This is a genomic window from Altererythrobacter xiamenensis, assembly GCF_900177715.1.
Classification (GTDB): domain Bacteria; phylum Pseudomonadota; class Alphaproteobacteria; order Sphingomonadales; family Sphingomonadaceae; genus Erythrobacter; species Erythrobacter xiamenensis.
Genome location: NZ_FXWG01000003.1, coordinates 1 through 57,671 on the forward strand (window position 1 = coordinate 1; position 57,671 = coordinate 57,671).

At 61.4% G+C, this 57,671-nt stretch carries 41 protein-coding genes (1 of these 41 running past the window's edge); 24 read left to right on the forward strand and 17 right to left on the reverse strand.

The annotated features are described in order from the left end of the window. Nucleotides 1-170 precede the first annotated feature (170 nt). Nucleotides 171-845, forward strand: coding sequence for a response regulator transcription factor (locus CCE89_RS10640; RefSeq protein WP_086438084.1), 675 nt, complete (start codon nucleotides 171-173; stop codon nucleotides 843-845). Nucleotides 846-943: 98 nt separating this feature from the next. On the opposite strand, the gene CCE89_RS10645 is transcribed toward CCE89_RS10640, so the two are convergent. After that, nucleotides 944-3,628, reverse strand: a complete 2,685-nt coding sequence (locus CCE89_RS10645; RefSeq protein WP_086438085.1) for a TonB-dependent receptor domain-containing protein — start codon at nucleotides 3,626-3,628, stop codon at nucleotides 944-946. A gap of 116 nt (nucleotides 3,629-3,744) precedes the next feature. Next, nucleotides 3,745-5,331: a hypothetical protein gene (locus CCE89_RS10650; protein ID WP_086438766.1), complete on the reverse strand. Its 1,587-nt coding sequence runs from the start codon at nucleotides 5,329-5,331 to the stop codon at nucleotides 3,745-3,747. A 318-nt stretch (nucleotides 5,332-5,649) separates the two neighbouring features. Between CCE89_RS10650 and CCE89_RS10655 the strand changes: the two genes are divergently transcribed. Further along, on the forward strand, nucleotides 5,650-6,018 hold the full coding sequence (locus tag CCE89_RS10655) for a tetratricopeptide repeat protein (RefSeq protein ID WP_143256023.1): 369 nt from the start codon (nucleotides 5,650-5,652) through the stop codon (nucleotides 6,016-6,018). Between the two features lie 85 nt (nucleotides 6,019-6,103). Here CCE89_RS10655 and CCE89_RS10660 read toward each other — a convergent pair whose 3' ends face one another. From CCE89_RS10660 to ku, 4 genes are all read right to left on the reverse strand, one after another. Further along, on the reverse strand, nucleotides 6,104-7,195 hold the full coding sequence (locus tag CCE89_RS10660) for a glycosyltransferase family 4 protein (RefSeq protein ID WP_086438767.1): 1,092 nt from the start codon (nucleotides 7,193-7,195) through the stop codon (nucleotides 6,104-6,106). Between the two features lie 5 nt (nucleotides 7,196-7,200). Next, the gene (locus CCE89_RS10665; protein ID WP_086438087.1) at nucleotides 7,201-8,151 is read right to left on the reverse strand and encodes a UDP-2,3-diacylglucosamine diphosphatase; all 951 of its coding nucleotides are present in this window, start codon (nucleotides 8,149-8,151) and stop codon (nucleotides 7,201-7,203) included. A gap of 76 nt (nucleotides 8,152-8,227) precedes the next feature. Next, nucleotides 8,228-10,669, reverse strand: a complete 2,442-nt coding sequence (gene ligD, locus CCE89_RS10670) for a DNA ligase D (RefSeq protein ID WP_086438088.1) — start codon at nucleotides 10,667-10,669, stop codon at nucleotides 8,228-8,230. Nucleotide 10,670: 1 nt separating this feature from the next. Next, nucleotides 10,671-11,501 carry a non-homologous end joining protein Ku gene (gene ku, locus CCE89_RS10675; protein ID WP_086438089.1) on the reverse strand — a complete coding sequence of 277 codons (831 nt, stop codon included), beginning with the start codon at nucleotides 11,499-11,501 and terminating at the stop codon, nucleotides 10,671-10,673. A 126-nt stretch (nucleotides 11,502-11,627) separates the two neighbouring features. On the opposite strand from ku, the gene CCE89_RS10680 reads away from it, so the two are divergent. From CCE89_RS10680 to purU, 5 genes are all read left to right on the forward strand, one after another. Beyond that, nucleotides 11,628-13,007, forward strand: a complete 1,380-nt coding sequence (locus tag CCE89_RS10680) for an NAD-dependent succinate-semialdehyde dehydrogenase (protein WP_086438090.1) — start codon at nucleotides 11,628-11,630, stop codon at nucleotides 13,005-13,007. A gap of 231 nt (nucleotides 13,008-13,238) precedes the next feature. Then, nucleotides 13,239-14,957, forward strand: a complete 1,719-nt coding sequence (locus CCE89_RS10685) for a BCCT family transporter (protein WP_086438091.1) — start codon at nucleotides 13,239-13,241, stop codon at nucleotides 14,955-14,957. A 352-nt stretch (nucleotides 14,958-15,309) separates the two neighbouring features. After that, entirely contained in the window at nucleotides 15,310-17,988 is a 2,679-nt protein-coding gene (locus CCE89_RS10690; RefSeq protein WP_086438092.1) for a TonB-dependent receptor, read from the forward strand. 85 nt (nucleotides 17,989-18,073) lie between these two features. Then, entirely contained in the window at nucleotides 18,074-20,038 is a 1,965-nt protein-coding gene (locus CCE89_RS10695) for a tetratricopeptide repeat-containing sulfotransferase family protein (protein ID WP_086438093.1), read from the forward strand. A 30-nt stretch (nucleotides 20,039-20,068) separates the two neighbouring features. Next, the gene (gene purU / locus CCE89_RS10700; RefSeq protein ID WP_086438094.1) at nucleotides 20,069-20,923 is read left to right on the forward strand and encodes a formyltetrahydrofolate deformylase; all 855 of its coding nucleotides are present in this window, start codon (nucleotides 20,069-20,071) and stop codon (nucleotides 20,921-20,923) included. Nucleotides 20,924-20,962: 39 nt separating this feature from the next. Here purU and CCE89_RS10705 read toward each other — a convergent pair whose 3' ends face one another. Genes CCE89_RS10705 through CCE89_RS10715 form a run of 3 tightly spaced genes read right to left on the reverse strand, consistent with a single transcriptional unit; the run spans nucleotide 20,963 to nucleotide 22,976 of the window. Continuing rightward, nucleotides 20,963-21,964 carry an aldo/keto reductase gene (locus CCE89_RS10705; RefSeq protein WP_086438095.1) on the reverse strand — a complete coding sequence of 334 codons (1,002 nt, stop codon included), beginning with the start codon at nucleotides 21,962-21,964 and terminating at the stop codon, nucleotides 20,963-20,965. Nucleotides 21,965-21,984: 20 nt separating this feature from the next. After that, nucleotides 21,985-22,323 (reverse strand): ArsR/SmtB family transcription factor, encoded by a 339-nt coding sequence (locus CCE89_RS10710; protein WP_086438096.1) that lies wholly within the window; start codon nucleotides 22,321-22,323, stop codon nucleotides 21,985-21,987. Then, nucleotides 22,320-22,976 (reverse strand): peroxiredoxin, encoded by a 657-nt coding sequence (locus CCE89_RS10715; protein ID WP_086438097.1) that lies wholly within the window; start codon nucleotides 22,974-22,976, stop codon nucleotides 22,320-22,322. The genes CCE89_RS10710 and CCE89_RS10715 overlap by 4 nt, the downstream gene beginning before the upstream one ends. Before the next feature lie 74 nt (nucleotides 22,977-23,050). Between CCE89_RS10715 and CCE89_RS10720 the strand changes: the two genes are divergently transcribed. From CCE89_RS10720 to CCE89_RS10765, 10 genes are all read left to right on the forward strand, one after another. Continuing rightward, nucleotides 23,051-23,983: an MBL fold metallo-hydrolase gene (locus tag CCE89_RS10720; protein ID WP_086438098.1), complete on the forward strand. Its 933-nt coding sequence runs from the start codon at nucleotides 23,051-23,053 to the stop codon at nucleotides 23,981-23,983. Beyond that, entirely contained in the window at nucleotides 23,980-24,444 is a 465-nt protein-coding gene (locus CCE89_RS10725; RefSeq protein WP_086438099.1) for a YeeE/YedE family protein, read from the forward strand. Before CCE89_RS10720 ends, CCE89_RS10725 begins: the two co-directional genes overlap by 4 nt. Beyond that, nucleotides 24,441-24,860: a DUF6691 family protein gene (locus tag CCE89_RS10730; protein ID WP_086438100.1), complete on the forward strand. Its 420-nt coding sequence runs from the start codon at nucleotides 24,441-24,443 to the stop codon at nucleotides 24,858-24,860. The genes CCE89_RS10725 and CCE89_RS10730 overlap by 4 nt, the downstream gene beginning before the upstream one ends. Further along, nucleotides 24,860-25,267 carry a TIGR01244 family sulfur transferase gene (locus tag CCE89_RS10735; RefSeq protein WP_086438101.1) on the forward strand — a complete coding sequence of 136 codons (408 nt, stop codon included), beginning with the start codon at nucleotides 24,860-24,862 and terminating at the stop codon, nucleotides 25,265-25,267. Before CCE89_RS10730 ends, CCE89_RS10735 begins: the two co-directional genes overlap by 1 nt. 19 nt (nucleotides 25,268-25,286) lie before the next feature. Continuing rightward, entirely contained in the window at nucleotides 25,287-26,516 is a 1,230-nt protein-coding gene (locus CCE89_RS10740; RefSeq protein WP_234990047.1) for an NAD(P)/FAD-dependent oxidoreductase, read from the forward strand. A gap of 16 nt (nucleotides 26,517-26,532) precedes the next feature. Beyond that, nucleotides 26,533-28,290 (forward strand): SulP family inorganic anion transporter, encoded by a 1,758-nt coding sequence (locus CCE89_RS10745; RefSeq protein ID WP_086438102.1) that lies wholly within the window; start codon nucleotides 26,533-26,535, stop codon nucleotides 28,288-28,290. 79 nt (nucleotides 28,291-28,369) lie between these two features. Beyond that, nucleotides 28,370-29,812, forward strand: coding sequence for a cytochrome ubiquinol oxidase subunit I (locus tag CCE89_RS10750; protein ID WP_086438103.1), 1,443 nt, complete (start codon nucleotides 28,370-28,372; stop codon nucleotides 29,810-29,812). Further along, on the forward strand, nucleotides 29,812-30,807 hold the full coding sequence (cydB, locus tag CCE89_RS10755) for a cytochrome d ubiquinol oxidase subunit II (protein WP_086438104.1): 996 nt from the start codon (nucleotides 29,812-29,814) through the stop codon (nucleotides 30,805-30,807). Before CCE89_RS10750 ends, cydB begins: the two co-directional genes overlap by 1 nt. Continuing rightward, nucleotides 30,807-30,935 carry a DUF2474 family protein gene (locus CCE89_RS10760; protein ID WP_086438105.1) on the forward strand — a complete coding sequence of 43 codons (129 nt, stop codon included), beginning with the start codon at nucleotides 30,807-30,809 and terminating at the stop codon, nucleotides 30,933-30,935. Before cydB ends, CCE89_RS10760 begins: the two co-directional genes overlap by 1 nt. 70 nt (nucleotides 30,936-31,005) lie before the next feature. Continuing rightward, entirely contained in the window at nucleotides 31,006-32,970 is a 1,965-nt protein-coding gene (locus tag CCE89_RS10765) for a TIR domain-containing protein (protein ID WP_086438106.1), read from the forward strand. A gap of 20 nt (nucleotides 32,971-32,990) precedes the next feature. Here CCE89_RS10765 and CCE89_RS10770 read toward each other — a convergent pair whose 3' ends face one another. The 4 genes from CCE89_RS10770 to CCE89_RS10785 all read right to left on the reverse strand — a co-directional run bounded on the left by CCE89_RS10770 (nucleotide 32,991) and on the right by CCE89_RS10785 (nucleotide 40,007). Next, nucleotides 32,991-35,654, reverse strand: a complete 2,664-nt coding sequence (locus CCE89_RS10770) for a CHAT domain-containing protein (RefSeq protein ID WP_143256024.1) — start codon at nucleotides 35,652-35,654, stop codon at nucleotides 32,991-32,993. Between the two features lie 35 nt (nucleotides 35,655-35,689). Beyond that, nucleotides 35,690-35,896, reverse strand: a complete 207-nt coding sequence (locus CCE89_RS10775; protein WP_086438108.1) for a hypothetical protein — start codon at nucleotides 35,894-35,896, stop codon at nucleotides 35,690-35,692. A gap of 144 nt (nucleotides 35,897-36,040) precedes the next feature. Beyond that, on the reverse strand, nucleotides 36,041-38,095 hold the full coding sequence (locus CCE89_RS10780) for a YadA family autotransporter adhesin (protein ID WP_159456646.1): 2,055 nt from the start codon (nucleotides 38,093-38,095) through the stop codon (nucleotides 36,041-36,043). A 406-nt stretch (nucleotides 38,096-38,501) separates the two neighbouring features. Next, complete coding sequence (locus CCE89_RS10785; RefSeq protein ID WP_086438110.1) at nucleotides 38,502-40,007, reverse strand: tryptophan halogenase family protein; 1,506 nt, start codon at nucleotides 40,005-40,007, stop codon at nucleotides 38,502-38,504. A gap of 239 nt (nucleotides 40,008-40,246) precedes the next feature. Here CCE89_RS10785 and CCE89_RS10790 point away from each other — a divergent pair, with 239 nt between their 5' ends. The 6 genes from CCE89_RS10790 to CCE89_RS10815 all read left to right on the forward strand — a co-directional run bounded on the left by CCE89_RS10790 (nucleotide 40,247) and on the right by CCE89_RS10815 (nucleotide 50,728). Beyond that, nucleotides 40,247-43,351: a TonB-dependent receptor gene (locus tag CCE89_RS10790; protein ID WP_086438111.1), complete on the forward strand. Its 3,105-nt coding sequence runs from the start codon at nucleotides 40,247-40,249 to the stop codon at nucleotides 43,349-43,351. An 87-nt stretch (nucleotides 43,352-43,438) separates the two neighbouring features. Beyond that, the gene (locus tag CCE89_RS10795; protein ID WP_086438769.1) at nucleotides 43,439-44,422 is read left to right on the forward strand and encodes a glycoside hydrolase family 16 protein; all 984 of its coding nucleotides are present in this window, start codon (nucleotides 43,439-43,441) and stop codon (nucleotides 44,420-44,422) included. A 20-nt stretch (nucleotides 44,423-44,442) separates the two neighbouring features. Next, nucleotides 44,443-45,504: a LacI family DNA-binding transcriptional regulator gene (locus tag CCE89_RS10800; RefSeq protein WP_086438112.1), complete on the forward strand. Its 1,062-nt coding sequence runs from the start codon at nucleotides 44,443-44,445 to the stop codon at nucleotides 45,502-45,504. Further along, nucleotides 45,494-46,696, forward strand: coding sequence for an MFS transporter (locus CCE89_RS10805; RefSeq protein WP_086438113.1), 1,203 nt, complete (start codon nucleotides 45,494-45,496; stop codon nucleotides 46,694-46,696). The genes CCE89_RS10800 and CCE89_RS10805 overlap by 11 nt, the downstream gene beginning before the upstream one ends. A gap of 101 nt (nucleotides 46,697-46,797) precedes the next feature. Then, the gene (locus tag CCE89_RS10810; RefSeq protein ID WP_086438114.1) at nucleotides 46,798-49,173 is read left to right on the forward strand and encodes a glycoside hydrolase family 3 protein; all 2,376 of its coding nucleotides are present in this window, start codon (nucleotides 46,798-46,800) and stop codon (nucleotides 49,171-49,173) included. An 88-nt stretch (nucleotides 49,174-49,261) separates the two neighbouring features. Next, the gene (locus tag CCE89_RS10815) at nucleotides 49,262-50,728 is read left to right on the forward strand and encodes a sugar MFS transporter (RefSeq protein WP_143256026.1); all 1,467 of its coding nucleotides are present in this window, start codon (nucleotides 49,262-49,264) and stop codon (nucleotides 50,726-50,728) included. Between the two features lie 63 nt (nucleotides 50,729-50,791). On the opposite strand, the gene CCE89_RS10820 is transcribed toward CCE89_RS10815, so the two are convergent. Then, on the reverse strand, nucleotides 50,792-51,235 hold the full coding sequence (locus CCE89_RS10820) for a potassium channel family protein (RefSeq protein ID WP_086438115.1): 444 nt from the start codon (nucleotides 51,233-51,235) through the stop codon (nucleotides 50,792-50,794). A gap of 75 nt (nucleotides 51,236-51,310) precedes the next feature. Here CCE89_RS10820 and CCE89_RS10825 point away from each other — a divergent pair, with 75 nt between their 5' ends. After that, nucleotides 51,311-53,290: a hypothetical protein gene (locus CCE89_RS10825; RefSeq protein WP_086438116.1), complete on the forward strand. Its 1,980-nt coding sequence runs from the start codon at nucleotides 51,311-51,313 to the stop codon at nucleotides 53,288-53,290. 14 nt (nucleotides 53,291-53,304) lie between these two features. Here CCE89_RS10825 and CCE89_RS10830 read toward each other — a convergent pair whose 3' ends face one another. The 3 genes from CCE89_RS10830 to CCE89_RS10840 all read right to left on the reverse strand — a co-directional run. Beyond that, on the reverse strand, nucleotides 53,305-54,612 hold the full coding sequence (locus CCE89_RS10830) for an HlyD family type I secretion periplasmic adaptor subunit (RefSeq protein WP_086438117.1): 1,308 nt from the start codon (nucleotides 54,610-54,612) through the stop codon (nucleotides 53,305-53,307). Next, a complete protein-coding gene (locus CCE89_RS10835) occupies nucleotides 54,596-56,350 on the reverse strand; it encodes a type I secretion system permease/ATPase (RefSeq protein WP_234990048.1) in 1,755 nt (584 codons plus the stop codon). The genes CCE89_RS10830 and CCE89_RS10835 overlap by 17 nt, the downstream gene beginning before the upstream one ends. A 180-nt stretch (nucleotides 56,351-56,530) precedes the next feature. Continuing rightward, nucleotides 56,531-57,671, reverse strand: partial view of an MSCRAMM family protein gene (locus tag CCE89_RS10840; protein ID WP_159456647.1) — the 3' end only. The gene runs 2,573 nt beyond the window's last position; the window shows 1,141 of its 3,714 coding nt (coding positions 2,574-3,714); the start codon falls outside the window, past its right edge; its stop codon occupies nucleotides 56,531-56,533.

Consider the following 57,671-nt stretch of genomic DNA (forward strand, 5'->3'; position numbering starts at 1 on the left):
GACGACCTCAAGTAAACCCCCGACCCGATACAGCCATCGCTGCATCAGCGAGAAGCGCCGCTCCGTCACACAGACGGGGCGGCGTTTTTGTTGAGAGACTGCGGGATCGGGTCACAAACCCGTCACATAAGCAGGGCAAGCCTTGGTCAAATCAAGGGGCAAGGCGATCGATGTCAGTGGTCAATATCTTCCTGACAAACCCGGAAGCGGACAGCTTCGAACCGTTCGAGCACGACGGTACACGGTTCATCTTCGCGACGCTCGGACACCAGGGGCCAAAGACCCTGCTCGAAGGGCCGGTCTGGGCCTTTGTCGACTGGGTGATGGACGAAATGGCAGGGCTGGAGATGTGCCGCCGCCTGCGGGTCGATCCGCGCACGGCCAATGCCCACATCACCATGGTTTTCGAGGACGATAACAACGATTTCCGCAAGCGTGCGCTCGAGGCCGGAGCTGACGATTACATGCGCGGGCCAATCAATCGGTCCGATGCGCTCGACCGCGTTCTCGCCCTGCAATCGAGCAGTGTCGAACGCCATGTCGCCACCCGCTTCCAGCAAGGCGAGCTGACGATCGATTTCCTCGCGTTCAGGGCATACTGGGCGGGCCAGCCGATCGAATTGCGCCCCAATGAGTTCAGGTTGCTGCGCTTTCTTGCCGAGAACCCCAATGAGGTCCTCAGCCGCGAGGCGCTGATCGGCGGGCTGGGCAAGAACGAGAGCCCGATCGACGAACGCACCGTCGATGTCTGGGTCGGCCGTCTGCGCCGGGCGATCAAGGCCGCTGGCGGTGGCAATCCGCTGCGGACCATCCGCTCGGTCGGTTACGTCTTCGACCTCAACTGAAAAACCCTCCCGGGCATTTCATCAAGTATCGGCCTCAAGCAAAAGGCCACCCGGCTTGCGCCAGGTGGCCTTGTCTAACCTTTCAGGGAGGATGCCGGTCAGAACTCTGCAGAGACACTCAACGAGAACGAGGTCCCCACGTCGTAGGTGTTAATCTCGATCCGGTTGTCGCCAACCTGCTGATACTCGAAGTTTCCACGGCCGAAGATGTTGCGCGCTTCGAACTTGAGTTCGAGCGGTAGCTTGAAGAGAGCAAGCTCCTGCCGGGCCACGAAATCGAAAGTGAAACCGGGATCCTCGACGATGTCGGGCAGGCCGGCGGTTCCGCGCCGCGTCACGCGCTCGCTGGCGTAGTTCAACAGGAAGGTGAACTGCTGCAGCTTGTCCTGGTCCTCGAAGCCGAATTGCATGTTGAGCAGGTGATCGGACTGGCCGGTCAGCGGGTCGCCGCTGTTGAAGAACAGCGCTGCGTCATTCTCGATCGGGCCGACGCCGGCGGTGAAGATGCGGGTGGTGTCACCGGCCGCCACTTTCAGCTCCGACTGGGTATAGGTGTAGTTGGTCACGAGGATCAGCTGCTTTGTTTCCAGCCATCCGGTGGCACCCCAGTCGAACAGGGGCTTGGTGACCTGGAATTCGAACTCGCCGCCGAACAGCTCTGCTTTGGGCGCGTTCGCGAACCGGGTGGTGAAACTCGTATCGGCGCCGATCGAGACATAGGGTTCGATCGGGTTGTCGATCTCCTTGTAGAAACCCGCGAGCGACACGCGATTGCCGCGACCGAAGTAGTACTCGGCCCGGGCTTCGGCATTGAACAGTTCGGAATCCTGCAAGGCTGGATTACCGATGTACTGTCGCTGGTTCTCGGGATCGGTGTAGGGCTGGAAGATCAGCTCACGGAATTGCGGGCGGGCGATGGTCTTGGACGCGCTCGCCCGGAACTGGAGCTGATCGCTCGCTTCCCAGGTGATCGTCGCGCCCGGAAGCCAGTAGTCGTTCTCGAGCGAGGTGTTCGCCAGCGATACGAAGGGATTGTCGAACCGCGCGACCGTCGCGACCGACTGCGTCGCGCTCTCGTATCGTACGCCAACGTCGAGGCTCAGTCCGAAAGCAGGCGTGATATTGGCCTTGGCATAACCTGCCTGGATTTCGAGGTCGGCCTGGAAGGCGGGATCGGTCTGGGTCGGTTCGGACAGACCAAGTCCATAAAGGTCGATCACGGCATCGCCGAGCAGCAGGTCGGGGCGCAAAGCGCCGACGCCCGGCGGAATCGAACCTCCGTCGATCAGGAACTGGCGGCGTTCGGAATATCGCTCGGTATCCGTGAAAGCGTAGCCGACCGTGCCGGACAGCCAGTCCGCGAAGGGATAGCTGACGTCGATGCCCATGTAGTAGAGGTCTTCCTTCAACTGCGAGAATGCGACCGAGCCGCTGCCGCGCTGGCGATCGAGCACGTTGATGAAGATATCGCCGGTGTCCTGGTTCGCCTGGTTGGTGCGGACATAGACGAACTCGTATTCGTAAGGCGCTTCACGTTGCGTCTGGGCATAGCCGGCACGCAGATCGATCGAAAGGTCTTCCAGATTGAGCTCGCCGACCAGCTGCGTGTCGAACAGCTGGCGTTCGTACCAGCCGGTATTCTGCGTAATCAGGCTGTCGCCATCGAGCGGAAGCTCGCCAAAGCCGAGCCCCGACTGCTTCAGCGTGTCGCGGATGAAGAGGTTGGTGAAGCGGAACTTGGCCTCGTCGAACTCGAGGCCGATGCCGAACATGGCATTCGCCAGGATCCGGTTATCGGTAACGAAATTGCGCGAATCCCGGTCGAGTTGAAGGTCGGTGGTGAAGGGGTTCTGCGAGGTGACGACCTTGGTCCTCAGCTTGTTGCTGAGGGACGCCGTGGCAATGATGCCCATGCGGCCTTCGCCGAGGTCGAAGGCGGTCCCGGCCGTGATGCCGCCGGAGAAGTTCGGGCGGGTTTCGCCCACTGTCTGAACGAGTACCAGGTTCGGATTGCCGAGCTGTTTGACGATGGCACCCTGATCGGCGACCGAAAGGTCTCCGATACGCAGACCGCTATCGAAGAAGTTCTGCAGGGCAGGCGGGACATCGCGCGTTCCGTCGTCGAAGCCCGACCAGTCATAATCGGAGCCGTAATAGTCGAGGCCGTTCGAGAAGGTCGTCTCGGTATCACCGCTCACGCCCATGCTGACCTTGATGAAGCTTTCATCTGGAACGGCGCGGGTCGTGAGGTTGATCACGCCGCCACCGAACTCGCCGGGGAAGTTTGCCGAATAGCTCTTCTGCACCAGCGAGGATGCGACGATGTTCGTCGGGAAGATGTCGAGCGGCACGACGCGGCTCAGCGGCTGCGGCGAGGGAAGGGGGAGACCGTTCAGCAGCGCAAGCGAGTAGCGGTCGCCGAGGCCGCGCACGAAGACGTTGCCGTTGCCCACGACCGAAAGGCCGGTGGTGCGGCCGAGCGCGCCGGCGATATCGCCTTCACCCGTGCGCCCGATTTCCTCTGCCGAAAGAACCGAGACGACCTGTGCCGAGCTACGCGTGACATCGCGATTGCGGCGACCGGTGACGACGATGCCGCCGCCCGGGATCGAGATCTCGGGCTCTTCGTAGGTATCGTCCAGTTGCTCATCCGCCGGGTCGAGATCCTGTTCGTCGACCTGCTCCGGCTCGGGCTCGGGTGTTTCTTGTGCGCTGGCCACACCGGGAAAGGTGAGAGCCGTGGAGAGCAGGAGCAGTCCCGCCAACTGCTTGCCAGTGTTCATTGCAATAGACCCCTTCATCTAGGTCCGAGAAAATCGGTGGGCCGGTATTCGGGCCCGAATGCGAAGAGGGGAGCCGGACCGCAGCAATGCGCGCCGGCTCCCCCATCTTGCGTCGATCAGGAGGTGTAGATCGGCAGCGAGGTGCAGGCCCCGCTGTTGTTGCCGAAGCTGATCGTTGCCGAATCGCAGGTCCAACCTTCGAAGCGCGTGTCGGCCGCCTGGGCCGCGCCGACGAAGCCTGCGTTGTCGAAGAAGCTCGAAACGCCGGTCGGGTCGAAGGCGACGAGCGCATCTTCGTTGGTGCCGTTCTTGTAGGTCATCGACAGCGTGTTGGTAAGCGCGGTCGTGGTGTTGGAACCGGCGTCAAACCGGTTCTGCAGCTGGGCAACGGTGGTGCCGCTGCCGTCACGGAACGGAGTACCGCAATCGAGTGCGACCGATTCGAAGCGAACCGGACCTGCTTCGTCGAGGCCGGCATTGGCCGCTCGGGTCAGCGTCTCGATCGTGTCGACGCGCAGACAGGGCGTGCCGTTCGACGAGGCATCCACGATGATCGTGTTGAACAGCGAGTAGTCGGCGCGGCCGCGGATGCGCACGGCCTGGTCGTCGTTCTTGCGCTGAATGAAGGTCGCGTTGGAGATCAACGTGTTCTGACGCGGGGTGTTCTCCTCCAGCGTATTCGAGGAGTCCGCTTCGATGATCGTGTCGCCCACGTTGGAGCGCTGGACCGCGACGACATATTGCAGTGTCGCCTTCACGCCGGTGTCGGTGTCGATCGAATCGTCTTCTGCGCCGACGACCACAAGGCCCTTCATGTTGACCACGCCGCCGAAGAACTCGACGCCGTCATCCGCGCTGTTGAAGGACATGATGTTTTCGAAGGTGGTGCCCGAACCGACGCCGCCCGTGGTAAGAGCCTGAAGCTCGTCGCCGTTCGACAAGACGGTGCCGGAGTAACGCAGCTGGACATTGCGGACGCTGCCCGAATTGTCGGAAGCATCGTTGCCGCCATAGCGGGGCGGGGTGGTCGTGCCCTCGACTTCGCGTTCGCAATTCACCGAGCCCGGCGTTGCGGTGTTCGAAAGGCAGTCGGTGATGGGCGCGCGCCCGTTGATGATCAGGCCACCCCAGTCGCCCGAGGAATCGTCGGTGTTCTCACCGCGAATGTTCTGCTGGCTGGTGAAGATGATCGGACGCGCGGTGGTGCCGTTCGCCTGGATCTGGTTGCCGCGGTTGACGTTCAGATACGAACCGTCGAGCCCGGCCAGAGTAACGCCCGGATCGATCGTGAGTACCACGTCCGTGTCGCTCAAACCGTCCGAAGCGTCAGCCGCCGGGCCGCCGTCCGAACCCACGTCGACCTGGCCATCGATCAGGTAGATGACAGCGGAATCGGCAGTGGTGAATTGCAGCTGTGACGAACGGTTGAACCGCGCCGGCAGCTGGCACAGGCGATAAGTGCCGGTGGGGCCACTGATGACGCCGCGGTCGGTCAGGCCCTGCGGATCGGCAATGAACGGACAGTCGGTTGCTGCCGTTGCGGTCGCTGCAGGCGGGGGCGGGGGCGGCGGAGGCGGCGGCGGTGCAGGGTTGTTGATGGTGATGTTGCCACCGGTGCCGGGCGAAGAGATCTCGTCGGCGCCGCAGCCGGTCAGGATGACCAGGCCGCAACCCAGGATAAGCGTTCTTTGAATGTTTTTCACAGCGAGCGGTCCCTCAAAAAACCGAAGAAGAATGTGCGAGCGCAGCAATTCGCGCTCACCACCCGCTAGGTGCGTTTCGTGACTCTTTTTTGTCAGTTTTTCCGATTGATTTCAGCTGGGTGCATTATGTTGAAACATGACATTCAGACGACAATCCAGTCACGTATTTTGCGCCTCGATAAGCGGGCCTGTAATAAAACTTCCCGAGTGAAATCAGGCGCTCGCTCGTCAATTGTTACAGTTCGATGACATTGTTACATTTTTATTGCAGTTCTCTCGGCCGACCTTCATTCTCCAACCAACAATGGGAGAGTGCCAATGCTTCTGACCGGATTTGCTGCAATTGCCCTCATGGCTCCTGCTCCAGCCTTGGCGAGCGAGGAGACGGCCGTCGGCTACGAGCCCTTGATCGAAGGGAAGGTAGCAGCTGCGATCGACGAGATCGAAGCGAACGAGACGCTTGACGCCAACGATCCCGCCCGGCTGATCAACCTCGGGATTGCCTATGCCAACCAGGGGCGCACAGCAGAGGCGCGAACCCTTTTCGAGACAGCCATGAACAGTAGCGATCGGCTTGCGCTCGAAACGGCTGACGGTGACTGGAAAGACTCGAAACACCTTGCGCGACTGGCGCTGAAGATGCTGGAACGAGGTGATTTTGCGAGCGAACGTATGGCGTCTCGCTAAACGGCCCGTCGGGATCGCCATAAGAACGAGTTGAAGTGGGCGCTTGCTTTTGCAGGCGCCCTTTTTCGTGCAGCAGGCTGAGTGTTCAGCGCCCCTCGACGAGATCGAGCCCGAAGGCGTTGGCATTGGGGTCGAGGCCTGAAACGAATTGCTGCGTCGCGGCTTCCCAACTGAAAGTGGCTCCGTAGGCTGCACAGTCGCTTCGGTCGCAATAGCGCGACGCGTCGATTGCGCGACATAACTCATCTGACAATGCGCCGACCTTGTCGGTCACGATGTCCAGCGGCCCGGGGACGGGGAAGGCCGCCACCGGTGTACCGCAAGCAAGCGCTTCGATCATGACCAGGCCGAAGGTGTCGGTCCTGCTCGGAAAAACGAAAACGTCGGCTCCGGCGTAGCAACCGGCCAGTTCTCTCCCGCTGCGCTTGCCGAGGAAATGGGCCTCGGGAAACCGTTGTTCCATCTCGCGCCGCTGCGGCCCGTCGCCTACCACCACTTTCGTGCCGGGATACTCGCAGGCGAGGAACGCTTCGAGGTTCTTCTCGACCGCAACGCGTCCGACATAGAGCAGGATCGGTCCTTCCAGTTCCGCATATTCGGACGGCTGCGGTGCATCGGGCGTGAAGCAATCGAGATCGACGCCGCGCCCCCAGCGATGCAGGTGGTTGAGGCCCTGCTGTTCCAATTGCTCGCTTATGCTGTCGGTTGCGACCATTATCCGCTCTGCCGGGGCATGGAACCAGCGGATATAGCGCCAGAACCGCTGGGCCGAGATGCCCGTGCGCCGGGCGAGATAGTCCGGAAACTGCGTGTGATAGGCGGTCGTGAACGCGACATCGTGCCTGAGGCAGTATCGCCGCGCAGCAAGGCCGAGCGGCCCTTCAGTCGAGATATGAACTGCATCGGGCGCGATTGCGGCGAGCCGGCGTCCGACCGCTCCGGGTGCGCTGATCGCCAGCCTGATCTCGGGATAGGTCGGGCAGGGCACCGAGAGGTAGGTATCGGGTGCGATGACCTCCACCTCGTGTCCCCATCGCCGCAGCACCGCGACGGTCGTCTCCAAGGTTCGGACGACGCCATTGGTCTGCGGGTGCCATGCGTCGGTCACGATCCCGATGGTGAGCGGCTTGCGAAAGTTGGCGACCGGGATTTCGCTGCCGTTGTTGATCGAGCGCATTTCCATCATGCCGCCTCCGTCCGAAGAGGTTCTGCTGCATTTTCGAGCGTGCGCCTGGCGATTTCATCGGGCCAGTGGAGTATCTCCATCGTGCCGTCCTGGTGTTCGACCAGCGCGTTGCAGCCTTCGACCCAGTCGCCGTCGTTCCAGTATTCGACTTCGCGCCCGGCATGGGTGAAACGCCGGAACTCGGCTGTGTGGATATGGCCGCACACGACCCCGTCGACGCCGCGTTCGGCCGCTGCACGCGCGACCACCTCTTCATATTTCGAGATGAACTCGACCGCGTTCTTGACCTTGTGCTTGGCCGCCTTGGAGATCGACCAGTAGGGCAGGCCGAACATGGTGCGCACCGCGCTGACCCAGCCGTTGACCTTCATCATCAGATGGTACGCCGCGTCTCCGATGAAGGCGAGCCAGCGGTGCGCCAGCATGACGGTGTCGAACTCGTCCCCGTGCAGCACCATGAGGCGGCGACCGTCGGCGGTGTCGTGAAAAGCGGCGCGCTGGATTTCCACCCCGCCGAAGTTCATGCCAGAGAACGGCCGGACCATCTCGTCATGGTTTCCGGGAATATAGACGATACGGGTGCCGCGCTTGGCGCGCTTCAGGACGCGCCACACTATGTCGTTATGCTCCGGCGGCCAGAAGAAGCGCTTCTTGAGCCGCCAGCCATCGATGATGTCGCCCACCAGATAGAGCGTCTCGCTGTCGGTGTGGTCGAGAAAGTCGATCAGCAGTTCGGCATTGCAGCCCTTGGTCCCGAGGTGAACGTCGCTGATCCAGATGGTGCGGTATTTACGCCTCTCCCCGACTATCCTTTCCGGGCGATGCGGTTCTGCAGGCGCAATTCGCAGGAGCTGGGAAATGTCGGCGACATTTTCGGAAGTCGTTTGATTGAGGGCGTCGGTCACGTCGTGATCCTCCTCGGCAAGAATGCTTTCGGAGCGATCCATGACAGATGAATGTTACACCGGAATCACAGTCTCATGACTGTTTGAAGACTGATCGAAGTTTTTGCCGGGCATGTGCCTAGAGGTCGGGCAGATCCTGCGTGGCGAAGCCCCAGCCGGCGAGCGCCTTGGATTGCGCGCGGTCGAGCAGGGTCTTCGCATCGTCGATGCTGAACGGCCTTGCATCAGTCATTTTTGTAAGCTCGTTCCAGGCGATGGGAACCGCGACGGGCGCGCCGCTTCGCGCTCTCGCCGAATAGGGCAGGATGGCGGTGCTGCCGCGCTGGTTGCGCAGCCAGTCGATGAAGATCTTGCCCTTGCGTTTGGCCTTGCTCATCGTGGCGGTGAAGCGATCGGGTTCGGCGAGGGAGAGCGCCTCTGCGAACCTGCGCGCAAAATCCTTGTGTGCGTCCCAACCGTGACCGGGCGTAAGCGGCACCACCACATGAACGCCTTTCCCGCCCGATAGCATCGCGAAGCTCGTCAGTCCGAGATCGGCGAGACGGGCGCGGATATCCTTCGCGGCGCTCTTTACGTCCTCGAAATCGAGGCCCTCGTCCGGGTCGAGGTCGAAGATCATTCGGTCGGGTTCCTCGATTGCGTCACTGCGCGATCCCCAGCCGTGAAACTCGATCGTTCCCATCTGAACACACTGGAGAATGCCCCGTGCGTTTTCGATGAAGAGATAATCTTCGGTTCCTCCGTCCTTCTCCTTGATCGGAACGGGTTTGACCGCATCGCCGAAAGCGCCCGAGTCATGTTTCTGGAAAAAGCATTTCTTGGCTCTGCCTTGCGGACAGCGGACGAGACTGAGCGGGCGATGACCGGCAAACGGCAGCATGATGTCCGCGACCTTCTCGTAATAATCGGCGAGATCGCCCTTGGTCTGCCCGCTGTCGGGAAAGATGACGCGGTCGCGGCTGGAGATCTTGACCCCGCCCACCGGTTTTGGCTTGCCGGCTGATTTTTCCGGCTTCACATCATCTGCAGACTTGTCGCCCCGCAGGCCGAGATAGCTGCCGTGCCGGATGTTCCCGTCGGCGGTGAACTCTGCAAAGGCCACTTCGGCAACCAGTTTCGGCGTCACCCAGGTCACGCCGCGGGCCTTGCTGCTATCGACCTCGACGGGCGGCGTCTTGCGCTCCAGTCGCGAGAGCTTTGAGCTAAGTTCCTCGAAATCGTCAGCCGAGAATCCCGTACCGACGTTACCCTTGTATACGAGATCATCGCCCTCGTGCTGGGCCATCAGCAGCGAGGCGAATGGGCGACCGCGCGCGCTGGACTTTTTCCAACCCACGATCACGAACTCCTGACGCCGTGTGCATTTGACCTTGACCCAGTTCTTCGTCCGAGTGTGGCGGTAGGACGCGCTCATCTTCTTCGAGATGATGCCTTCCTGCCCGGCATTGCACATGGTGTCGTAGAGTTTCTCGCCCGCACCGATTACGTGGTCGGCGAGGAAAATCGGGGCTTCCGTTGGCGAGAGAAGTGCTTCGAGGCGCTCCTTGCGTTCGATATTCGGCAGGTCCTTGAGGTCCTCGCCGGCGAGTTCGACCAGATCGAAGGCATGGAACTGCAGCGCGTCGTCCTCCCCTTGCGAGGAGTGACCGCGTTTCAGGACCTTCTGCAGGGTCGAGAAATCAGGATTGCCCGCGGCATTGGTGGCGACGATCTCGCCATCGATCAGGCAGGATGGGAGGTCGAGCGCGGCGATGGCTCTCGCCAGGGGGCCGAACTTGTCGGTCCAGTCCTTGCCATTGCGGGTGTAGATCCGAACGTCCTTACCCTTCGCCGCCACCATCGCGCGGTAGCCGTCGAACTTGATTTCGTGCATCCAGCCGTTGCCGGTCGGGACATCGTCGACCAGCGTCGCGAGCTGCGGTTTGCGGAACTTGGGGAGGGGCGCGTTCTTGCGTGATCTGGTCTTCTTTTTCCCGGCAGCGATCTCAGCCATCGACCGGCCCGTGCTCACACTGGTCAGTTCGCGCTCGACCAGGGCATCGCCTTCTTCCGCGTGCTCGTCCTGCAGCTTGCGCAGCAGCCAGTTCTCGCGCTTCTCGCCGTCGCGCGGTTTGAGCCGGATCAGCAGCCACTCGCCCTTCATGCGTTCGCCATCGAGCGTGAAGTGCAGATGTCCCTTGTCGAGATCCCTGGCGCTCTTGCCCTCGACCGGGGACCAGCGTCCCCTGTCCCACAGCATTACCGTGCCGCCGCCATATTCGCCCTTGGGAATCGTTCCCTCGAATGTCGCATAAGACATGGGGTGGTCCTCGGTGCGGACCGCAAGGCGCTTGATGTCGGGATCGGGGGAGGGACCCTTGGTAACGGCCCAGCTTTTCAGCACCCCATCGATTTCCAGCCGCAAGTCCCAATGCAGCCTTGTCGCATCATGCTTTTGCACGATGAACAGGTCGCCTGTGTCGCTCGATCGCGCTTTGCCCGAAGGTTCGGGCGTGTGTTCGAAATCGCGCTTCGCGTTGTATACGGCTAGGGGATCGTCGGCTTTCTTCGCGCGTGCCATCTCAGGCGCTCTTCTTGCGCTTGCTGCTCTTCTTGGCAGGCTTGTCGTCGACCGATTTCTTGAGCGCAGCCATCAGGTCGATGACGTTGGAGCCGCTGGCATCGCCGGGTTCGTCCACGTCCTCGATAATCGCCTTCTTGCTCTTCGATTTCGCTTTCTTGTCGATCAGCTTCTTGAGCGCATCGGCGTAGCGATCCTCGAACTCGCTGGCGTCGAATGGGGCGCTCTTCTGGTCGATCAGCGTCGTTGCCAGGTCGAGCAGTTCCTTCTTGGGCTTCGTGTCCTCGATGTCCGAAAAGAACGACTGGCCCTTGCGCACTTCGTCGGCATAGCGAAGCGTCTCCAGCAGCAGTCCCTTGCCGCAGGGTTTCAGTGCGACCAGCTTTTCCTTGCCGCGCATCGCCAACTGGCCGAGCGCGACCTTCTTCGACTTGCGCAATGCTTCGCGGAGCACGATGAAGGCTTCCTCCGCCAGCTCGTCTTTCGGAGCGACGTAGTACGGCTTCTCGAAGTACAGCGGGTCGATCTCGCAGAAATCGACGAACTGGACGAGTTCGAGCGTGCGTTTGCTTTCCAGCTTGACCGCTTCGATCTCCTCATCCTCCAGCAGGACATATTCGCCCTTCGATATCTCGTAGCCGCGGATTATATCGTCGCGGTCGACAGGACCGATGCCGGGGACGGTTTTCTCATAGGAAATCCGCTTGCCGCTCGGCTCGTGGATCTGGTTGAAACTGATCTTCGCTCCGGACTTGGTCGCGGTGTAGATTTCAACCGGGATCGAAACGAGGGCCAGCCTGATCTGACCCTGCCAATATGCGCGCGCTGCCATGTTCCACCTATGCTTTCATCAGTGACTCAGCGTTTCGCGACGAAATTCGTTTCCCGCCTGCCGGACGGAACAAAAGGCCTCGCTCGCCTCTTCTGCAAGTGAACACAAATTGGAACGAGGCCCCCCATGTCGACTATTACCACCGTCAATCCCGCCACAGGCGAGAACATCGAGACCTATGAGCAACTGTCGAAGGAGGACGCCTTCGCCAAGGTCGATGCCTGCCACAAGGCTTTTACCGAGTGGAAGCTCAAGAGCCTCGATGACCGGGCCAAGGTCATCAAGGGGATCGGCCAGTCGCTGCGGGACAACAAGGAAGAGCTTGCGCAACTTATGACCCGCGAGGTCGGCAAGTTGATCGGCGACAGCCGCGACGAGATCGAACTGTGCGCGGGTATCTGCGATTACACCGCTGCGACCGGTCCCAAGGAACTGGCCGACGAACAGCGCGATCCGAGCAATGCGGCGCGCGGCATCGTCACCTATTCGCCGATCGGCGTGGTCTATGGCATCCAGCCGTGGAACTTCCCGGCCTACCAGGTCATCCGCTATGCCATCGCGAGCCTGATGGCGGGCAATGGCGTGCTGCTGAAGCATTCGTCGCTCTGCACCGGCAGCGGACTGATGATCGAAAAGATTTTCAGGGAAGGCGGCCTGCCGGCAAATCTCTTCACCGTCCTAGTGATCGACCATGATGTGTCGGACGAGATCATCGCGCATGACAAGGTGCCCGGTGTCACGCTGACAGGATCGGACGGCGCCGGACGCCACGTCGCGGAAAAGGCGGCCAAGGTAATCAAGCCGACCGTGCTCGAGCTGGGCTCCAACGATGCCTACATGGTTCTGGAGGATGCCGATCTGGACAAGGCGGCGCAGGTCTGCGCGCAGGCGCGGCTCTACAACAACGGTCAGACCTGCATCAACGGGAAGCGGTTCATCGTGACCGACAAGGTTTACGACGCGTTTCTCGAAAAGTTCGTCGCGCGTTTCGAAGGTGTGAAGCTGGGCGATCCGGCCGACGAAGACAGCGACATGGGACCGATGTCCTCGGCCGATCTGCGCGGCGACCTTCAGGAACAGGTCGACAAATCGGTCAGCAATGGCGCGAAAATCGCGTGCGGCGGTAGCATTCCCGATGGTCCGGGCGCTTATTACCCCGCCACGGTCCTCACCGATGTCGCTCCCGGCCAGCCCGCCTATGACGACGAGCTGTTCGGGCCGGTCGCCAGCGTGATCCGCGCCAAGGATGACGGTGACGCGATGCGCCTCGCCAACGATAGCCGTTATGGCCTGGGCGGCGGGATCCTGTGCGGTGATACCGACCGCGCGATCGAACTGGCGAGCAAGCACTTCGACACCGGCATGGTCTATATCAACACCTATGGCGTGGCCGATCCCTCCATGCCCTTCGGCGGTGTGAAGAACTCCGGCTATGGCCGTGAGCATGGCGGCTTCGGCATCAAAGAGTTCGCCAATGCGAAGTCGATCTTCGTCGGGGCCGCGTGATCCCGAGCTTGCTTCGGCTATGAAAATAGCGTCCGGATGCGGTGTCGAAACGCCGTGATCCGGACCGCCCACGCGGGGGCTGAGGCCCTGTTTCGAAGCAGGCGAGGCTTGTATTCGAAGCCCTGCCATGTAGGTTTGCGGCCAATCCCCGCCCCTGTTGGTGCAATGTCCTCGATCCGGGGAAGGGATGTTCGTGACTACGGAATAGGCTTCTAATCAAGGTTTTAAGGCATGGCGGAAGAGGTACAGGAGCAGGTTGGCGCGGACTTTTTCCCGCCGGATCCGCCTCTCGTCGACCTTCCGATCGATACCCATGACCGCGGATTCTACGACGGTTTCAGCCGCGAGGTTACCATCCCTTCGAAAATAATCGTCTCGCTGATAATCCTGTGGGCGATCTTCTTCCCGGTCAGCGCGAACGAGACACTCTCGGTCGCCAACTCGACGATCATTTCGACCTTCAGCGGCTGGTATGTCTATCTTGTCGCTGCGCTGATGCTGACATGTTTCGGGCTCGCACTCTTCCCGAAAGCCGGCGAACTGCGCATCGGGCCGCCCGACGAAAAGGCCGAGTTTTCGCGCTTTTCCTGGTTCGCGATGCTGTTCGGCGCAGGCATCGGCATCGGCATGCTGACCTATTCGACGGGCGAACCGCTGGCGCATTTCTCCAACAATCCGGACATAATCCGCGGCACTCTTGAAGCCCGCTCGGCAGAGGCGGTCGAGCCCGCCTACATGTACACCTTCCTGCACTGGGGCTTTGCCGCATGGTGCACCTATGCGCTGGTGGGGCTGGCGATCGGTTATGTCGCCTATCGCCGCAACCTGCCGCTGACGATCAGATCGAGCCTCGCGCCACTTTTCGGCACGACAATGTCGGGCATCGCCGGCCATCTCGTCGATATCGTCGCGGTAGTCGCAACGATCCTCGGCGTCGCGGTTACCATGGGGCTGGGCGTCGAACAGTTCGTGGCGGGGTTGAACCGTGTGGGGATGGGCGACTGGCTTATCAGCGATGAAGGCACGGCGAGCAGCGCCGCGATTATCATCTCCCTCGTCGTGCTGGTCGGAGCCTCGACTATCAGCGCGCTTTCGGGCGTAGGTCGTGGGATCAAGTGGCTGTCCAACCTCAACATGGGGCTGTCGTTCGCGTTGCTGGTCCTTTTCCTTGTGGCTGGTTCAGGCATCTTCGGCCTGACGCTGCTCGTGACAGGCGTCTGGGACTATCTCGTGACGCTCCCTGCACATTCGCTGACACTTTTCGAAGATACGGGCACCGCCATGAGCGCTGCGCTCGTTCAATGGCAACTCGACTGGTCCGTGTTCTACTGGGCGTGGTGGATCGCCTTCGCGCCCTTCGTAGGCATGTTCATTGCGCGCATTTCGCGCGGCCGGACCGTTAGAGAGTATATTTTCGGCGTGGTGCTCGTCCCTTCGCTGATGTGCTTTGTCTGGATGACGATAGTGGGCGGTACGGCTATCGATCTCGAACTGAGCGGCGTCGCGAATGGATCGATCGTCGATGCAAACATGTCCGACCAGCTTTTCGCGACGCTGGCCGTCCTCCTGTCGCCCGAAGTCGCGATGCTCGTATCCGGACTCGTTGTCATCCTGCTGATGACCTACCTCATCACGTCTGCCGACAGCGCCATACTGATCATCAACACGATCAACGGCGCGGGGGAGGATGAGGGAACCCGCCGCTATCACATCCTGTTCTGGGGAGCGGCACTCGCCTTCATGGTGGGGTCCATGCTGATCCTTGGCGGGATCGATGCGATCCGCATCACCATGATTATCGGGGCACTTCCGTTTTCCTTCGTGGTCGCGCTCATGGCGATTTCGATCATCAAGGCGGTGGTTTTCGATCTGATCCGGAAGAAGCATGGTGTGCCGACCACTGCGGAGGCATGCGAGGCGTGGGACGGGAAAGTAACGCCAGCAGAATAGCCTGGTCGTTTTCTGACGTCGATCGCAGAATAGATTTCTGCTTTCTTGACACTTCTTGCGATTACGGAAACTTCAGCAAAACGAAAAATAAGTATTGGTAAGAATAAAATATACCATACTTCCAGTCTTTATCATTTGACGTTGTTTAATTTCAACCGAAACCGACTCTGTTGTTATTATGCAACAGGGGATTCGTTCATCTGTGAAACTTTGGCTCCGGCTGTGGCCGAGGCGCATTTGGCTTGATACCCGCGCCCCAAGGCGATTTCTCGTAGCGGAAAGCGCCCGATTATTCATTTTACGTGGGATTTCTCGTCCCGCGGTTCATCGAATTGTCAAAGGGGCAAACATAATGTTGAAATTCGCAAGCGGTGCGTCCGCTAGCGCGCTGGCTATTGCTGTCGCGTCTCCTGCCATTGCTCAGCAAGCGCCTGCGCAGACCCAGGCTCAGGCTCCGCGCGGCGTGCCGACCATCGTCGTCACCGCGCAGAAGCGTAGCGAAGACCTGCAGGATGTGCCGGTATCGGTCTCTGCCATCGGCGAAGAAGGTCTCGAAGAACTCAATATCGATACCTTCGAAGACTATCTCGACCAGCTGCCGACCGTGACGGCAGGCGGTAGCGGCCCGGGTCAGAGCACGATCTACATCCGCGGCCTGGCGTCGACCACGCCCAACCTCACCACGGCAGGCGTTGCCGGCCTCGCGCCGAACGTCGCGCTGTATCTCGACGAACAGCCACTCGCACAGCCGGGCCGCAACCTCGACGTATACGCCGCCGACATGGAGCGGATCGAGGTGCTCTCGGGTCCGCAGGGCACGCTCTTCGGCGCAAGCTCGCAGGCGGGCGTGGTTCGCCTGATCACCAACAAGCCGAGCCTCGCAGGCTTCGATGCTGGTGCGTCGGCCGGTGTCTCTTTCACCAAGGGCGGTGAAATGAGCTACAAGGGCGAAGTCATGGTCAACCTGCCGGTCAGCAATACCTTCGCGCTGCGCGCCGTGGGTTATCTCGACGATCAGGGCGGCTACATCGACAACGTCCCCGGAACCCGCGACCTCACCGAAAGCGCTCGCTTCCGTCCCGAAGGCACGGTTCGCTCCAACGGCGTTCCGGTCAGCGCGCTTCGTGCCGGCTTCCAGTCTGCCGACGATCCGGCAACGGCGTTCAACGAGAACCCGGTGAATAATCCCAACGTGACATTCCTCGAGGCCGACAATGCGGCTCTCGTGGAGGAAGACTTCAACGATACCCAGTATCTCGGTTTCCGGACCACCGCACTGTGGGAAATCACCCCCGACTGGACGCTCACCGTTGCGCATTCGCGGCAGTGGGTCGAAAGCGACGGCGTATTCTTCGCCGATCCCGAGCTCGACGGCCTCGACGACCTCGAGATCCAGCGTTTCGAGGAAGATCGCCTGGACGATGATTTCTCGAACACCAGCTGGACGGTCGAAGGTCGCCTCGCGATGCTCGATGTCGTCTACACCGGTGCGTATACCGATCGTAACACCAGCCAGCGGGTCGACTACACCGACTACCTCTTCGTCGGTCAGTATCTGCCCTACTACATCTGCGATGGCGGTGTGACCTACCCGGGTGCAGGCGGCCCTGCCGGCACCTGTCAGGAACCGAACCTCTACGTGACTTCGGAAAGCAACACGAAGGTGTTCACGCAGGAGCTGCGCTTCAGCACGCCCGCGGAAAACCGCTGGCGCGTCACAGCGGGCGGCTTCTATTCCGACCTCGAACTCGAAGAGCGCAACGACTTCAACTATCCGGGCAATGTCGAAGCGCAGCCTTTCGGTCCGTTCAAGCCGAACTTCCCGCAGGATGGATTCTTCACCGATCCGGGTCCGTTCCCGGCCGACACGATCTTCCGCAACGATATCCGCCGTACGGACGAACAGTTCGGCATCTTCGGTGAAGCAAGCTTCGACGTGATCCCGGATCTTCTGACGGTCGCCCTGGGCGCGCGTTATTACGACATCGAGGTCGATTTCGAAGGAAGCGCCAACGGCTCGTTCTGCAACAGCTTCAGCGCTGAAGACCAGAACGCCTTCGGTACCGATCTCAACGATCTGTACGATGGTGACGGCGAATACACCTTCATCGGTTCGTGCGATCCGGCCCTGCGCCAGACCTTCACGCTCGACGATACGCTGGCCGACATTCAGGCCGCCGGCCTGAGCGCGACGCAGGCGCAGCAGGTGTTCAACGCAGTCCGTGCACCGGACAAGGCGACGACCGACGGCTTCATCTACAAGGGCACGGTCACGCTGACCCCGAACGATGACATGCTGTTCTACGCGACCTATTCGGAAGGCTTCCGTCCGGGTCTGCTCAACCGTCCCGGTGGCGCGACCAATGGTGCGGGCTTCACCGTGCCGTTCGAGCTCGATACGGACGAAGTGAAGAACTACGAACTCGGCTGGAAGCTCGACTTCGGCGGCGAGTTCCGTTTCAACGGTAGCGCGTTCTACGTCGACATCAGCCGTCTGCAGACCACGATCTTCGATCCCAGCATCACCAATTTGTTCTTCTCGGACAATGCGGCCAATGCAGAGATCATGGGTGTGGAAGCAGACTTCACCTACGCGCCCTATGCCGTCGAAGGTCTGACGGTGGCCGGTGCATTCTCGATCCTCGATACCGAGATCACCGAGGTGCTGACGCCGACCGACGATGTCGTCGAAGGCGGCGACCTCGCTTTCGCGCCGTCCTTCCAGGGCAATCTGCGCGTACGCTACGAGTTCGACCTGTCGGACACGCTGGGTGCCTATATCCAGCCGCAGGTGACCTACTCGGCTTCGAAGTTCACGGATATCATCGAGATCAACAAGCTCGAGCTCGACAGCTACACCGTCGTCGACCTTGCAGCCGGTGTCACGACCGATCGCTGGAAGTTCGAAGTCTTCGGCGACAATCTGTTCGACGAACGCGCCCAGATTTCGGGCAACTACGTCAACGATCGTCCGCGCATCGCGACGAACCGTCCGCTGACAGTCGGCTTCAGGGTCTCCTACGACTACTGATCCGCGACGGATAACTTACCAAACGGTGGAGGCGGGCCTGCGAACGCGGGTTCACCTCCACCGTTTTGCTTTGTAGGGAGCCGTCATGGACGCGCGCGAGGACAAGCTGAAATCCGCTCAATCCGCTCTCAAGGCGGGCGATTTCGCGGCTGGCCGCAGGCTGGCGGAAGATATCCTCGAAGGGGACGAGCACGACGGCGAGGCGCTCTACATGGCGGCCGTGGCCTCGCGCTACCTGCGAGATTTCGAGGGTGCGGCGGAATATTTGCAGCGTCTGCATGCGGCGATGCCCGAATATGGTCGGGCCTGGCAGGAAGAAGGGCACCTCGCCCTCGCCACCGGCAATAGCGATGCGGCGCTCGGCGCGTTCATGCGGGCGACGCGTTTCAATCCCGCGCTGGAGGTCAGCTGGCGCGAACAGGCGCGTTTGTTGCAGGAAACGGGGCGCGGCAGTGAAGCGCAGGCCGCGCTGGCCCAGCGCCAGCGGCTCGCCGCGATGCCGCGCGAGCTGCTCGCCGTCACCAATCATCTGGCAGAAGGCCGATTGCTGCGCGCCGAGGAAATCTGCCGCCACTATCTTCGCCAGAACCCGCGCGATGTCGAAGGGATGCGGCTGCTCGCCAAGATCGGTCTGGAACTGGGCGTGCTCGACGATGCCGAGTTCCTGCTGGAGAGCGCGGTTTCCTTCGAACCCGACAACCTCCAGCTCAAGCTCGACTATGTCGATGTCCTGCGCCGACGGCAGAAGTTCGAACGCGCGCATGAAGAGGCGGCGAAGCTTCACGAAACCGACCCGGACAATCCGCTGTTCCAGTCACGCCTTGCCATCGAAAGCATGCAGACCGGCGATTACGATCAGGCCTTCGCGCTGTTCCGGAGGGTTCTGGCGAAGCTCCCCGATGATCCCGCGACGCTGACCAGCATGGGCCACGCCCTCAAGACGACCGGCCAGCGCGAGGATGCGGTGGCGAGCTATCAAGCGGCAATCGCGGCGAAACCCGACCATGGCGACGCCTATTATGCCCTCGCGAATCTCAAGAATTACGACTTCTCCGACGCCGAAGTAGAGGCGATGCAACAGCAGGTGTCGCGGCCCGATCTCGCCTTCATGGACCGGGTGCACCTGTCCTTTGCGCTGGGCAAGGCGCTGGAGGATCGCCGCGATTACGAGGGCAGCTTCGCGAATTACGATGCAGGCAACGCGCTGAAACGGGCGCAAACCCGCTACAGCGCGGATACGATGAGCGCCGAACTGGCAAAGCAGAAGGCGGTCTGCACGCAGGATTTGTTCGAGGCGAAGTCAGGTGCAGGGCACGATGCGCCCGACCCGATTTTCATCCTCGGCCTGCCGCGCGCCGGTTCGACCCTGCTCGAACAGATCCTCGCCAGCCATTCGCAGATCGACGGAACGCTCGAACTGCCGGATATTCTCGCGCTGGCGCACAGGCTGCGGGGCCGCAAGGCGGGTCAGTCGAACTATCCGCAAGTGCTGGAGGAACTCTCGCCCGAGCAGCTCACGCGCTTTGGCGAGGAGTTTATCGCCAACACCCGCGTCCACCGACAGGGCGCGCCGTTATTCATCGACAAGATGCCGAACAATTTCCGCCACATCGGCCTCATCCACCTGATCCTGCCCAATGCGAAGATCATCGATGCACGCCGCGCGCCAATGGATTGCTGCTTTTCGGGCTTCAAGCAGCTGTTCGCCGAGGGGCAGGAGTTCACTTACGGCTTGCACGAAATCGGGCGCTATTACGCCGATTATGTTGATCTGATGGACCATTGGGACGCGGTGCTTCCGGGTAAGGTGCTGCGCGTTCAGCATGAGGACGTGCTCGACGACATCGAGGGGCAGACCCGCCGCATGCTCGATTACCTTGGCTTGCCGTTCGAGGAACAATGCCTCGCCTTCCACGAAACCGAACGCGCGGTGCGTACCGCTTCAAGCGAACAGGTGCGCGAACCGATCAACCGCAAGGGGCAGGGCGCATGGAAGCCCTATGAGCAATGGCTCGATCCGCTAAAGGAAGCCCTGGGCGACCTCGCCTAGGTATATCTGCAAAACTTGGGGAGTCTGCCGATGCCCAACGAATTGGTTCTCAAGCTGTCATGCGAAGACAGGCCCGGCATCACGGCGCGGGTGACCGGCCTGATCACGGAGCAGCGCGGGAATATCCTCGAAGCGCAGCAGTTCAACGATCAGTCGAGCGACCGTTTCTTCATGCGGGTGGCGTTCGACGCCGATGGAACCTCGCAAGACGCATTCCGGGCAGCCTTCGAGCCGATAGCCAATGAGTTTGGAATGACCTGGGCGGTGCGCGATCCGCACAGTCCACGCAAGGTTGCCCTGATGGTCAGCAAGTTCGACCACTGCCTCGGCGACCTTCTCTATCGGCATCGCATCGGCGAGCTCAATTTCGAGCCGGTGGCCATCGTCTCCAACCACCCGCGCGAGGCGCTTTCGATCTCGCCAGCCTACGACGTACCCTATCACCATCTGCCGGTTACGAAGGACACCAAGCAGGAGCAGGAAGCGCAGGTTAAGCGGATCATCGAGGAAACGGGTGCGGAGCTCGTCGTGCTGGCGCGCTATATGCAGATCCTCAGCGATGATATGGTGAGCGCGCTCAAGGGGCGCTGCATCAACATCCACCACTCCTTCCTGCCGGGCTTCAAGGGTGCCAAGCCCTATCATCAGGCGCATGCGCGCGGCGTGAAGATGATCGGGGCGACCGCCCACTACGTGACAGCCGACCTCGACGAGGGGCCGATCATTCACCAGGACGTCGAGCCGGTGACCCATGCCGACAGCCCCGAAGACATGGTGCGCAAGGGACGGGATATCGAGCGCCGCGTGCTGGCCGAAGCAGTACGGATGCATCTCGAAGACCGCGTCCTGCTCAACGGCGACAAGACGGTGGTGTTCAGGAGCTGAGCCACGGCTCCATTCGGCACGCGCGGCGGATTCGATGCGTCAGGCGGGATAGTCTTCCGTATCGATGCTTTGCCGCATGGCTTCGGAGTACCGGTGACCTTTCACCGTCTGCTCGTTGATGATCGCGCCTGCCCGCGTGAGAACATCCGTGGCGATTTCGAGGCTGGAAGCGGCGAAGTTCTCCCGCATGTGCTCGATGCTCGTGGTGCCGGGAATGGCATGGACGTGGTCGCCCTGCGCCAGCACCCAGGCCAGCGCCAGTTGAGCGGGTTCGACACCGGCTTCGGCGGCCAGGTCATCGAAGCGTTCGATCATAGCGAGGTTTTCCGGCCAGTTTATGCCGTCGAAGCGGGGCATGCTCCGGCGCAAATCCTTCTCGGCCAGTGATTGCGGGTCCTTGAGCTCGCCGCCCAGCGCGCCGCGCGCGACCGGCGAAAACGGGACGAGCGCAATCCCGAGCTCGCGCGTCGTCTCGAGCACGCCCAGTTCGACATTGCGGGTCCACAGCGACATCTCGGTCTGGACGGCCGCCATCGGGTGGACGTCATGCGCCTCGCGGATATGGGCGGACGACCACTCGGACACGCCGTAAGCGCCGATCTTTCCCGCTTCGATCGCGCGGGCCATCGCGCCGACGCTGTCCGCAATCGGCGTATTGCGGTCCAGCCGGTGCATGTAGAACAGGTCGATATGGTCGGTCTTGAGCCGCGCAAGGCTGGCGTCGAGACTTTCGGCGATGGCTTCGGGCGAACAGTCGATCCCGCGACGCTTCCCGTCGACGACGATCCCGGTCTTGCTGGCGAGGAGGAACTCATCGCGGCGGTGCATCACCGCGTCCGCCAGCAGCTCCTCATTCTTGCCAAGCCCATAGATGTTGGCCGTGTCGAGATGGTTGTAGCCAAGGTCCAGCGCTTCGTTGAGCAGCCGGACCTTGTCCTCATGCGGGGGCGGATCGCCATATGCCCAGCTGAGATTCATGCAGCCGAGGCCGATCGGGTCGACGGACCTTCCCGCCAGCGTTCGCTCGTTTTGTATAGCCATATGGCGGGGCTGTAGCCCAGTCAGGAAAGGCGCGCAAAGTTGGCGGCGCCGGGGCTGGGCGTGCGGCGCCTGGTGGCGATGGCTGGGGGCTGGCCGGGAGTGGACCCGATAGCCGCCGCGACCTTCGCCAGACGATCCTCGTTGCGGCTGTAGTACACGAGCTTGGCTTCCTTGCGGGTGTCGACCAGCCCGGCCTTGCGCAACACGCCCAGCTGCTGGGAAAGCGTGGGCTGTCCGATGCCCGAAGCAGTTTCGATTTCTCCGACGTTCAGCTCACCCTGGCGCAGGACTTCGAGTACCTGGAAGCGCAGCGGATGCGCGATGGCCTTGAGCTCCTCGATCGGCGCATTCTTGCTCATTTGCGCTTACCCTTTCCCGCTACGTTCAAGAACCACGAGGTTCCGTCCTTCGCCGCGTAAACCTCGTCCAGGCTGTGGGTGGGCACCTTGAGTAGCGCATCGCCGGGTTGCCAATTGGCAGGGGCGAGAGCGCCTTCGGCGTCGATCGCCTGCAGCGCATCGAGCATGCGCAGCATTTCGGGGATCGAGCGCCCCATATTGGCGGGGTAGCAATTCATCGCCCGGATCACGCCGGCCGGATCGATGAAGAATGTCGTTCGCACAGTCGCACTGTCGCTGTCCTGCGCGCCCACCATGCCGAAGGCGCGTCCGATGACGAGAGTGGGATCCTCGATGATGGGGAAGCGCACTTCGACATCGAACCGGTCCCGGATCAGGCGCAGCCAGGCGAAGTGGGAGAACAGGCTGTCGACGGAAAGCGCCATCAGGGCGCAATCCCTCCGGTCGAACTCATCCGCCTGGCGGGCCAGCTCGACGAACTCGGTCGTACAAACGGGCGTGAAATCGGCCGGGTGAGAGAAGAGAATCAGCCATCTGTCGCGAAAGGCGGAAAGCCTGACGGGACCGATGGTGCTCCGCGCTTCGAAATCGGGTGCCGCGTCACCAATACGGAGGCTTCCGGGGTGCGTGGCTGGAGTGTCCTGACTTATCATTGGGCGCAGACATACCACTTGACTCCGAGAATGCAATACATATACACAATTTATGTAAACAAAGGAGTTTTGAGATGACTGAGGTCGATAGCCCGCTTGATGCGGCGTCCCAACAGGTCAGGCGTGCCGCTGCGGAAAAGCAGCTCCGTCCCTCGATTGCCGGCTTTTTCGACGAGGCCACCAACACGGTGAGCTATGTCGTGCATGATCCCAAATCATGCGAGGCGGCGATCATCGACTCGGTCCTCGATTACGAGGCGGCGTCGGGTCGGACGTCCCACGGGTCGGCGGACCGCATTATCGAATACGTGAATACGAATAATCTGAAAGTGACATGGCTGATCGAGACGCATGCCCATGCCGATCACATTTCCGCTGCGCCCTATCTTCAGGAGAAGCTGGGCGGCAAGCTGGCGATCGGGGCCGAGATCATCCGGGTCCAGGACGTATTCGGCAAACTGTTCAACGCAGGGACCGATTTCGAGCGCGATGGCTCGCAGTTCGACCACCTGTTCAAGGACGGCGAGACTTTTGCACTCGGTTCAATCGAAGGCATCGCGCTTCATGTACCCGGCCACACGCCGGCAGACATGGCCTTCATTATCGGTGACGCTGCTTTTGTCGGCGATACGATCTTCATGCCCGATTTCGGCACCGCGAGGGCCGACTTTCCGGGCGGCGATGCGCGCGAGCTGTTCCATTCGATCCGCCGCCTGCTGTCGCTTCCCGATGAGACGCGTCTGTTCCTCTGCCATGACTACAAGGCGCCGGGCCGTGACGAATACGCCTGGGAGACGACGGTCGGCCAGCAGCGGCGCGAGAACATCCACGTCAAGGACGGGGTAAGCGAAGAGGACTTCGTGAAAATGCGGACCGAGCGCGACAAGACGCTCGCCATGCCCAATCTCATCATGCCCAGCGTGCAGGTTAATATCCGCGGCGGGCGCTTGCCCGAGCCGGAGGATAACGGCGTGAGCTACATCAAGATTCCGGTGAACGCGGTATGATGCTGCCCGGTTTCCCGGAGGCTGCTCCGCTTGCCGGCCTGGCGGGCGGGGTGCTCATCGGCCTTGCCGCCGCGCTCATGCTCCTTGGGGCAGGGCGCATTGCCGGTGTCTCCGGCATTACCGCCCGGGCCACGGGCATCAGCAATAGCGGCATGTCCGTTTCCAGTGCGTGGATGTTCCTGATCGGCTTGCCGGTCGGTGCCGCGCTGGTGGTGCTGTTTTCCCGCGGGCTGGAGGCGCGTTTCGCCGAATGGCCCTACCTCGTGGGAGCGGGGCTCCTGGTCGGGATCGGCACGCGTCTGGGCAGCGGGTGCACCAGCGGACACGGCGTCTGCGGGGTCAGCCGCCTGTCGCAGCGCTCGATCGTCGCAACGCTGACTTTCATGGCCGCAGGTATTGCCACCGTTGCCTTGATGAACGCGCTCGGCCTGAATCCGCTCGGGCTGGAGGTGCTTCCATGATCAAGAGGATACTGCCTCCACTGGCTTCGGGCGTCTTGTTCGGCGCTGGCCTTGCGCTCGGCGGAATGACCAATCCGGCGCGCGTGCGCGGCTTTCTCGATATCTTCGGAAATTGGGACCCGACGCTCGCGTTTGTCATGGGCGGTGCCGTCATCGTGATGGCTGTTGCCTGGCGCTTTCGCGAGCGCATGGCTCATCCACTTTTTGCCGAGAAGTTCTCGCTCCCTGACCGTACCGATCTGACCGGAAAGTTGATCGGCGGCTCGGCCCTGTTCGGCATTGGCTGGGGTATAGCAGGGCTTTGCCCCGGCCCCGGCGTCGCGGCGCTGGTGATCGAACCGGCATCGGCTGCGATCTTCGTCATAGCCATGCTTGCCGGCATGGGCATCGTCCGGCTCACCGAAGGAAATGCGTGATGGATATTCGTGAAGTCACACCCGGATTTGCCGTCGCTCCGCAGATCCAGCCGGGCGATCTGCCCGAACTCGCGTCCAGGGGATACAAGGCAGTCATCTGCAACCGCCCCGATGGCGAAGAGGCAGGCCAGCCGCCGGTCGAAGCGATCCGGGCAGCCGCACAGGATGCGGGCGTGGCATTCCACCACATACCGGTGAGCGGTGGCGCGTTTCCTGACGGCGCCATCGAAGCCTTTCGCTCGGTCAGGCGCAGCACAGAGGGGCCGGTCCTCGCCTATTGCCGAACGGGAACGCGCTCGATCACGCTGGAAACGCTCGCCAATCCGCAGGGGCGTTCGGCGGAAGAGCGGCTCGGCGACGCGGAGGCGGCGGGCTACGACCTGTCCGGCCTCGCGTCGAAACTGTAACCAGACTGGAGAGCGGGCCGTGGCCAGCAACACTTCGCACACAGTGGTCATCATCGGCGGCGGCGCCGCGGGGATTGCGACCGCAGCATCCATGCTCAAGCGTCGTCCGGGTCTCGACATTGCAATTGTCGAGCCGTCGGACACGCATTCATACCAGCCCGGCTGGACTATGGTCGGTGCCGGCGTTTTCGAGCCCGAGGTTACGCAGCGCCCGATGGCGAGCGTGATGCCGAAGGGCGTGAACTGGATCAAGGCCGCAGCAGCCAGCTTCCAGCCGGAAGACAATCAGGTCACGCTCGAGGACGGATCGCGCCTGCGCTATGACTTATTGATCGTTGCGCCTGGTATCCGGCTCGCATGGGAGAAGATCGAGGGCCTCGAGAAGACGCTCGGCAAGAACGGCGTTACCTCGAATTATCGATATGATCTCGCCCCTTATACTTGGGAGCTCGTGCAGAACCTCAAGTCCGGGCGTGCTATATTCACCCAGCCGCCGATGCCGATCAAATGCGCGGGAGCGCCGCAGAAATCGATGTACCTGTCCTGCGACCACTGGCTCCGCTCAGGCGTGCTTGACGATATCGAGGTCGAGTTTCGCAATGCCGGCGGCGTGCTGTTCGGCGTGCAGGACTATGTCCCGGCGCTGATGGAATATGTCGAGAAATACCACATCGGTCTGCAGCTCGGCAGCAATCTGGTGGCGGTCGACGGACCTGCAGGCGTGGCGACATTTGCGAGCGAAGACGGCGAGGTGAACCACGAGTTCGACATGCTTCATGTCGTGCCGCCGCAGGTCGCGCCGCAGTTCCTCGCCGACAGTCCGCTCGCGGCGACAAGCGGGTTTACCGATGTCGACCAGCACACGCTCCAGCATGTCCGCTACCCCAACGTCTTCGGCCTCGGCGATGCAGGATCGATGCCCAACGCCAAGACCGCCGCTGCGGCGCGGAAGCAGGCACCTGTTGTGGCGGTCAATGCGCTGCGGGCGCTCGATGGCAAGGGGCCGACCGCAGGCTATGACGGCTACGGTTCGTGCCCGCTCACGGTGGAACGCGGCAAGATCGTGCTGGCCGAGTTCGGCTATGGCGGAAAGCTCACCCCGAGCTTCCCGACATGGCTGATCGACGGCACGAAGCCAACGCGGCTTTCGTGGATGCTAAAGGCCGACATCCTGCCCTGGATCTACTGGAACGGCATGCTGAAGGGGCGCGAATGGCTCGCTGGCCCCGGCAACATGATCGCGCAGTAAAGGCAGGGCGGCGGCAATGCTCGCACGATACTTCCCGATCCTCGAATGGGGTCGAACCTATAATCGTTCGGTCCTGACCAGCGACCTGATGGCGGCGGTGATCGTCACCATCATGCTGATCCCGCAGAGCCTTGCCTATGCGCTGCTCGCCGGATTGCCGCCGGTCGTGGGTCTCTATGCCTCGATCATGCCGCTCGTGCTCTATGCGATTTTCGGGACGAGCCGCACGCTGGCAGTGGGGCCGGTCGCGGTGGTTTCCTTGATGACCGCCAGTGCAGCAGGTGCGGTCGCAGCACAAGGTACGGCGGAATATCTCGAAGCGGCAATCACGCTTGCGATGCTGTCAGGCGTGATGCTGGCCATACTCGGGCTGCTGCGTGCAGGCTTCCTCGCCAATCTTCTGTCGCACCCGGTGATCAGCGGTTTCATCACCGCGAGCGGCATCCTGATCGCGACGAGCCAGCTGAAGCACATCCTCGGCATCAGGGCAGGGGGCGACAATTGGCCCGACATGCTGGGTTCGCTCGCGGCTGCGATCGGAGAGACGAACGTCTGGACGCTGGCCATCGGTATCCCGGCGACGCTGTTCCTGTTCTGGGTGCGCAAGGGCGCGAAGCCCGCGCTGCAGAAAATGGGCCTGCCGCCGCGCGCCGCCGACATGACCGCCAAGGCAGGGCCGGTCGTCGCCGTGGTGCTGACGATCATCGCGGTAATCGCCTTCGATCTAGGCGAGAAGGGTGTGAACCTCGTGGGAGCCATTCCGCAAGGGCTGCCGCCGTTTGCCATGCCCTCGACCGACCTTTCGCTGATCGAACAGTTGTGGGTGCCCGCGCTCCTCATATCGATCATCGGTTTTGTCGAGAGCGTCTCGGTCGCGCAGACGCTCGCTGCCAAGCGGCGCCAGCGCATCGCGCCCGACCAGGAACTGATCGGCCTCGGCGCTTCCAATATCGCCAGCGCGTTTTCGGGTGGCTACCCCGTCACCGGCGGGTTTGCCCGTTCGGTCGTGAACTTCGATGCCGGGGCGGAGACTCCTGCGGCTGGCGCGTTCACCGCCGTCGGGATCGCGCTCGCCAGCCTGTTCCTCACCCCGCTGCTGTTCAGCCTGCCGATCGCAACGCTCGCCGCGACCATCATCGTCGCGGTGCTGAGCCTGGTCGATCTCAGGACCCCGGGCCAATTGTGGCGCTATTCCAAGGCCGATTTCGCAGCGCATATCGCGACCATCGGCATCACGCTGGTCGCAGGTGTCGAACTCGGCGTCATTGCCGGTGTCGGTGTCGGCCTGCTGCTCTATCTGTGGCGTGCCAGCCGCCCGCATGCGGCGATCGTCGGACGCGTTCCGGAAACCGAGCATTTCCGCAATGTCGAGCGCCACAAGGTATTCACCGTGCCGCATGTTCTCTCGATCCGCATCGACGAGGCGCTGACCTATCTCAATGCGCGCTGGCTGGAGGAATATGTGCTGGAGCGGGTCGCCGAACGTCCCGAACTGCGCCACGTCATCCTGATGTGCAGCGCGGTGAACGAGATCGATGCGTCGGGGCTGGAAAGCCTCGAGGCGATCAATCACCGGCTGGGCGACAGCGGGGTCGGCTTGCATCTGTCCGAAGTGAAAGGGCCGGTGATGGACAGGCTCAAGCGCACGCATTTCCTCGAAGAGCTGAACGGCAAGGTCTTCCTCTCGCAAGACCGCGCCTTTGCCGAAGTTTCGAAGGACGACGGCACGCCTCCGCCTCCGGTCGATCACTATCTTGCACGCGGGATGATCTGATGGGGCGCTTGCATATCGCGCAACCTGTGTGGCGCGCTTCTCGTGAAAGAAATCCGGTCTGAACGTCTAAAGGAACTTCATGTTCGAATATTTCGACGCCCTGTTGCTGGCACGAATCCAGTTCGCCTTCACGGTCAGCTTCCACTTCTTCTTTCCGGCGTTCTCGATCGGCTTGGCCAGCTACCTTATGGTGCTGGAGGGCCTGTGGCTGAAAACCGGCAAGCCGCTCTATCTCGACCTGTTCAAATACTGGATCAAGATATTCGCCATCGCTTTCGCGATGGGCGTCGTGTCGGGCATCGTGATGAGCTACCAGTTCGGCACCAATTGGTCAGTCTTTTCCGATGTCGCCGGCCCGGTGATCGGCCCGCTCATGGCATATGAGGTTTTGACGGCTTTCTTCCTCGAAGCCGGCTTTCTTGGCGTCATGCTTTTCGGCATGAACAAGGTGGGCAAGCGTCTGCACTTCGCCGCCACCTGTATGGTGGCGCTCGGTACCTTTGTATCCGCCTTCTGGATCCTCTCGGTCAACAGCTGGATGCAGACACCGACCGGCTTCGAAATGGGCGCAAACGGCCAGTTCCTGCCCGGTGAAAGCTGGTGGGACATCATCTTCAATCCCAGCTTCCCGTACCGCCTCGTTCATACCGTGATGGCGGCCTATCTCACCACTGCCTTCGTCGTGGGCGGGGTAGGGGCATGGCACCTGCTCAAGGACAAGACGAACGTCCACGCGCGCAAGATGTTCTCGATGGCGATGTGGATGGCGGCGCTCGTCACTCCGCTGCAGATTTTTGCTGGCGACATGCACGGCCTCAACACGCTCGAGCATCAACCCGCCAAGGTCATGGCGATGGAAGGGCATTTTCAAAGCCATCCCGATGGCGCGCCTCTGATCCTGTTCGGCATTCCTGACAGCGAGGAAAAGACGGTCAAATATGCGATCGAGATTCCCAAGGCTTCCTCGCTGATCCTCAAGCACGATCCGGACGCACCGCTGGCCGGGCTCGATACCATTCCCGACGACGAAGAGCCGCCAGTCGGGATGGTGTTCTGGTCGTTCCGCATCATGGTCGGGATCGGCTTTGCCATGCTCGGCATCGGCGCATGGAGCCTGTATGCCCGCTTCCGCAAACGGCTCTACGATGCGAAATGGCTGCATCGCGCGGCTGTTGTGATGGCACCCTCGGGATTTGCTGCAGTGCTCGCCGGATGGATCACGACCGAGGTGGGCCGCCAGCCCTATGTCATCTATGGACTGCTGCGCACCGCCGATGCGGCAAGCCCGCTCGATGCGCCCGCCGTGGCGGCTTCGCTGCTGGCCTTCATCGTGGTCTACTTCGCCGTGTTCGGGGTGGGTGTCTGGTACATCCTGCGCCTGATGAGCAAGGCCCCGCATGTCGGCGAAATCGGCGCCAAGCGCGGCGATACCGGCCCGATCCGAACTGCGGGGATTACCCCCGGACCGACCCAGAACCCGGGTCACGACGACACCCTCCCCAGTGAAAAGGAGGACGTGTGATGGACCTCACAGTCATCTGGGCCTTCATCATCGCATTCGCCGTCTTCGCCTATGTCGTGATGGACGGCTTCGACCTCGGGATCGGCATTCTTTTCCCGACATTCGCGGTCGGGCGGGAGCGGGACAAGGCGATGAACTCCATCGCGCCGGTCTGGGATGGCAACGAGACCTGGCTTGTGCTGGGTGGAGGCGGGTTATTTGCGGCTTTCCCGCTGGCCTATGCGGTCATTCTCCCGGCTACTTACCCGCTGATCATCGCCATGCTGCTCGGACTCGTCTTTCGCGGCGTCGCGTTCGAATATCGCTGGCGTGACCCGGGCCATCAGGGTTTCTGGGATGCGGCCTTTACCGGCGGCTCGCTCGTTGCAGCGATGGCTCAGGGAATGACGCTCGGCGCTCTGCTGCAGGGCATCGAGGTCGTGGATCGCAACTATGCTGGGAGCTGGTTCGACTGGCTGACACCCTACACCTTGCTATGCGGGCTCGGGGTCGTCGCGGGCTACGCGCTGCTCGGCAGCACCTGGCTCATCTGGAAGCTGGAGGGGAACGAGCAGGCGCACGCGCGCAAACTCGCCTCGCGCGCCGCAATCGCCACTATCGTGCTGATGGGAGCGGTGAGCCTCTACAACGTCTTCCTAAATGCCGAATATGCCGCGCGCTGGCTGACTGCGCCAGAGATCTATTTCGCAGCGCCCGTGCCGATCGTCACCGCAATCATCGCAATTTCGATGATCCGGGCGATCTCGCGGGAACGCAACAGCAAGCCTTTCTGGCTCGCGCTGGCGCTGTTCTTCTTCGGTATGGCGGGACTGGGCGTCACCATGTGGCCCTATGTCGTGCCGCCGGGCCTCACGATCTGGGATGCCGCCGCGCCGGAGCGCAGCCAGATATTCATGCTGATCGGCGTGGCGATCACCATGCCGCTGATCATCGGCTATACCGCCTGGGCCTATTGGGTGTTTCGCGGCAAGGTATCTGACGAAGGATACCACTGATGCCCGCGCCACCCGATCCGCCGTCCCCATTGTGGAAGCGGCTGGCCTGGATGGCCGGCATCTGGCTCGCCAGCGTAGCAGTCCTGGGCGCGGTCGCGTGGATCATCCGCCTCTGGCTGGCGCCGTAGGCCTGGGGCACTCTGCGAGTTGAATAGCGCCGTCTTGCCGTGCCCAGCGAAACCTGCGTATCTACACGGCATGGACGGGGGCTCTGAAACAGACACGCAACCACCCGATGTGTTCGTGAGTTATTCGCGGACCGACGAAGCCGCTGCCCGCCGGATCATCACCTTTCTCGAAAACGAAGGCCTTCGCGTGTGGTGGGACGGCATGCTCGGTGCCGGCGAAGTCTATATCCGCACGACCGAGCAGGCACTTGAGCAAGCGAGCGCCGTACTGGTGCTCTGGAGCGCCAGATCTGCCGATTCCAATTGGGTTCGCGACGAAGCGCAATCTGGCCGTGAGACCGACAGGCTTGTTCCGGTGTCGATCGATGGGACCCAGCCTCCGCTGGGCTTCCGTCAGTTCCAGTCGGTTGACCTGTCCGACTGGGATGGTGATCCACAGGCCCCACAGATACGCAATGTGCGCGATTCCATCGCGCGGCGGATCGAACGACCAGTTCAGCCCGTCGAGCCGCTCGATATGGCTCCGATGCCCTTGCTCGATGCAGCACCATCGACGCGCCAGAGCGGAAGGATCGTCTGGGGCGCGCTGGCCATCGCGGTCGCATTGGTAGTCGGAGTGCTCGGGTGGGCGTGGCTTGCGCCGGGCGATGGGGAAGAGGCGAGCAGCATCGCCATCCTGCCCTTCGACAACCTTAGCGAAGATCCTGACCAGGATTACTTTTCGAGCGGCCTGGCCGAAGAAATGCGCCAGGTGCTCAGCCAGAATGGCGCGCTGCAGGTTGCGGCGCAGACATCTTCGATCGAGGCTGCGGGCGCCGGCCTGGGGGCAGAGGCGATGGCGCAGGCTTTGGGCGTGCATTACCTGCTCGACGGAAGCGTGCGGCGCGACGGAGAAACCGTCCGAGTGACCGTGCAACTGATCGACGGGACAACCGGCTTCGACGTCTGGTCGGAAACCTATGAGCGATCGCTCGACGATATCTTTGGCGTCCAGTCGGATATTGCAAGCCGCATCGCCGACGCGCTGCAGCTGCAAATGGCGAGCGGCGAAGGCGAGGCGGGACGGATCGGCGGGACGGACAACCCCGCCGCCTACGACGCGTTCCTGAAGGGCCAGTCGCTCTATGACCTCGCCCTCGACGAAGACACAGACCGGGCGGCCATGCGCCAGTTCGAGCTCGCGATCGAGGCCGACCCGGACTATGGCGCGGCCTGGGCCTCTCTGGCCCGCGTGCAGACCCTGATTGCAAACAGCTATCCGACCGATCGCCCCCTTTCGGAGGCCTATGGGGAGGCGATCGTTTCGGCCAACAAGGCAGTCGAGGTTGCACCCAGGCTGGCCCGGTCGCATGCGGCGCTCGGCTTCGTGCTGCTCAACGGACGGCTGGATGCAGCCGCCGCCGAAGGCCATTTTCGCGAAGCCTACCGGCTGGGCAGTGGCGATGCCGATATCCTGCTATCCTATGCGACCTTCGCCGCGCGCATCGGCGATTTCGACGAAGCGCGTGAGGCGATCGAGCGGGCGCGAAAGCTCGATCCGCTCAATGCCGTGGTCCGGCGGAGCGAGGCCCTGATCCATTATGCCGCTGGCGATTATGGTGCCGCGGTGGAAGCGGCGCGCGCAGCGCTGGAAATCAACCCGGAGATGAGCGTTGCCCATCGGATTATCGGGGACGTCGCCTATCTCGAAGGCGATTATAATGCTGCTCTCAAAGCCTATGAAGCGGAGCCCAGTGGCTTGAGCCGCCTGCCGGGGATCGCCCTGGTCGCGGCGAAGCAAGGCAATCGCGCTAGAGCGGTCGAAGCACTGGCCGAACTACGCCGTGAATATGGTTCGAACAGTCTCTACCAACAGGCGCAGGTCGCTGCGCAGTCTGGAAACTCCGCAGAAGCATTGTCCGAACTTGAAGGCGCATTCGCAGCGAACGATTCCGGCCTGGTCCTGATGCGCAACGATCCGATGTTTGCGCCGATCAAGGAGGATGCGCGATTTACCGCATTGCTTCAGCGGATGGGCTTCTCCGCGCCCGACTAGGCATGGCGCGTGCTGCTTGCTCAGAAATCGATATCGACGCGCTCGTCCTCGCCAGGCGCAAGGCATTTGCCGCCGATCTTGATTGAAGAAATCATTCCGGGCGGCACATTCCAAGCCCTGCTTACCTCGCGGGACAATTCTGCCAGCCGTGCATCGGCAAGCATATGGGCGCTACCGAGAATCTCCGGGTCTTCGCTTGTAAAGCCACGCGCCTGATAGACTATCCGAAGCGGTTTGAAGGCGTAGACGCCTTGCGGATATGGGGTCGGCGGCGGCGACATGTCGAAGTTCTCGTCTGACGCCAGCGTGACTTCGGCTTCGTCGAGCGAGTTGCAGTCGAAATCGACATAGATCTCGGCCCGCCGGTTGCTTGGCTCGACCTCGCCATCGTTCGTTTGGACGATGGGCAGTTCTTCCGCGAATGCGAGGAGGGTTGTGGTTTTGGAACGCCCTTCACGCCTTGTTCGAAGCGCTTCGGCGGCCGCTCGGGCGCGTTCGAGTGACAGGTCGATGTTGAGATCGAGCGGACCGGAACTGTCGGTAAACCCCGCGATGACGAGGCGGCTTTCTGGGCAATCGAGCGAGTAGGCTTGCTGGTTGAGCCGCCGCCGGTTCTCCTCGTCGAGCTGACCGCTCGCAAGGTCGAAGTGAACAGTCGTAAGCAGCCCGTCGCAAAAGCCGGGCGGTCTGAAAAAGTTCAATTCATCGGCATTGGCTCTCGGGGGGAGCCCAGCGGCCTGCAAGGTTTCGCTGCGATAGGCTGACGGCCATTCCCCTTGCGCTTCACCGGTGGCGGGCGGGACCGATGCCGAAACCGTCTGGAAACTCTGCCCGATGATCGCAGGGTATTCCAATGTTTCGGCCGTTTCAGGCACATAGCGCGCTGAACCGTAGCCTTGAGCAGGAGCTTCGGGCCAGTCAGGAAGCTCTCGGAGCCTGTATGAGCTTGTTCTATTGTCCCCGGCCCCAAGAATTTCTCCAGGCATTTGAGGCCAGTTGCTCACAACTTCGTCGCCGCTCTTCAGTTCGAGGAGATAGAAAGTTTTTCCTGAATTCGCGTCCACGATCTGACGGGCGGCTACAATCCGGCGTCCCTCTTCATCGCGTGTCGGCAAAGGTTGTCGTTCGCCGCCCAACTGACCGAACGAATTGGGCGGAATCGAACCATTCGCTCCGGCTTCCGAACGGCCATTCCTTTGACCGGATATCAGGACAGCCGGGTTTGTGGTTGATGCAGCTTGAGCGGTCGCATTGAGCGAAGCGGTTTCCTGGTTGCCGGACGTGTTTTGCGCGATTGGGCCCGGTGTGAGAAAAGGCGGGGAGGCTGTCTCGGGCGATGCCGCCGCAAGAGAGCCGGACACATCAGCGTCACCTGGAGTTCCCCTTTCAGGCCACGCGAAGAATGCCCCGATACCTACGATCCCCGCCAGTCCTGCCATGGTGGCGATTTTCGCGTTGCGCGATGCCAGGAATCCGCCTGTCGCAGTCGGCGCCTCTGCAGTGACAGCGGTTGGTTTCGCGGCTGCACCTGTCATTGCGTCGTCGACAAAATGGATCCTGTCCGTATCGCCCGAGGTATAAAGCGCGGGCGTGATAAGCTCGACCTGCGTGCGCTCGTCGGCGTTGTTGGCGATCGCGCACCGGCCCATCGTGACGGCGCTTGCAATGGTTTCGCCATCGGTCAGCGCGCTGTAGAAATCCTGCGAGAAATTGATCGCGGCATCGTCCGAAACCGGCTGCTGCATGGCGACAACGAAGGGAATATTGAGCCGCTGGAGCAGGTTCTGCGCAACGCCCGCCATTGGCAATTCACGCGAGGTTTGCCCGCTCTGGCAGGAATTGAGAATGACGAGCCAGGGCCGCCTGTTGAGCAGCAGATTGCGCAGCGTTTCGGCGCTTACCTTGTCGGAGATGCCCTTTTGATCCGTCTCGAAATAGAGATAGCCGCTGTCATCATGGAACGCGCTATGACCGATGTAATGGATGACATGAGGCTTCCACTCCATGACCTTGCGGCGGAACTGATCGCGGGTCACGGCGGGCAGCGATTCAACTGCGAAATCGCTCGATCCCGATTTGACGAGTTCGTCGATACGCCGCTGGATGTTGCCAAGTTCGACGTGAGTATCGAGGTCTTCCCTCGGATTGGCGGCGGCGACAAGAATACGGATCGGACGCTCGATCGGGGGCGGCAGCTCGCTCTGTGCATCCAGCCGGCGCACGATGTTCGTCCGCGAGAAAATTGCGAGAAACTGGTCTTTCTCGCCTCCGAGATAGAGCGACTCCCAGGGAATCGCGGACAGTTCTGCGGCTTGTGACAGGTCGAATTCGATATCGACCCCGTCGTTGCTGTTCATGCGCTCCTTGAGCGCGCCGACCGTCTCTGTGCCTTCGTTCCCAGCATCGAGATTGATGACGCTGGCGAGCAGGCGGCTCCCGATCTCTTTGAGAGTGGGCAGATTGGCAGCCTGGAAAAACCTTGCCTCGGGCGTGAGGTCATCTGCGGCGCGGCGAAAACTGCGGTTGGGCGCGCTTTCGGACTGGTCAACCTCTGCCCACAAGTCCGATATGTCTGGCGGCAACCGTGTTGTGAAGCGGTATACCGATCCTGTCCGTCTGACGGTGACCTCGTAGAGGCCATCACCCTCAGGTGCGAATGCAATCTGCCAGCGATTCTTGCTCACCCGTCGGTCTCCGACTGGAAGGCAGGCGTCTGAGGTTACCGGTCGCCGTCGTTCCCACGCATTCGGCGATCGCCGTCGTTCCCACGCATTCGGCGATCGCCGTCATTTCCGCGCATCTTGCGATCGCCGTCGTTGCCACGCATTTGCCGGTCGCCGTCATTGCCGCGCATTTGCCGGTCACCGTCATTTCCGCGCATCTTGCGTTCTTCTTCCCTTTCGGGGTTCGTGTTCTTGTCGGTCATTTTGACTTCCCCCTTTTGATGAATGGAAGGATACGCCTAAACGGGGAATGCGGCAAGCAGCCCGAATTCATCGGGAAATTTCGGCGTTCGTCCCGCCTCTGAAATAGTGTTGCCGAGCAGACGCGAGAACAACCTCGCGTGCGTTCAGAATTCTCCCGCGAGCCCGACGGTTGCTCCTGTATTCTTGCCCCCACCGTGGCTTATGCTCGCAGTGAGCATGAACGGAGTATCGCTCTTGAACCGGTGCGCGAGGCCGAGGCTGAAGGCGTATTCGCCCCTGAACGTGGATCCCTTGCCAATATAACTGGTCTTGCCCGGAACAGAGGGGAAGGGCGCGTCAGCCTGCGCCATGGCTGCGGCGACCCCGCGCCGATAGTCCCGGTCCAGATTGTCGAGCTGGAAGTTGAGATCTGCAAGACCCGCTTCGAGCGTTCCGACACGGTTCGACAGGGCGGAGAACTGCGCGTCGGAGACTGCGGCGATGTGGTCCATCGCGATGCGGACGTTGGCGACCGAGGCGGCGCTTGCCCCTTGCTGGCGACCGAGCGTGCCATTGGCATCGATCGTCACGACATCGACCGGACCTTCCTGCGCCGCGGTGGAGGCGGCGATGTCACCGATCGCCACGCTCGAACCCACGCCGCCCAGCATGACCTGATTGTTGGCGGTGGTTGTGGCATTGGCACCGATGGCGGTTGCGCCGGTGTTGGCCGCGATCGCATCGGCGCCGACAGCGGTGCTGTTTGTCGCGGTCGCGCGGGTTGTCTCGCCGATTGCAACCGAATTGCTGCCTGCAGCGGAGGCATCGAAGCCGACCGCCGTGCCGCGCGAACCGGCATCGGTGCGGTAGCCGATCGAGACGCCGCCCGACGCCGAAACCGCCGTCTGACCCAGGGCAAGCGCCTGGTTGGCAGCAGAGGCTTGCGAGCCGATAGCGACGGCATCGGCACCGGTCGCACCGGCGCGATCACCGATCGCCACGGTCCTATCGCCCGAGGATGCCGCATCATAACCGATCGCCGTACCGCGTGTGCCAGTGGCGGCATCGGTGCTGAAACCGATCGCAGTACCACCGAGGTTGGAGCTCGACACAGCGCCCAAAGCCAGTGTGTCTGCACCCAGCGCCTGCGATCCCGCACCAAGCGCCGTCGCATTGATTGCGCTTGCTATTGCACTCGCGCCAATCGCAGTGGAATCAGCGGCGGAAGCGTTGGCAAGATTACCGAACGCCGCGGCACAATCGCCCTCCGCGTTCGCATCGGCGCCAACCGCGGCGCTGTTCACATTCCCGGCAAAGGCATCAAAACCGATGGCGATGGCATTGTCGGCGTCGGTGCCAGCGCTGCCGATGGCGATGCTATTCGCGCCGCTTGCCGATGCGCTACCGGCAGACGCACCGGTGGCAAAGTAGGCGAGCTTGGCGGCGGTCGATGCGGAGCTGCCTTGCAGGGTTTCGATCGCTGAGGAATTGCTCGCAATGGCAGCTGCGTTCGTCGAACTCGCGCTCGCGTTCACAGCGATGGCTGAAGTGTTGTTGTTGATATCCTCCATGTTTGCCGCGATGCCGCTGGCGTTCGCGCCGATATCTGCAGAATTGGCAACAATCGCCGCGCCGAGCGAGCTGATCGCCGATGTATTGCTATCGGCGCGCGCCTGTGCGGCGGAGGCCGCGTCGCGCGCGGTCTGGTCCACGGTGATCGCGCCGACCGATGCGATTGCGTCTGTGAGCTGACCTACCGTGGCTGCGTCGCTGGCCGCGATGCCATTGGCGAGGTTGGTTATCCGCCGCTCGTTGCCAAGGCTACCAATCGCTACGGTATTTTCGGCGCTCGTTTGCGATCCCGCACCGATCGCAACCGAGTTTGCGTGGGCTGCAGAGGAGCCGAAACCCATGACCGTTGAATTAGCGGCTATCGCCCGAGCGCCTACTCCCACTGCGGAGGCCCCATTTGCGCTCGCTTGGGTGATCGCGCCTCCGGTCGCGATTCCGTCGCCATCACCTCCGATAGCGATCGCGCCTTCACCAATCGCCGAAACGTCATTGCCTATCGCTAGCGCACCCGATCCTTCTGCCGTGGCATTGTTGCCGATCGCGTTCGCACCGTCGCCTGTGAACACGTTTCCGGATGCCGAAGCGTTGGGGCCGCAGGCCAGATCCTGCCCGCCAGTTCCATCCGATAATTCGGTGCTGTCAATCAAGGCGTCGGCTCGGCCATTGCCATTCGTATCGAGGAGGCATTCGCTGGCGAACGCATCGTTCGGTGTTAGGGGAAGCCCGGCGATAACAAGTGCGGTCGAGGCAACCAACCATCTATGAACCGTGGCTTTCGGTTGGCGAGCCAATGCTTGATCTCCTCAGCTTCAAGGGCGGCTGAAGCGACAGTCTCAGCCTCTCAAAAAGACGGCGCGAATGGGTGATATTCAGATATCGGCGCGTAAGAGTGTAGCGCACACGCTGGAGCATATCCCCGCTTGCAACGACGTTTCCGGGTGAAGATCACCTGTCGGCAAGCCTGTCACAAGAGCGCAGGCGCTGAGTTAGCGGGTTTTAATGATCGACGCCGTGAGGGAAGGTGGCCGCCTCGACGGATGAATTCGACTGAGATCAAGCCGGCGCGGGGCAGTACTTTGTCAGATATTCGCCGTGTCCAGGCATTTGGTTGACTGCAAAACGGATCGATTGCTCCATCTCGTGCAGCTCCTTGAGCGTTGTTTCACGGTCGAGCGTTTCGGCAACAGGATTATGCCCTTCCATCTGGATGCCCTGGCCCATCATAACAGCCGCCCAGCTGGTTTCCGTGAACAGCTCGTCTTCCTCGCGGAATATCTGTCCATTGCGCTTGAACAGCTCTACCTTCTCGGTGAGCGTGTCGGGCACACTCATTGTCCGGCAATAGTTCCAGAACTCGGAATCGTCGCGCCTGGTCGCATTGTAGTGCAGGATCAGAAAGTCGCGGATCCGGGCATACTCCTTGCCGGTGAGCCGATTGAATGCGTCTTCCTGCGTTTGCGTAATCCCATCCAGAGAAAGTACCGCGACCAGCTTGTTTAGACCGGTGTTGATGAGATGGATCGACGTGGATTCGAGCGGTTCCATGAACCCTGCCGATAGGCCCAGCGCGACGACGTTCTTGTTCCAGAACTTCTTGCGCCGTCCGGTAACGAACCGCAGGTGATTGGGCTCTGCCGTTGGCTTGCCGGCAATGTTGGCGACGAGGATATCGTGCGCTTCGTCGGCCGACATGTAGGCGTCGCAATAGACGTGACCATTGCCGTTGCGATGCTGCAGCGGAACTTGCCACTGCCATCCAGCGGCGTGGGCGGTGGCGCGCGTGAAAGGCGGGGGTGGGCTGCCGTCGTCGCGATTGCAGGGCAGGGCGACAGCGCGGTTGCAAGGCAGCCAGTGGGTCCAGTCCTCGTAGCCGGTCTCCAGCGCCTGTTCGATCAGCAAGCCGCGAAAGCCCGAGCAGTCGATGAACAGGTCGCCTTCGAAACGCTCTCCGCTTTCCAGCGTGACCGCGTTGACGAAACCGCTTTCTGCATCCAGTTGGACGTCCTCGATACGGCCTTCCTGACGCACTACGCCGCGCGTTTCCGCATATTTGCGCAGGAAACGCGCATAAGCGCTCGCATCGAGGTGATAGGCGTAATTGACCGGCGGAAGATCGTCGCGATTGAAGTCCTCGGTTCGCGCAAACCTGCCGAAATAGGCGGCCATGGTTTCCACGTTGAACGCCTGGATCGGCCGCTTGTCGCCCATCTCGCGCATCTGGTGCCACACGTGGTGAAACGAAATTCCCCCCATGTTATAGCCGTAGGCGCCGAAGGGGTGGATGTAGCTTTCTCCCACATCGCCCCAATTCGAGAACTGGATGCCGAGCTTGAATGTACCTTGGACGGAGCTCAGCATTTCACGCTCGTCGATTTCGAGCAACTGATTGAACTCCACGAAGGGCGGGATGGTCGCTTCGCCAACCCCTACCGTCCCAATGGCTTCGGACTCGATCAGCGTAACGTCGAGTTCGCGCCCCTTTTTCAATCGGGAAAGGACAGCAGCGGCCATCCATCCGGCGGTACCGCCGCCCACGATAACGATCTTGTCTATTGCCATGACTTTCCTACTCGCATTTTCGGAGCCGTTTTGCCAGCGCTGAGCTCGATAATGTGAACGTTCATTTTTACTCTTGTGAACGCTCACAATTTTGCGTATGTCATAGTCAGACAAGGGCGGCCTTGAATGTCGCTTTCGTTTTGGGGAGGTAAACTTTGTCACGTTTTTCGACGCTATCAGCGCCTTCGCGGCGCTTTCTCGCTTTGAGCACCGCTTCGGGTCTCGCACTCAGCGCTGTCATGGCGGCTCCGGCCTACGCGCAGGACGCCGATTCCGAAGAGGCGGAAGCTCCCGCCGAAGAGAATGTAATCATCGTCAGCGGCTTCCGCGCATCGCTCGAGAATGCGCAGAACATCAAGCGCGACGCGGACACGTTCGTCGACGCGATTACTGCCGAAGATATCGGTGCGCTGCCTGACCGTTCAGTGGCCGAATCGCTCCAGCGCGTTCCCGGTGTGAATATCGGCCGCTTCGAAAAAACGTCCGACCCGGACCGTTTCTCGGTCGAGGGCACCGGCGTCATCATTCGCGGGCTTCCCTATGTTCGTTCGGAACTGAACGGCCGCGACATCTTTTCCGCCACGGGCGGCCGGGTCCTGAGCTTCAATGACGTGTCGCCCGAACTGCTTGGCCGCGTCGAGGTTTACAAGAACGTCACGGCTGACATGGTCGACGGCGGTATCGCTGGCACCGTCAATCTTGTCACGCGCAAGCCTCTCGACAATCCGGGCTTCAATTTCGCCGGTACGATCGAGGCGAACTGGGGCGATCTCGCTGAAGAATGGTCGCCCGGCTTTTCCGGCATCATCTCGAACACCTGGGATACTCCTGGTGGCAGCCGTTTCGGCCTGCAGTTGGGCTATGCCAATTCCGAGCTGATCAGCCGTACCGATGCCTCGCAGCTGACCGATCCCTGCTATCGCGATGCAGGTCTCACCACGACCTGTATCCGCACCACGAATGTGTCCTCCAACGGTGTCGGCGATCCGACCGGCTTCGATGAAACCAACTTCCCTCCGGCTGGCACGGTTATTGCGCCCAAGGGCGCGGGCGTTCGCACGACCACGCTCGAGCGTGATCGCGAGGCGTTCTCCGCCGTCGCCCAGTTCGAAAGCGGTGACGGTCGCCTGACCGCGACTGCCGAGTTCCTGCGCGCTGAAACAAGCTTCTTCACCGACGAGTATGCCATGCTGGCATTGGTGAACAACGACGCGGGCTTCCCGGTCGAAGCGCCTGGCAGCACCTGGACCTTCGACGAGAACGGCGTTTTCCAGACCGGCGTCTTGACGCAGTTCGGTGGCGATTCCGGTCTTTCGCCCTGGGGCGGATTGCCGACCGAGTTGCTGCGCTTCCAGCGTGCGACCGATGCGACGACCGAAGACTTCTCCTTCGACGCCCAGTTCGAGGCGACCGACCGCCTGCGCTTCAATTTCGAACTGCAGCACATAGGGTCCAAGCTTCGCCAGGATTCGATCATCGGTGTGATGAATACCTTCTCGGACCTGCGTATCGACAACACCGGCAACACCCCGCAGGTCGAGTTCCTCGAACCGCAGGGTTCGCCCAACAACATCTTCGATGATGCGGCTTACACCTATTACTGGTTCCTGCTCGACAGCAAGGCGCGCAACGAAGGCGAGCTCGACAGCGTGCGCTTCGACGCCGAATACGACATCAGCGACGAAGGCTTCTTCAAGCGTGCAAGTTTCGGCACGCGCTGGGCGGAGCGGGGCCGTGTCACCCGCGACACCAACTTCCAGAACTGGGGCACGCTCGGCGCGCCCTGGACGGGTCGCCAGGGCAACTGGAACTGTGCGGACCCTCAGGCCTATGGTTGCGGTGGTGCCTATCCTGCCGATTTCCCGGAGGCTTCGGCATTTCGCACTCCGTTCGCGGACAATTTCCAGCGCGGCAACGCCCCGATCCCGAACCCGAGCGGAGGCGGATACTTCTTCGGCGGAGACGATTTCATCGGCGAGTATCTCGATGGAACGACCACTCAGCAGGGCCTTGCGATCACCGCGTTCAGCTTCCCCAACTTCCTTCCGGAGCAGTGGACGCCGCTTGCGGATGGCTTCACCGACGACCAGGTCTCCGATGTCATCGAGCAGACGAAGGCGGGCTACGGCCGGATCGACTACGGCCTCGATTTCGACAATGGTTGGACGTTCGAGGGCAACTTCGGCCTGCGCTATGTCCACACCACGGTGAAGAGCCGCGGTGTCATCCAACTGCCGGATCCTGCGTTTTTCGATGACCCGACCAACAACGCGGGCGCAAATGGCGATGGCGTAGTCCAGGTCTCAGAACTGCAGTACCTGTGCAACAACAATCCCAACCCGACGGCGCAGATCGGCTATTGTGCGCTTTCCGATGCGCGGCTGGCAGAGTTCGCAGCGGCATATACCGGACAGGTTATCGTCGATGATCGAGATATTACGTTCGATCACTTCCTGCCCAGCTTCAACGCGAAGCTCGATGTAGGCGGCGGATTGCTGTTCCGTTTCGCGGTTTCGAAGGGCATTTCGCGCCCCGACCTTGCGCTGTTCCGTTCCGGCGGTACGGTTGCGGATAATACCGGCGACTTGCTTTCCGAAGGTACACTCGAAACCGGACCGCTGTTCCAGCTCTCGACCGGCAATCGCAATGTTCAGGCGACCGAGTCCTGGAACTACGATGTCTCGGCGGAATGGTACTTCGACGATGTCGGCTCGCTGACCGTCTCGGCCTTCCTCAAGGATATCAGCGGGATCGTCAGCAGCGGCGTCAATATCGTCAATTTCCCGGGCGGTGACGGGGAAGTCCCGGTTGAGATCAACGGACCGAGCAACGAGCTGGGTGGCACGCTGAAGGGCGTCGAAATCGCCTATCAGCAGGTCTATGACTTCCTTCCCGGACCGCTGAGCGGGCTAGGAACGCAGTTGACCTACACCTATGTCGACGCTGGTGATTTCACCAATGCCGACCTCGTCGGCAACCGTGGCACCTTCGCCTCGCGTCAGCCGCTCCAGGGCGTTTCGAAGCATACTGTTAACGCTACGGTATTCTACGAAAAGGGACCGCTCGCGATGCGTGCAGCCTACAACTGGCGCGACGACTTCCTGATCACACCGCGTGACGACATCTTCCCGTTCTCGCCGATCTGGCAGGAATCCACAGGGCAGCTCGACGCGTCGATCTTCTACGCGGTGACCGACAACATCAAGCTTGGCGTACAGGGCGTGAACCTCCTCGACGAGGTTACGCGGACCACGCAGGTTATCGACTTCGACGGAACGCGTCTGACACGTTCGGCTTTCCGCAACGATCGCCGCTTCACTTTCCTGGCGCGCTTCGACTTCTAAGCCGGGCCGCTGGCCTCAGATATGAGGGGAAATGGGCCTTTGCTTCTCGGCAAGGGCCCATATTCTTTGGTGAATGGAGAGATCTCGATGAAACGATATTCCTGCTCGGCTCTAGTCGGGCTTGCCGCCGTGCTTGGCGCCTGCAGCGCGACCCCGCCGCAAGCGACCGAGTTGTCTCAAGGTGATACCCCTCAAGCAGATGGTTGGGAGCTAGTCTGGTCTGACGATTTCGAGGGCGAAACGCTAGACCGGACCAAATGGGCACCAGAGGTGTCCTGCTGGGGCGGCGGAAACGAGGAGCGGCAATGCTACACCGATCGACCGGAGAATATCGAAGTGTCGGACGGATTCCTGCATTTGAAGGCGCGGCCGGAAAACTTCACCGGACCCAATCGCCCGCCTGAAATTGCCGGTGACGACAATGGCGAGCGGACCAAGCCCTACACCTCGGGCAAGGTGCGCACGCGGGGCCTTCACAGCTGGAAATATGCGCGGGTCGATGTTCGCGCCAAACCTCCGGGCGGGCAGGGTGCATGGCCGGCGGTATGGATGATGCCTGCGGACGACCACTACGGGCGTTGGCCGCTATCCGGGGAAATCGACATTCTCGAAGCGGTCAATCTAGGTGCCGAATGCCCTGAGTGCGATGGCGATGTCGGCGAAAATCGTACCACGAGTGCGCTCCATTTCGGGGACGTTTCCCCGAGGAACACCTATGTCGACCACCGTACCACTTTGCCCTCCAAGGCTTTGCCTTCAGACGATTTTCATGTCTGGAGCGTCGAATGGGGCGAAGGGCTTATCCGCTTCTTCCTCGATGGACGGCTTCACTTCGAAGTTACGCCGGAAGAGTGGTGGACTGCATCGGAAAAAGCGCAGGGCAACCCCAACGCGCCTTTCGACCAGCCATTTTATCTTATGGCGAACCTTGCAGTTGGCGGTGCATGGCCGGAAAGAGATAATGAGGGTGGTGTTGACGCCTCCGCATTTCCGAGCGAATTCATCATCGACTGGGTCAGGGTTTATCAGTGCGAAGGCGACCGCGAAACTGGCCGCGCGTGCATGCAGTGAGCGGACAGGGGTAAGAGAAGATGGCCAGGCGCCGCCAAGCGGTAACCATCAGGCATGTCGCCGAAGATGCAGGCGTTTCCCTGCAGACCGTAAGTCGTGTCATCAACAAGGAGCCGAATGTCCGCCCCGAAATGCAGGAGCGGGTGCAGGCTTCGATCGACAAGCTGGGCTATGTGCCCTCGATCGCGGCCCAGCGGATGAGTGGGTCCCGTTCCTACCTCATTCTTGCGTTGAATGACCGGGAGCGCACTCTCGCCGATTGGCGCGAACGGATCGGGACCGACTGGGTCGACCAGATGCTTCTGGGCGGAATGGAAACCTGCGCCAGGCATGGATATCGCATGATGGTCGAGTTGGTCGACACGCACAGCGACCATGTCGAGCGCGAATTGAGCGCAGCGATAGCCGCACTTCAGCCTGATGGCGTGATTCTGACCCCTCCGCACTCCGAAAACGAGTTGATCACGGGGCTCCTGGCGCGCCAGAAAATACCGTTCGCCCGGATTGGCTCGCGCGATCCTGGTCCGGGCATTCGGATGACAATGGACGACGAGCATTCCGCTCAGCTTGCGACCGAGCGCCTGATCGGCCTCGGGCATCGGCGGATCGGCTTGATCGCGGGTTCCGAGGAGTACAGCCTCAGCGGTTGGCGTATCGATGGCTGGAAGGCTGCAATGAAGAGCGCAGGTTTGCCGGTCGACGGACTGTGCGCGCGCGGCGACTTCGGCTTTGAGAGTGGCCTCGCGGCTGCACGACAATTGCTGCAACTGAACCCACGTCCGACGGCGATAATCGCGAGCAGCGACCAGATGGCGCTGGCAACACTCGAGACGGCGGCGAACCTGGCGATCGAGATACCGCGAGACCTTTCGGTTATCAGCTTCGACAATACGCCGATCGTGCGCTTTACGCGCCCTCCGCTCGCAGCAGTGGATCAACCTATCGCGGAAACAATCGCGCGCGCGGTTGAATTGCTGATCAATCCCAATAAGGATCCCCAGCCTGAAGAGACGATCAATGTCCAGGGTTGCCTGGTGGAGAGGGGATCGATTGGGCCTGCGCCAGGAGCCAATGACGGCTGACGAAGCCAGCGCCCGGCAACAACCGCTTTGGTTTCTCTTCTTGCTCGCCCTTGCGGTCGCGGGTGGCGCGGTCTCCTATATGCCCTTTCTCACCGTGCTTTTGCCGGTGCGTATAAATGCGCTGACGGGAACGGACGATGTTGCTGCCTTGTCCTATGCGACATTCGCGGGCGCGATTGTAGCGAGCCTGGCCAACATCCTGTTCGGTTGGTTGAGCGATCTTTCCGGCAGTCGAAGAGGCTGGATTCTGGCCGGCCTCGTGATCTCGGGCGCGATGCTGGTTTCTATGACCAGGGCCGAAACGCTCGGAGAGTTGATCGCGTTTCTGATGGTATGGCAACTCGGACTTAACATGATGCTCGGTCCCTTGTCCGCTTGGGCAGGGGACTGCGTTCCCGACAGGCAGAAGGGATTGCTGGGCGGATTTTTCGCTTTCGCGCCAGCACTTGGTGCACTTTCCGGGGCTTTAATTACAATTCCAGGCATTGCCGACACGCAAGGGCGGCTCTGGCTCATTGCTCTCATCGTCGCCGCGCTCGTCGTCCCGGCCCTGGTCATGGGAAAAGGGCGGGCAATGCCCCACCTGGTTCGTCCACGCATGGCAGATGAAGCTGACAAGCCGGATAGTTTGAGAAAACGTTCCGTCGTCGTGAACATGTGGGTCGCTCGCCTGCTCGTGCAGATCGCGGAGGCAGCGCTGTTCGCCTTTCTGCTCTTCTGGCTGCGCTCTCTCTCGCCCGATTTCAGCGAAAACAAGGCCGCCAATCTGTTCAGTCTGGCGGTTTGTATCGCGGTACCCGTTGCTCTGATCACCGGGAAATGGTCCGACAAGGCGAGCCGGCCTTTGCTCCCCTTATCAGTTGCAGCGGCGATCTCGGCGACCGGGCTGCTTGCGATGGCATTCTCCCAGTCGATTTCGCTCGCGCTCGCAGGCTACGTTCTCTTCGGAGTGGCATCGATGACATTCCTTTCGCTTCACTCCAGCCAGACCCTGCGCGTGCTTCCCAAACCGCAGCATCGAGGGCGCGATCTAGGCTTATTTAATCTTACGAATACATTGCCTTCGCTCATCATACCCGGCCTCGTCATCTCGCTGGTTCCAGGCCTCGGCTTCAGCGTGCTCTTCATGGTCCTTGCCGCTCTGGCCGTTCTTGCAAGCGTGCTTATCGCCGTATTCTCCAAGCCGATTTAGACGCTTGCTTTTTCAGTTGGCGCGTGCATATTCGTGAAATTGGGAACGTTCTCAAAGAACGGTTTGAGATACTTCCGGGGAGGGAATTAATCGTGAAGTTTATGCGTTTGCCCCTGGCGGCAATGGTGCTTGGCCTGGCCGGGTGTGCAACTGTGCCGCAAGATGCAGGCATGGCAGGAGAGGCCTCGACGCAAACCAGCGCGACGTCGGAAGATGCCGTTATCGCCGATCTCGTCGCGCGCATGAGTCTGGAGCGCAAGGTCGCGCAGCTCATCCAGCCGCAGATCAATTCCTTTACCGCAGAAGACATGCGTCGCTATCGCTTCGGCAGCTATCTCAATGGCGGCAACGGTGGGCCTTACGGTGACGAGTTCGCTCCTGCGTCCGAGTGGCTCCGATTGGCAGACGAGATGTGGGACGCTTCGACTGCGCCGCTGCCCGGTGATGAGCCTGTCATTCCGACCATGTGGGGAACCGATGCGGTCCACGGTCACACCAATGTCGTGCGCGCGACCATTTTTCCGCACAACATCGGACTCGGCGCGACCGGAGATCCGGATCTGGTGCGCCAGATCGGTGCGGCAACAGCGACCGAGATCGAAGTGACGGGCATCGACTGGAACTTCTCGCCGACCGTCGCAGTGGCGCGTGATGACCGTTGGGGCCGAACTTACGAAAGCTATTCCGAAGATCCCGAGATCGTAGCAGCCATGGGGGCCGCGCTGGTCGAAGGTCTCCAGGGGCGCAAGGGTGCAGACGATTTTCTGGGCAAAGGGCGCGTAATCGCCACTGCCAAGCACTTCTTTGGTGACGGCGGAACTGAACAGGGCGTCGACCAGGGTGACGTCAATGGCGACATCGAGGAGCTGAAGGCTATCCATGCAGTTCCCTATCCGGCTGCGATCGATGCTGGCGTCGAAGCGGTGATGGCGAGTTTTAACTCGATCAACGGCAAGAAAATGCACGGCAGCAAGGCCATGCTGACTGGCGTATTGCGCGGCGAAATGGGCTTTGACGGCCTGGTCGTCGGCGACTGGAATGGCCACGGCCAGGTGGCCGGTTGCACCGTCACCGATTGCCCGCAGGCGCTGCTCGCCGGGCTCGATATCTATATGGTGCCGGACGAATGGAAGCCCCTGCTCGAAAACCTGGTAGCGCAAGTGCAGGATGGAACGATCCCCATGGCCCGGCTCGACGAGGCGGTCGGTCGCGTGCTCAAGGTCAAGCTGCGGGCGGGACTGCTCGGTGAAGGTGCGCTCAAACCTTCTGCGCGGCCCAACGCCGGCGAGTACGAGAAGATGGGCTTCGCTCCGCATCGGGCGGTTGCGCGAGAGGCGGTCGCCAAGTCGCAGGTCATTCTCAAGAACAATGGCGTGCTTCCCCTGAAACAGGGCGCCTCGATTCTCGTTGCGGGCGAGGCTGCCGACAGCATCGCGCAAGCCTCGGGCGGATGGACACTGACCTGGCAGGGCGGGCGCGAGCTTACGAACGACTATTTCCCCGGTGCGACGTCGATCTGGTCGGGTATCGAACGGGCCGCGCGTGAGACAGGCGGCGACGCCACGCTCTCGGTCGATGGTGATTTTGCCGAACGGCCCGATGTCGCGATTGTCGTGTTCGGCGAACAGCCTTATGCCGAGTTTGCCGGCGACCGGAAGAACCTGGCGTTCGCTGATGAAGAGGGCCTCGCCCTACTGCGCCAGTTCGATGAGCAGGGCATTCCGACCGTTTCGGTTTTTCTCTCGGGTCGGCCCATGTGGGTCAATCGCGAGCTCAACGCATCTGACGCGTTCGTAGCGTCCTGGCTGCCCGGCAGTGAAGGCGCGGGCGTTGCCGATATCCTCTTCGGTAAGCGCGAAGCGACTGGCAGGCTCTCCTTCAGCTGGCCAGCCAGCTGCGCTGGCGAGCCGCTCAATGGTCCCGACGGCGCGCTCTTCCCGCTGAGCTATGGCCGGAATTTCGACGATGTTTCTCCCCTCGGTCAACTTGACGAGTCTTGCGCGCAATTCGATGGTGCAGCCGCGGCGGAATGGTACACCAATGGTCGCCTTGCGAGCGGAATCTTGGCTAGCGCAGGCGGCGTGGATCTGCCTAATCTGCGCGGACAGGCGGGCGGCATTATCGCTCGCGGTATCGACAAGGATCGGCAGGAAGATGCGCGCGAGATCGCCTTCTCGCCCGGTTCGACCCTGACGCTTTCACAGGAGGGTGAAGGCTCGGGCGGTTACCGCATCATCTATGCTCTTGCCAGTCGCCCCACCGGTCCGGTTAAACTGATGTCAGGGGATGCCGAGATCGATATCACGCAGCAGCTGATCCACGCAGACGAGAAAGGCTGGCGCGAAATGGTGATCTCGCAAGACTGCGCCTCTGGTCTCGGCGACAGTCTTGCGATCCGCTCGGAAGGCGCATTGATTTTGCGCGTATCCTCGATCGTGAGGCAGGAGCTGCCCGAAGGCACGAGCTGCTCTTTCTGACATGCAGACGTATTCGGATGGACGCCGCGCGTTGATGCGTTAGTCCATCCAATTGCCGCAGCAGCGGCATCTTGGGAGGACAATTGAAATGGCACTGGCACCCGACGTTGCGTCGAGCACCGATCCGAATCCGATAGAAGTCGACGATGACAGCCCGCCGGTAGACGCGCCGGGTCTGCAATATTTCGTCTTCGGCCTCTTCTTCATCTTCGGCGGCATCACCTCGCTCAACGACGTGATCATTCCGAAGCTGAAGGAGCTCTTCACGCTGAGCTGGACCGAGGCAATGCTCATCCAGTTCTGCTTCTTCATGGCCTATTTCATCGTCGGCATCCCCGGCGCAAAACTGGTCAAGAAGCTCGGCTACATGCGCGGCGCCGTGGCCGGACTCGTGACCATGATGCTCGGCTGCCTGCTGTTCATTCCAGCCAGCCAGACGGCGACTTACGGCATCTTCCTGCTGGCGCTCTTCGTGCTCGCCAGCGGTGTCGTGATCGTGCAGGTCGTTGCCAATCCGCTCATCAGCCTACTCGGCGCACCGTCGACGGCACATAGCCGCCTGACCTTTGCGCAGGCTTTCAACTCGCTCGGCACCACGATCTTCCCGATCGTGGGCACGATCGTAATCCTCGGCAGCCTTGCGACCGTGACGGCAGACCAGCTGTCCGGACAGGCGCTGGTCGAGTACCGCCAGGCCGAAAGCGAGGCGATCTGGAAGGGCTATCTCGGCGTTGCCGGACTGATCGGCATCGTGGCGCTGGCCGTCTGGTCGTTCCGCAACCGCCTGCCCCACGACCCCAAGATCATGGGCGATTCCGCATTCGTGACCAACAAGCGCTATGGAATGGGCCTCGCGGTTGCCGCAATCGGCGGCGTGACGGCGCTCCAGTTCAGCCCGCTGATCGGTCTCGCACTGATCTGTCTCGCACCTGCTGTCTGGCTCTACGACAACGACCTGATCAAGCGTACGCGCTTCGGTTTCGGGGCGCTGTGCATCTTCCTGTACGTGGGCGGTGAAGTCGCGATCGGTTCGGTCATCATCAACTATCTCACGCAGGAAAGCGTGATGGCGAATGGTGGTCCAGTGACGTCGTTCCTCAACCGCCTCTTCGGATTCGAATCCAACGAAGTCGAATGGATGATCGGCCTTTATTGGGGCGGCGCGATGGTTGGCCGTTTCATCGGCTCCTACTTCCTGCGCATCTTCTCGCCGGGCAAGATCCTCGCGTTCAACGCGACCATGGCGATCCTGCTGATCCTGCTGTCGACCAACAGCACGGGCGAACTGGCAGGCTTCTCGCTGCTGGCCGTCGGCCTCATGAACTCGATCATGTTCCCGACGATCTTCTCGCTGGCATGCGAAAAGCTGGGCCCGCGCGCGGCAGACGGTTCGGGGATCATCAACGTCGCCATCTTCGGCGGCGCGGTGGTGCCGCTGCTCTACGGCGTTGTTGCAGATGCGACCGGTGGCGACCTCGCCCTGGCGATGGTCATCCCGATCGTCTGCTACGCGGTGATCGCCTGCTACGGGATCTTCGCGCGGCGTCCGGCCTAGCCGATCACACCCTATGCCGGAGCCGCTCGAATGGCTCCGGCAAGCGCATTCGCCACACCGGTTTCAGTCGCCTGACGCGGCGAACTGGTCCGACCAGAGCCGCTCCATCATCAGGTAGGTGTAGGACGCGCTCCAGGTGATCAGGACGAGGCCGTTCAGACCTTCGATCCCGGCCATGAAGCGGGAGCCGCCGTGGGGCACAATGTCCCCGATGCCGAGCGTGGTGTAGCAGGCGATCGAGAAATAGAAGTAGTCGCTGAAAGGAATGTCCTGCGCTGTGTCGAGCGCATCGAGACTGCCGGCACCGAGAACTTCCAGCAGGTAGAAGCCAACGGCGTAAAGCATGACTTCGACGATGTGGATGGCGAAGAGCGCGAAGATCACGACCAGTAGTGGCCGCTTGAAGAACCGGACCTCCTGGTTGAAGCGATAGGCGAAGGATCTCAGCAGCGCGAAGTGGAGGAAGAACGTTCCTACGACCAGCGCGGCAGACAAGACGAATTCCATCCGACATCCCCCATTTGACGCAGAGCAAGAGCATCAGCCAATTGCCCGTCTGCGACAGCATGCTACAGCAGTGCAATGGCCTTCGACAACTCCTCGGGCTTTGCATCGACCGATGCGTTGCGCCTCTTCAGTATAGGCGTGACCGGGCATCGGGAGGGTAATGCCAGCTACGATGCCAATGAAGGCGCGATCAGGCAGGCATTCGAAGAACTGCTCGATGCCATATCGCAGCGCTTGGCGAAGCTCGAAGGCAAGGTGCCGCCTGACCTGAGGCTGGTCACCAATCTCGCCCACGGATCCGATCTCATGGCAGCAGAGGTCGCGCTGGACCGGGGAATTGGCGTGCTGGCGCCGCTTCCTTTCGGAAAGAGCGTAAATCTGGCTCTCAACACGCCCGATGTCGAACTGGATGAGGCCGCCCGGATGGCAGGAGGTGCGCTGCCGGAAGGCGAGCGGCAGAATGCCCATTTCGCCCGCCACTGCGACGTGCTCGACCGCGCGCAATGTTTCGAGCTGGCCGATCAGGACAAGCGGCTGCGCGAACGGCTTGAACGCCTCGTCGCCAATCCTTCCAACCGCGGATTCCAGCAGGATTTCGACAATCTGGTTGCCAAGCGTTCCAAGGCCGCCAGCCAGATCACGGTCGAGCAATCGGACCTGTTGATCGCGATCTGGGACGGCGTGGCGACAAGCGCGCGGGGCGGCACGCGCGACACCATGGCGGCTGCGCTCGCCGCCGACATACCCGTTGTGTGGCTCGATGCGCGCGATCCCACGCGCCTCCATTGGCTGGATGATCTGGGCGATCTGGCCGTGGCGGGCGAGCGCGAAAGGGTGGCAGGGTTCGACACGGTGCTCGAGCGGGTGGAGCAGTGCGCCGACACCGACTGGACGGCGCTGGCCAATGCGAGCGACGAGTTCCGCCGTAGCCAGTGGCGGCCCACCTCACGGCGGCGGTTCCATGCGTACCGGCGCACCGAAACGATGTTCTCTGGCGAGGGGAAGCCATTTCGTTCGATCAAGCAAACTTATGAGTCCCCCGATGCAATCGGCGTAGGCAGTGCGCGCGAAATGCTCACCGAGATCGAGGCCTTGCCGCGCAGCGACAGGCGCTTTCCCGAAAAGCTGCGCGAGACGCTGCTCCCGCGGTTCGCATTCGCCGATGGTATCTCGACCTATCTCTCGGATGCCTACCGCGGCGGCATGGTCGCAAGTTTCGTGCTGTCGGCAGCGGCGATCATCGGGGGCGTTGCTTACCTGCCGCTGGTCCCTGCAGACTACAAATGGCCCTTCGCCCTGCTGGAGCTCATCCTGCTGCTCATAATCGTCGCGATCACCGTCGCCGGTTCGCGCGGCAAGTGGCACACGCGTTGGTTTCGCATGCGCCGTGTCGCAGAATACCTGCGCGCCGCGCCGATAACGACCGCAATCGGCAGTGGGCGGGCGAAGGGGCATTGGCCCGCTTCGCGCGACGAGGGCTGGCCCGAACTGTTCGCTCGGCAGACGATCCTGTCGACCGGCCTGCCGCACGTCCAGGTGACGCAGGACTATCTCAAGCAGCATCTGACCCGGCTGATGAAGCCCTATCTGGTGTCCCAGCGCGACTATCATCGGGCGAAGTCGCATCGGCTCGAGCGGGTGCATCACAACCTCGACACGATGTCGGAAACACTGTTCATCCTCGCGATCATCTCGGTCGGCAGCTATCTCGCGCTCGTGGGCGGGGCGGCGCTCGGAATGGTCGATTATTCCGTGCCCAAGACGCTGAGCAAGACGATGACCTTCCTCGGCGTGGCTTTCCCGACGCTGGGCGCAGCGATCGCCGGCATCCGCTATTTCGGTGATTTCGAAAGGTTCGCAGCAATTTCCGACGTAAGTGCGGAACGGCTCGACCGGCTCATCCACAGGGCCGAGGTGCTTCTCGAAGGCAGCGAGGAAGAAGTCAGCTATGCCGACTTCGTCGCGCTCGCGCACGCCATGAACGATGTCGTGATCGAGGAAATCGAAAGCTGGCAATCGATCTTCGGCACCAAGAAAATGTCGGTGCCGGTGTAGTCTTTCAGGTTTGATCAGTCGCGGAAGGCGGTTTCGCTTAGCCGCGTGATCGGCGTGAAGATGTAGGACAGGATCGAGCGCTTCTCGCCCAGCAGGTTGACGTTGGCGATCATCCCCGGACCGATCTTGAGCGGGGTGCCGTCCTTGCCGAACAGTTGGTCATTCGTCTGGATCTCGACCGTGTAGAAGCTCTCGCCCGTCTGCTCGTTCTGCATTGCGTCGGGAGAGATGGAGGTCACGATGCCGTCCAGCGTTCCGTAAATCGCCCGGTTGTAGGCCGTAATCTCGACATTGGCCCGCTGGCCGAGCCCGACATTGGCGATATCCTGCGGACGGATCATTGCCTCGACATAGAGCGCGTCCTTCGAGGGGACGATCTCGGCAACGGGACTACCGGCCGACACCGAACCGCCTACTGTCGTAACGAGAACCCGGTTTACCAAGCCCGTCACCGGGCTGCGGATGACTGTGCGATCGACCCGATCCGACAGGGCGGGGAGTTCAAGCTGCTTGGCGCTCAGCTGCGCCTGCGCCATCGACAGTTCGCTCGCCGTCTGCGTCAGCCAGTCGCTGCGGCTCTGCGCAGCCTGCGCCTGCGCTTCGGCTACGCCCGAGCGGGCACGGGCCACCGCCGCAACAGCGGAATCGACTTCCTTCTGTGCCACCATGACGTCGTTCTCGGTCTTGATGAGATCGACCCGCGGAATGACCTTGGTCGCCACCAATGGTCGGATCATTTCGAGCTCTTCCTTCAATGCCGCCAGCGTCGAGCGCCGAGCGTCGAGCAGCGATTGTGCCTCGGTTACGGCGCGCTGCGCCTGGCTGACGCGGGCCGCTCCTGCCGCATTCGCGCTCTGAAGCTCCGCCATTCGCGCGGAGTGAAGCGAGCGTTCGATCGCGACCTGTCCGGGCGAGACTTCGCCATAGGCAGGCGCCACGCCGCGCACTTCGGCGTCGAGGCGGGCGATCTTGGCCTGGAGAGCGCTGACTTCGGCGGTCGAGCTGCCATAGGCTGCGCTGGTCATGGTGGGTGAGAGCCGCACGATCACGTCACCCTTGCGAACCGGCTGCCCGGCCTTGACCAGGATTTCCTCGACCACGCCGCCTTCGAGATTGGAGACAACCTGCAGCTTGGAACTCGGCACGACATTGCCGAGCCCGCGAACGCTACGGTCGATCTCCGTAAGCGCAGCCCAGGCGAATATCGCGATGACAAACGCGATGATCGCCCACAGGATCAGGTTTGCCGATTTGCTGGCGGTGAGTTCCTGTTCTTCTATCGACGCGTCGTCGCCCTTCAGGAGGTCAAGCAGCCTGCCCATCTCTACCTCTCATTGCGCTTCTGATATCTGCCACCTGGTTGCGGATCGTCTCGGGCGATCCGTCCATCACGACCCTGCCGTTGGCCATCATGATGATCCTGTCGGCGAGACGCAGGAGGGAAGGGCGGTGCGTGACGATCACGAGGGTGCGGCCCTCGAACTCTTCGCGAAGGTTATTCATCAGGCGCCGCTCGGTATCGGCATCGACCGAGGAGGTCGGCTCATCCATGATGATGATCGGGGGGCGTCCGACCAGCGAGCGCGCCATGGCGATCGATTGCCGCTGCCCGCCGGAAAGGCTCTCGCCGCGATCGGCGAGTTCGAGATCGTAGCCACTTGGAAAACGCGAGATGAAGTCATGCGCCAGGCTGACCTTGCAGGCGCGCACCATCTCCTCTTCCTCGACCTCCTTGCGGCCAAGCAGGATATTCTCGCGGATCGAGCCGGTCAGCAGGACATTGTCCTGCAAGAGCGCGCCCATTTTCGAGCGCAGTTCGGTCGGCGAAAGCTGGCGGACGTCGGTTCCGTCGACGAGGACGAGACCGCTGCTGGGCGGATAAAGCCCGATCATGAGCCGAGCGATGGTCGACTTGCCCGAACCGATCGGACCGATCAGCGCGACATGCTCGCCCTTCTCGATGCGGAAATTGACATTGCTGAGAGCAAGTTCCGGCGCGCCGGGATAGCGGAAGTCGACATTGCGAAACTCGATGGCTCCGTCGAGCTGCCTGACGCCCATGCCGGTGCCGCTCGGGCCCTCGACAGGCTGCTCCATGAAGCTGTTGATCTGACGATAGGCGGTGCGCGCTGCGTTAAGGCGCGTCAGCAGATGTGCGATCGTACCAAGCGGGGCAACGACGCGCCCGGCCAGGATGGAGCAGGCGATTAGTCCGCCGAGCGTCAGCGACTGGTTGGCGATCGCGAAGACCCCGAAAATGACCACGCCGGTGTAGGCCATCGTCTGCGCTGTTCCCGCAATGGTAATCGATACGTTGGAAACGATACGCTGGCGCAGCGAAGCGCCGGCATGACCGGTTACGGCACTGTCCCAGCGCGAGCTCAGGACCGAACCGGCATTGGCGGATTTCACCGTCTCGAGGCTGCCGATCGTCTCGACCAGCACCGATTGCTTGCCCAGCGCGCCGCCCAGTGTCTCGCTCGACAGCTTGCGCATCAGGGGCTGGGTCGCCAGCGCCACGAGTATCACGAGCGGGATCATCGCCATCGGGACGAAAACCAGCCATCCGCCGATCAGGGCGATGACAGCGAGCGTGATGAGAGTGAACGGCAGGTCTACCAGCGCGGTAATCGTGGCCGAGGCGAAGAAGTCGCGCAGCGTGTCGATCTCTCGCACCAGGCCCGAAAGACCACCTGTCGAATGTCTGCCCTGATCGAGCCGCATCGTCAGGATATGATCGAAGATCGACCGCCCGATATCGCGGTCGATCCGCGCTCCGGCCACATCGACGAAATAGGCACGCAACAACTTCAGCCCGAAGTCGAAGATCAGGACGAGAACCAGGCCAATGGTCAGCGCGATCAGCGAATCCGTCGCATTGCTGGGCACGACCCGGTCATAGACGGTCATGGTGAAGAGCGCCGTGACCAGAGCGAAGATATTGATCAGCGCCGCAGCCAGCCCGACCTTGAGATAGAGCGGACGGTTCCTTCGCAAAGGTGTTGCCAACCAGTCGGCGAGCCACCCTTTCTGTTCCTCGATCTTCGTTCCTGCCGGCACTATTTCCAACCCCCTCGGAATTTCGCCTGTTTGCTTATTTTCTCAGGACTTCTGCAGGGAACCTGCATTGCATCTCTATTCTGTTCACGCGGACGGGGCCGCCTCGAAAGGCCGCCCCGTTCTTTGCAAAAATCGTTTTCTTTTCAGACAGCTTTCTCATGTCCTCCTATCGTCACCGGGTCAGACCGCGGCGTTGATCTGTGCCAGCATCATGTCGTCATAGATCACTGAATCGGCGATGCTTGGCTGGATCAGCGCGCTCTCTTCGGCGGCGATGTTCTCTTCCACCTTCAGATAGTTCTGCACGAAAGAACTCGAGTAATCGTCGCCATCCATCAGGATCTGGACCATTTCTCCCTCGACCATGGCCTCACCGCTTTCATTGAATGCGCTGAGCTCGTTGTGGGCGTCTGAGCCGTAGTCGTTCCAGGCGTCCTTCTGGTCCTTCTTGCTGCCGCTTACTGTTGTGACGAACTGTATCGCGGCCATGTAGGAATCCGCGATATCCGGATCGATCGCATAATCTCCGCCCGGATCATCGCCGATCGCATCATTATTGATCGAATTGAGGAAGGCTGCACCGAGATCGCGCTCGAGTATTTCGACAAAGTCGCGCCCGCCGCCTTTCTCGCCGCCGCTCACCCATTCGTGCAATTCTTCCGGGGTGAGGAAAATGTCTCCCTCTTCGTCCGGAGTGCCGCTCTCATTGGGATCCCAGATCGCAAAGTGATCATTGTCGCTGACATTGTCGGCGTTGCCGTCGTTAGATTCGAGATCGACGCCATAGAGCTCGAGAAGGTCCGTTTCGCTCCAGCCTTCTTCCTCATAGTCCTTGTCGCCATTAGGGCTACCATCGCCGTTGGAATCGCCCTGGTTGTCGAGGATTCCGTCGTAGAATGAACTGCCCAGTTGCGATTGCCAGAAGCCCGGCGTGCGGTTTGCCCCTGCCATCATGTGATTGCCGAAGTTGCCGTCGACAGCTTCACCGATCGGTGCGGCGTAATCAGCTCCACTCGTTAGGGTGAAGGTATAGCCACCGTCATAGGTCTGCGTGAAACCGTCCTGTTGCAGTTCGTAGACGTGGATCGTTATGCCGACGAGCGCGCCACCATAACTGTCTGGGCCCAGATTTTCGAAAGAATATGATCCGTCGGCAGCGGTTGTCGTCGATGCGATGAAGCCGTTGTCCGGATTGGCGTCATCGTCGAGGACGATGGTCCATCCTTCCAGGCCTGCCGTAACAGGTTCGTCCCATGTACCGTCGGCATCGAGATCCGCCCATTTGTACCCCGAGATTTCGAACAGCTCGAAGTTGTAGAAG

Bases quoted from the DNA above. Each gene is read 5' to 3' on its own strand.
- CCE89_RS10710 (WP_086438096.1), bottom strand. From the start codon at position 22,323: ATGAGCAAGAATGCGCCGATCGAGGAGCTCAAGGCCATCGCGCATCCG.
- CCE89_RS10805 (WP_086438113.1), top strand. From the start codon at position 45,494: ATGACGGCTGACGAAGCCAGCGCCCGGCAACAACCGCTTTGGTTTCTC.
- CCE89_RS10820 (WP_086438115.1), bottom strand. From the start codon at position 51,235: ATGGAATTCGTCTTGTCTGCCGCGCTGGTCGTAGGAACGTTCTTCCTC.
- CCE89_RS10750 (WP_086438103.1), top strand. From the start codon at position 28,370: ATGTTCGAATATTTCGACGCCCTGTTGCTGGCACGAATCCAGTTCGCC.
- CCE89_RS10715 (WP_086438097.1), bottom strand. From the start codon at position 22,976: ATGATAAGTCAGGACACTCCAGCCACGCACCCCGGAAGCCTCCGTATT.
- CCE89_RS10790 (WP_086438111.1), top strand. From the start codon at position 40,247: ATGGCGGCTCCGGCCTACGCGCAGGACGCCGATTCCGAAGAGGCGGAA.
- CCE89_RS10810 (WP_086438114.1), top strand. From the start codon at position 46,798: ATGCGTTTGCCCCTGGCGGCAATGGTGCTTGGCCTGGCCGGGTGTGCA.
- CCE89_RS10690 (WP_086438092.1), top strand. From the start codon at position 15,310: ATGTTGAAATTCGCAAGCGGTGCGTCCGCTAGCGCGCTGGCTATTGCT.
- CCE89_RS10745 (WP_086438102.1), top strand. From the start codon at position 26,533: ATGCTCGCACGATACTTCCCGATCCTCGAATGGGGTCGAACCTATAAT.
- CCE89_RS10730 (WP_086438100.1), top strand. From the start codon at position 24,441: ATGATCAAGAGGATACTGCCTCCACTGGCTTCGGGCGTCTTGTTCGGC.
- CCE89_RS10765 (WP_086438106.1), top strand. From the start codon at position 31,006: ATGGACGGGGGCTCTGAAACAGACACGCAACCACCCGATGTGTTCGTG.
- CCE89_RS10825 (WP_086438116.1), top strand. From the start codon at position 51,311: ATGGCCTTCGACAACTCCTCGGGCTTTGCATCGACCGATGCGTTGCGC.
- CCE89_RS10760 (WP_086438105.1), top strand. From the start codon at position 30,807: ATGCCCGCGCCACCCGATCCGCCGTCCCCATTGTGGAAGCGGCTGGCC.
- purU (WP_086438094.1), top strand. From the start codon at position 20,069: ATGCCCAACGAATTGGTTCTCAAGCTGTCATGCGAAGACAGGCCCGGC.
- CCE89_RS10795 (WP_086438769.1), top strand. From the start codon at position 43,439: ATGAAACGATATTCCTGCTCGGCTCTAGTCGGGCTTGCCGCCGTGCTT.
- CCE89_RS10665 (WP_086438087.1), bottom strand. From the start codon at position 8,151: ATGGATCGCTCCGAAAGCATTCTTGCCGAGGAGGATCACGACGTGACC.
- CCE89_RS10725 (WP_086438099.1), top strand. From the start codon at position 23,980: ATGATGCTGCCCGGTTTCCCGGAGGCTGCTCCGCTTGCCGGCCTGGCG.
- CCE89_RS10695 (WP_086438093.1), top strand. From the start codon at position 18,074: ATGGACGCGCGCGAGGACAAGCTGAAATCCGCTCAATCCGCTCTCAAG.
- CCE89_RS10775 (WP_086438108.1), bottom strand. From the start codon at position 35,896: ATGACCGACAAGAACACGAACCCCGAAAGGGAAGAAGAACGCAAGATG.
- CCE89_RS10705 (WP_086438095.1), bottom strand. From the start codon at position 21,964: ATGGCTATACAAAACGAGCGAACGCTGGCGGGAAGGTCCGTCGACCCG.
- CCE89_RS10800 (WP_086438112.1), top strand. From the start codon at position 44,443: ATGGCCAGGCGCCGCCAAGCGGTAACCATCAGGCATGTCGCCGAAGAT.
- ligD (WP_086438088.1), bottom strand. From the start codon at position 10,669: ATGGCACGCGCGAAGAAAGCCGACGATCCCCTAGCCGTATACAACGCG.
- CCE89_RS10830 (WP_086438117.1), bottom strand. From the start codon at position 54,612: ATGGGCAGGCTGCTTGACCTCCTGAAGGGCGACGACGCGTCGATAGAA.
- CCE89_RS10660 (WP_086438767.1), bottom strand. From the start codon at position 7,195: ATGCGCTCGATCAACAACGGCAGCGAAATCCCGGTCGCCAACTTTCGC.
- CCE89_RS10655 (WP_143256023.1), top strand. From the start codon at position 5,650: ATGCTTCTGACCGGATTTGCTGCAATTGCCCTCATGGCTCCTGCTCCA.
- CCE89_RS10815 (WP_143256026.1), top strand. From the start codon at position 49,262: ATGGCACTGGCACCCGACGTTGCGTCGAGCACCGATCCGAATCCGATA.
- ku (WP_086438089.1), bottom strand. From the start codon at position 11,501: ATGGCAGCGCGCGCATATTGGCAGGGTCAGATCAGGCTGGCCCTCGTT.
- CCE89_RS10680 (WP_086438090.1), top strand. From the start codon at position 11,628: ATGTCGACTATTACCACCGTCAATCCCGCCACAGGCGAGAACATCGAG.
- CCE89_RS10645 (WP_086438085.1), bottom strand. From the start codon at position 3,628: ATGAACACTGGCAAGCAGTTGGCGGGACTGCTCCTGCTCTCCACGGCT.
- CCE89_RS10785 (WP_086438110.1), bottom strand. From the start codon at position 40,007: ATGGCAATAGACAAGATCGTTATCGTGGGCGGCGGTACCGCCGGATGG.
- CCE89_RS10735 (WP_086438101.1), top strand. From the start codon at position 24,860: ATGGATATTCGTGAAGTCACACCCGGATTTGCCGTCGCTCCGCAGATC.
- CCE89_RS10685 (WP_086438091.1), top strand. From the start codon at position 13,239: ATGGCGGAAGAGGTACAGGAGCAGGTTGGCGCGGACTTTTTCCCGCCG.
- CCE89_RS10640 (WP_086438084.1), top strand. From the start codon at position 171: ATGTCAGTGGTCAATATCTTCCTGACAAACCCGGAAGCGGACAGCTTC.
- cydB (WP_086438104.1), top strand. From the start codon at position 29,812: ATGGACCTCACAGTCATCTGGGCCTTCATCATCGCATTCGCCGTCTTC.
- CCE89_RS10720 (WP_086438098.1), top strand. From the start codon at position 23,051: ATGACTGAGGTCGATAGCCCGCTTGATGCGGCGTCCCAACAGGTCAGG.